Origin of the sequence: Rhodococcus sp. NPDC057297, from assembly GCF_042667435.1 — a bacterium.
Classification (GTDB): domain Bacteria; phylum Actinomycetota; class Actinomycetes; order Mycobacteriales; family Mycobacteriaceae; genus Rhodococcoides.
Window position 1 is genome coordinate 1 of the sequence record NZ_JBHUZE010000004.1, and the last position, 57,671, is coordinate 57,671.

Annotated in this window: 50 protein-coding genes, 2 tRNA genes and 1 pseudogene (1 of these 53 running past the window's edge); 36 read left to right on the forward strand and 17 right to left on the reverse strand. The window is 65.5% G+C overall.

The window, feature by feature from the left end; all coding sequences use genetic code 11:
• The 3 genes and pseudogenes from ACFULT_RS13425 to ACFULT_RS13435 form a co-directional block, all read left to right on the forward strand.
• Positions 1 to 270 (forward strand): annotated as a pseudogene (locus ACFULT_RS13425) (cytochrome ubiquinol oxidase subunit I); the annotation flags it as partial.
• A 130-nt stretch (positions 271 to 400) separates the two neighbouring features.
• The gene (gene serB, locus ACFULT_RS13430) at positions 401 to 1,642 is read left to right on the forward strand and encodes a phosphoserine phosphatase SerB (protein WP_052059329.1); all 1,242 of its coding nucleotides are present in this window, start codon (positions 401 to 403) and stop codon (positions 1,640 to 1,642) included.
• 20 nt (positions 1,643 to 1,662) lie between these two features.
• Positions 1,663 to 2,424, forward strand: coding sequence for an aminoacyl-tRNA hydrolase (locus ACFULT_RS13435; protein ID WP_378481895.1), 762 nt, complete (start codon positions 1,663 to 1,665; stop codon positions 2,422 to 2,424).
• Positions 2,425 to 3,130: 706 nt separating this feature from the next.
• Here the strand turns inward: ACFULT_RS13435 and glgX are convergent.
• A complete protein-coding gene (glgX, locus tag ACFULT_RS13440; RefSeq protein WP_037111310.1) occupies positions 3,131 to 5,284 on the reverse strand; it encodes a glycogen debranching protein GlgX in 2,154 nt (717 codons plus the stop codon).
• Positions 5,285 to 5,315: 31 nt separating this feature from the next.
• Between glgX and ACFULT_RS13445 the strand changes: the two genes are divergently transcribed.
• The 5 genes from ACFULT_RS13445 to ACFULT_RS13465 are packed head-to-tail and all read left to right on the forward strand — an operon-like array spanning position 5,316 to position 10,124.
• Positions 5,316 to 6,158, forward strand: a complete 843-nt coding sequence (locus ACFULT_RS13445; protein ID WP_037111312.1) for an ABC transporter ATP-binding protein — start codon at positions 5,316 to 5,318, stop codon at positions 6,156 to 6,158.
• Between the two features lie 34 nt (positions 6,159 to 6,192).
• Positions 6,193 to 6,993 carry an NUDIX hydrolase gene (locus tag ACFULT_RS13450; RefSeq protein WP_037111315.1) on the forward strand — a complete coding sequence of 267 codons (801 nt, stop codon included), beginning with the start codon at positions 6,193 to 6,195 and terminating at the stop codon, positions 6,991 to 6,993.
• A gap of 27 nt (positions 6,994 to 7,020) precedes the next feature.
• Positions 7,021 to 7,800 (forward strand): enoyl-CoA hydratase/isomerase family protein, encoded by a 780-nt coding sequence (locus ACFULT_RS13455; protein WP_037111317.1) that lies wholly within the window; start codon positions 7,021 to 7,023, stop codon positions 7,798 to 7,800.
• A 58-nt stretch (positions 7,801 to 7,858) separates the two neighbouring features.
• On the forward strand, positions 7,859 to 8,896 hold the full coding sequence (locus tag ACFULT_RS13460; RefSeq protein ID WP_378481690.1) for a class I SAM-dependent methyltransferase: 1,038 nt from the start codon (positions 7,859 to 7,861) through the stop codon (positions 8,894 to 8,896).
• Between the two features lie 46 nt (positions 8,897 to 8,942).
• Positions 8,943 to 10,124 carry a class I SAM-dependent methyltransferase gene (locus ACFULT_RS13465; protein WP_378481691.1) on the forward strand — a complete coding sequence of 394 codons (1,182 nt, stop codon included), beginning with the start codon at positions 8,943 to 8,945 and terminating at the stop codon, positions 10,122 to 10,124.
• On the opposite strand, the gene ACFULT_RS13470 is transcribed toward ACFULT_RS13465, so the two are convergent.
• Positions 10,112 to 11,422 carry a PQQ-binding-like beta-propeller repeat protein gene (locus tag ACFULT_RS13470; RefSeq protein ID WP_378481692.1) on the reverse strand — a complete coding sequence of 437 codons (1,311 nt, stop codon included), beginning with the start codon at positions 11,420 to 11,422 and terminating at the stop codon, positions 10,112 to 10,114. The genes ACFULT_RS13465 and ACFULT_RS13470 overlap by 13 nt on opposite strands.
• Positions 11,423 to 11,557: 135 nt before the next feature.
• Here ACFULT_RS13470 and ACFULT_RS13475 point away from each other — a divergent pair, with 135 nt between their 5' ends.
• Positions 11,558 to 12,334: an acyltransferase gene (locus tag ACFULT_RS13475; RefSeq protein ID WP_037111325.1), complete on the forward strand. Its 777-nt coding sequence runs from the start codon at positions 11,558 to 11,560 to the stop codon at positions 12,332 to 12,334.
• On the opposite strand, the gene ACFULT_RS13480 is transcribed toward ACFULT_RS13475, so the two are convergent.
• From ACFULT_RS13480 to ACFULT_RS13490, 3 genes are read right to left on the reverse strand one after another with little or no spacing between them, the layout of a single operon-like run.
• On the reverse strand, positions 12,317 to 13,564 hold the full coding sequence (locus ACFULT_RS13480) for a glycosyltransferase family 4 protein (protein ID WP_094721859.1): 1,248 nt from the start codon (positions 13,562 to 13,564) through the stop codon (positions 12,317 to 12,319). The two genes, ACFULT_RS13475 and ACFULT_RS13480, sit on opposite strands and share 18 nt — an antisense overlap.
• Positions 13,561 to 15,147 (reverse strand): 1,4-alpha-glucan branching protein domain-containing protein, encoded by a 1,587-nt coding sequence (locus ACFULT_RS13485; RefSeq protein WP_378481896.1) that lies wholly within the window; start codon positions 15,145 to 15,147, stop codon positions 13,561 to 13,563. Before ACFULT_RS13485 ends, ACFULT_RS13480 begins: the two co-directional genes overlap by 4 nt.
• 32 nt (positions 15,148 to 15,179) lie before the next feature.
• Positions 15,180 to 15,971, reverse strand: coding sequence for a methyltransferase domain-containing protein (locus ACFULT_RS13490; RefSeq protein WP_037111333.1), 792 nt, complete (start codon positions 15,969 to 15,971; stop codon positions 15,180 to 15,182).
• 220 nt (positions 15,972 to 16,191) lie between these two features.
• Between ACFULT_RS13490 and ACFULT_RS13495 the strand changes: the two genes are divergently transcribed.
• From ACFULT_RS13495 to ligA, 8 genes are all read left to right on the forward strand, one after another.
• Positions 16,192 to 16,992 (forward strand): electron transfer flavoprotein subunit beta/FixA family protein, encoded by an 801-nt coding sequence (locus ACFULT_RS13495; protein WP_019664336.1) that lies wholly within the window; start codon positions 16,192 to 16,194, stop codon positions 16,990 to 16,992.
• Between the two features lie 45 nt (positions 16,993 to 17,037).
• A complete protein-coding gene (locus ACFULT_RS13500; protein ID WP_019664335.1) occupies positions 17,038 to 17,994 on the forward strand; it encodes an electron transfer flavoprotein subunit alpha/FixB family protein in 957 nt (318 codons plus the stop codon).
• A gap of 134 nt (positions 17,995 to 18,128) precedes the next feature.
• Complete coding sequence (locus ACFULT_RS13505; RefSeq protein WP_378481693.1) at positions 18,129 to 18,971, forward strand: GNAT family N-acetyltransferase; 843 nt, start codon at positions 18,129 to 18,131, stop codon at positions 18,969 to 18,971.
• A complete protein-coding gene (locus ACFULT_RS13510; protein WP_094721856.1) occupies positions 18,968 to 19,921 on the forward strand; it encodes a 1-acyl-sn-glycerol-3-phosphate acyltransferase in 954 nt (317 codons plus the stop codon). Before ACFULT_RS13505 ends, ACFULT_RS13510 begins: the two co-directional genes overlap by 4 nt.
• A gap of 73 nt (positions 19,922 to 19,994) precedes the next feature.
• Entirely contained in the window at positions 19,995 to 21,233 is a 1,239-nt protein-coding gene (locus ACFULT_RS13515; RefSeq protein ID WP_094721855.1) for a cysteine desulfurase family protein, read from the forward strand.
• Positions 21,233 to 22,324 carry a tRNA 2-thiouridine(34) synthase MnmA gene (gene mnmA / locus ACFULT_RS13520; protein ID WP_037111340.1) on the forward strand — a complete coding sequence of 364 codons (1,092 nt, stop codon included), beginning with the start codon at positions 21,233 to 21,235 and terminating at the stop codon, positions 22,322 to 22,324. The genes ACFULT_RS13515 and mnmA overlap by 1 nt, the downstream gene beginning before the upstream one ends.
• Entirely contained in the window at positions 22,321 to 23,340 is a 1,020-nt protein-coding gene (locus tag ACFULT_RS13525; protein WP_378481694.1) for a methionine synthase, read from the forward strand. The genes mnmA and ACFULT_RS13525 overlap by 4 nt, the downstream gene beginning before the upstream one ends.
• A gap of 139 nt (positions 23,341 to 23,479) precedes the next feature.
• Positions 23,480 to 25,555 (forward strand): NAD-dependent DNA ligase LigA, encoded by a 2,076-nt coding sequence (ligA, locus tag ACFULT_RS13530; protein WP_378481897.1) that lies wholly within the window; start codon positions 23,480 to 23,482, stop codon positions 25,553 to 25,555.
• A 1-nt stretch (position 25,556) separates the two neighbouring features.
• Here ligA and ACFULT_RS13535 read toward each other — a convergent pair whose 3' ends face one another.
• Complete coding sequence (locus tag ACFULT_RS13535) at positions 25,557 to 26,207, reverse strand: amino acid-binding protein (protein ID WP_019664328.1); 651 nt, start codon at positions 26,205 to 26,207, stop codon at positions 25,557 to 25,559.
• Positions 26,208 to 26,576: 369 nt separating this feature from the next.
• On the opposite strand from ACFULT_RS13535, the gene gatC reads away from it, so the two are divergent.
• The 3 genes from gatC to ACFULT_RS13550 are packed head-to-tail and all read left to right on the forward strand — an operon-like array spanning position 26,577 to position 29,428.
• Complete coding sequence (gene gatC / locus ACFULT_RS13540; protein WP_026347656.1) at positions 26,577 to 26,876, forward strand: Asp-tRNA(Asn)/Glu-tRNA(Gln) amidotransferase subunit GatC; 300 nt, start codon at positions 26,577 to 26,579, stop codon at positions 26,874 to 26,876.
• On the forward strand, positions 26,873 to 28,345 hold the full coding sequence (gene gatA / locus ACFULT_RS13545) for an Asp-tRNA(Asn)/Glu-tRNA(Gln) amidotransferase subunit GatA (protein ID WP_378481695.1): 1,473 nt from the start codon (positions 26,873 to 26,875) through the stop codon (positions 28,343 to 28,345). The genes gatC and gatA overlap by 4 nt, the downstream gene beginning before the upstream one ends.
• Before the next feature lie 36 nt (positions 28,346 to 28,381).
• Complete coding sequence (locus tag ACFULT_RS13550) at positions 28,382 to 29,428, forward strand: alpha/beta hydrolase (protein WP_378481696.1); 1,047 nt, start codon at positions 28,382 to 28,384, stop codon at positions 29,426 to 29,428.
• Between the two features lie 2 nt (positions 29,429 to 29,430).
• Here the strand turns inward: ACFULT_RS13550 and ACFULT_RS13555 are convergent, their stop codons facing one another.
• Together ACFULT_RS13555 and ACFULT_RS13560 are read right to left on the reverse strand one after the other, a co-directional pair.
• Positions 29,431 to 30,792 (reverse strand): alpha/beta-hydrolase family protein, encoded by a 1,362-nt coding sequence (locus ACFULT_RS13555; protein ID WP_378481697.1) that lies wholly within the window; start codon positions 30,790 to 30,792, stop codon positions 29,431 to 29,433.
• Positions 30,789 to 31,427, reverse strand: a complete 639-nt coding sequence (locus ACFULT_RS13560) for a hypothetical protein (protein ID WP_378481698.1) — start codon at positions 31,425 to 31,427, stop codon at positions 30,789 to 30,791. The genes ACFULT_RS13555 and ACFULT_RS13560 overlap by 4 nt, the downstream gene beginning before the upstream one ends.
• A 158-nt stretch (positions 31,428 to 31,585) precedes the next feature.
• Here ACFULT_RS13560 and ACFULT_RS13565 point away from each other — a divergent pair, with 158 nt between their 5' ends.
• The 3 genes from ACFULT_RS13565 (at position 31,586) to ACFULT_RS13575 (ending at position 34,797) form a co-directional block, all read left to right on the forward strand.
• Positions 31,586 to 32,836 (forward strand): sensor histidine kinase, encoded by a 1,251-nt coding sequence (locus tag ACFULT_RS13565; protein WP_378481898.1) that lies wholly within the window; start codon positions 31,586 to 31,588, stop codon positions 32,834 to 32,836.
• Between the two features lie 92 nt (positions 32,837 to 32,928).
• A complete protein-coding gene (locus tag ACFULT_RS13570; RefSeq protein ID WP_037111350.1) occupies positions 32,929 to 33,591 on the forward strand; it encodes a response regulator transcription factor in 663 nt (220 codons plus the stop codon).
• 174 nt (positions 33,592 to 33,765) lie between these two features.
• Positions 33,766 to 34,797 (forward strand): ATP-dependent 6-phosphofructokinase, encoded by a 1,032-nt coding sequence (locus ACFULT_RS13575; protein ID WP_026347655.1) that lies wholly within the window; start codon positions 33,766 to 33,768, stop codon positions 34,795 to 34,797.
• A gap of 3 nt (positions 34,798 to 34,800) precedes the next feature.
• On the opposite strand, the gene ACFULT_RS13580 is transcribed toward ACFULT_RS13575, so the two are convergent.
• Positions 34,801 to 35,265, reverse strand: coding sequence for an acyl-CoA thioesterase (locus ACFULT_RS13580; RefSeq protein WP_170945378.1), 465 nt, complete (start codon positions 35,263 to 35,265; stop codon positions 34,801 to 34,803).
• A 94-nt stretch (positions 35,266 to 35,359) separates the two neighbouring features.
• Here ACFULT_RS13580 and gatB point away from each other — a divergent pair, with 94 nt between their 5' ends.
• Positions 35,360 to 36,865 (forward strand): Asp-tRNA(Asn)/Glu-tRNA(Gln) amidotransferase subunit GatB, encoded by a 1,506-nt coding sequence (gene gatB / locus ACFULT_RS13585; RefSeq protein WP_094721850.1) that lies wholly within the window; start codon positions 35,360 to 35,362, stop codon positions 36,863 to 36,865.
• Positions 36,866 to 36,920: 55 nt separating this feature from the next.
• On the opposite strand, the gene ACFULT_RS13590 is transcribed toward gatB, so the two are convergent.
• On the reverse strand, positions 36,921 to 38,063 hold the full coding sequence (locus tag ACFULT_RS13590) for a sorbosone dehydrogenase family protein (RefSeq protein ID WP_037111356.1): 1,143 nt from the start codon (positions 38,061 to 38,063) through the stop codon (positions 36,921 to 36,923).
• 78 nt (positions 38,064 to 38,141) lie between these two features.
• On the opposite strand from ACFULT_RS13590, the gene ACFULT_RS13595 reads away from it, so the two are divergent.
• Positions 38,142 to 39,017 carry a DoxX family protein gene (locus ACFULT_RS13595; protein ID WP_378481699.1) on the forward strand — a complete coding sequence of 292 codons (876 nt, stop codon included), beginning with the start codon at positions 38,142 to 38,144 and terminating at the stop codon, positions 39,015 to 39,017.
• A 54-nt stretch (positions 39,018 to 39,071) separates the two neighbouring features.
• Here ACFULT_RS13595 and ilvD read toward each other — a convergent pair whose 3' ends face one another.
• Complete coding sequence (gene ilvD, locus ACFULT_RS13600; protein WP_037111359.1) at positions 39,072 to 40,913, reverse strand: dihydroxy-acid dehydratase; 1,842 nt, start codon at positions 40,911 to 40,913, stop codon at positions 39,072 to 39,074.
• A 55-nt stretch (positions 40,914 to 40,968) separates the two neighbouring features.
• A complete protein-coding gene (locus ACFULT_RS13605; protein ID WP_241483829.1) occupies positions 40,969 to 41,478 on the reverse strand; it encodes a PH domain-containing protein in 510 nt (169 codons plus the stop codon).
• Positions 41,479 to 41,737: 259 nt separating this feature from the next.
• Between ACFULT_RS13605 and ACFULT_RS13610 the strand changes: the two genes are divergently transcribed.
• From ACFULT_RS13610 to ACFULT_RS13630, 5 genes are all read left to right on the forward strand, one after another.
• Positions 41,738 to 43,690 carry an acetolactate synthase large subunit gene (locus ACFULT_RS13610; protein WP_378481700.1) on the forward strand — a complete coding sequence of 651 codons (1,953 nt, stop codon included), beginning with the start codon at positions 41,738 to 41,740 and terminating at the stop codon, positions 43,688 to 43,690.
• Positions 43,687 to 44,190 carry an acetolactate synthase small subunit gene (gene ilvN / locus ACFULT_RS13615; protein ID WP_037111362.1) on the forward strand — a complete coding sequence of 168 codons (504 nt, stop codon included), beginning with the start codon at positions 43,687 to 43,689 and terminating at the stop codon, positions 44,188 to 44,190. The genes ACFULT_RS13610 and ilvN overlap by 4 nt, the downstream gene beginning before the upstream one ends.
• A gap of 60 nt (positions 44,191 to 44,250) precedes the next feature.
• The gene (ilvC, locus tag ACFULT_RS13620) at positions 44,251 to 45,252 is read left to right on the forward strand and encodes a ketol-acid reductoisomerase (RefSeq protein ID WP_170945377.1); all 1,002 of its coding nucleotides are present in this window, start codon (positions 44,251 to 44,253) and stop codon (positions 45,250 to 45,252) included.
• A gap of 176 nt (positions 45,253 to 45,428) precedes the next feature.
• Positions 45,429 to 47,024 carry a phosphoglycerate dehydrogenase gene (gene serA / locus ACFULT_RS13625; protein WP_378481701.1) on the forward strand — a complete coding sequence of 532 codons (1,596 nt, stop codon included), beginning with the start codon at positions 45,429 to 45,431 and terminating at the stop codon, positions 47,022 to 47,024.
• Between the two features lie 41 nt (positions 47,025 to 47,065).
• On the forward strand, positions 47,066 to 48,076 hold the full coding sequence (locus tag ACFULT_RS13630) for a 3-isopropylmalate dehydrogenase (RefSeq protein ID WP_037111365.1): 1,011 nt from the start codon (positions 47,066 to 47,068) through the stop codon (positions 48,074 to 48,076).
• Positions 48,077 to 48,197: 121 nt separating this feature from the next.
• Here ACFULT_RS13630 and ACFULT_RS13635 read toward each other — a convergent pair whose 3' ends face one another.
• Entirely contained in the window at positions 48,198 to 49,397 is a 1,200-nt protein-coding gene (locus ACFULT_RS13635; protein WP_378481702.1) for an MFS transporter, read from the reverse strand.
• A gap of 145 nt (positions 49,398 to 49,542) precedes the next feature.
• On the opposite strand from ACFULT_RS13635, the gene ACFULT_RS13640 reads away from it, so the two are divergent.
• Genes ACFULT_RS13640 through ACFULT_RS13650 form a run of 3 tightly spaced genes read left to right on the forward strand, consistent with a single transcriptional unit; the run spans position 49,543 to position 52,835 of the window.
• Positions 49,543 to 50,316 carry a fumarylacetoacetate hydrolase family protein gene (locus ACFULT_RS13640; RefSeq protein WP_037111367.1) on the forward strand — a complete coding sequence of 258 codons (774 nt, stop codon included), beginning with the start codon at positions 49,543 to 49,545 and terminating at the stop codon, positions 50,314 to 50,316.
• Between the two features lie 34 nt (positions 50,317 to 50,350).
• Positions 50,351 to 51,823, forward strand: a complete 1,473-nt coding sequence (gltX, locus tag ACFULT_RS13645) for a glutamate--tRNA ligase (RefSeq protein WP_378481899.1) — start codon at positions 50,351 to 50,353, stop codon at positions 51,821 to 51,823.
• A 31-nt stretch (positions 51,824 to 51,854) separates the two neighbouring features.
• Positions 51,855 to 52,835 (forward strand): YihY/virulence factor BrkB family protein, encoded by a 981-nt coding sequence (locus ACFULT_RS13650; protein WP_037111565.1) that lies wholly within the window; start codon positions 51,855 to 51,857, stop codon positions 52,833 to 52,835.
• On the opposite strand, the gene ACFULT_RS13655 is transcribed toward ACFULT_RS13650, so the two are convergent.
• Entirely contained in the window at positions 52,817 to 54,349 is a 1,533-nt protein-coding gene (locus ACFULT_RS13655; protein ID WP_378481703.1) for a bifunctional 3'-5' exonuclease/DNA polymerase, read from the reverse strand. The genes ACFULT_RS13650 and ACFULT_RS13655 overlap by 19 nt on opposite strands.
• Before the next feature lie 206 nt (positions 54,350 to 54,555).
• Here ACFULT_RS13655 and ACFULT_RS13660 point away from each other — a divergent pair.
• Positions 54,556 to 54,627 (forward strand) — tRNA-Gln (locus tag ACFULT_RS13660).
• A gap of 103 nt (positions 54,628 to 54,730) precedes the next feature.
• Positions 54,731 to 54,803, forward strand: a tRNA-Glu gene (locus ACFULT_RS13665).
• A gap of 56 nt (positions 54,804 to 54,859) precedes the next feature.
• Here the strand turns inward: ACFULT_RS13665 and ACFULT_RS13670 are convergent.
• Genes ACFULT_RS13670 through ACFULT_RS13680 form a run of 3 tightly spaced genes read right to left on the reverse strand, consistent with a single transcriptional unit; the run spans position 54,860 to position 56,350 of the window.
• Entirely contained in the window at positions 54,860 to 55,027 is a 168-nt protein-coding gene (locus ACFULT_RS13670) for a DUF5302 domain-containing protein (RefSeq protein WP_170945355.1), read from the reverse strand.
• A 53-nt stretch (positions 55,028 to 55,080) separates the two neighbouring features.
• Positions 55,081 to 55,590 carry a pyridoxamine 5'-phosphate oxidase family protein gene (locus ACFULT_RS13675; RefSeq protein ID WP_378481704.1) on the reverse strand — a complete coding sequence of 170 codons (510 nt, stop codon included), beginning with the start codon at positions 55,588 to 55,590 and terminating at the stop codon, positions 55,081 to 55,083.
• Positions 55,591 to 55,648: 58 nt separating this feature from the next.
• Positions 55,649 to 56,350, reverse strand: coding sequence for an IclR family transcriptional regulator (locus ACFULT_RS13680; protein WP_037111371.1), 702 nt, complete (start codon positions 56,348 to 56,350; stop codon positions 55,649 to 55,651).
• A 166-nt stretch (positions 56,351 to 56,516) separates the two neighbouring features.
• On the opposite strand from ACFULT_RS13680, the gene leuC reads away from it, so the two are divergent.
• Positions 56,517 to 57,671, forward strand: the 5' portion of a protein-coding gene (leuC, locus tag ACFULT_RS13685; RefSeq protein ID WP_037111372.1) for a 3-isopropylmalate dehydratase large subunit. Its footprint extends 288 nt past the window's final position; the window shows 1,155 of its 1,443 coding nt (coding positions 1-1,155); the start codon lies at positions 56,517 to 56,519; its stop codon lies off the right edge, out of view.

Genomic DNA, 57,671 nt, shown 5'->3' on the forward strand with positions numbered 1-57,671 from the left:
GTCGACGATCCGTGGGGGTACGGCAACTCGTTGGAATGGGCGACTTCCTGCCCGCCGCCGCGGCACAACTTCACCGAACTGCCCCGGATCCGTTCCGAGCGTCCCGCGTTCGAACTGCACTACCCGCACATGGTCGAACGCCTCCGCGCCGAAGCCCACGTCGGGCCAGGCAGCCATGGTGGACACACCACCGAAGTCCTCGAACAGGCACGTCGCGCACCTATCGCGACGAGCGACCACGAAGGATCCGGCGACCACGACCCCAAGTAAACATCCAGTCAATCGGCAAGAGCCCCTCCCGGAACTCGGGCGGGGCTCTTCGCTTGCGACAATCTGATCAGTGAAGCAGCAAGAATGGCGACGCACCACATAGGTCAGCGTCGTCGCGAAGGGAGAATCGGTGCCTGACAGAGGTTTCGCTACCGAGGACATCGCTGTACTCGTCACCGTCACCGGGCCCGACAAACCTGGCGTCACCTCGGTTCTGTTCGCGGCGCTCTCGCGTCACGACGTGAGCCTCCTCGATGTGGAGCAGGTGGTCATCCGCGGCCGACTGACTCTCGGCGTCCTGTTGTCGTGCCCGCGCGATCCCGAGGCACTGCAGGACGAGCTGGAGGAGGCCATGTCCACCGTCGGCGTACACGTCGACGTCGAGATCGGTGCCGACCCGGTGGGCAGTCGCAGTCTTGCGACTCATGTCGTCGTCGTCCTCGGCCGTCCGGTCACCGCTCGGGCATTTAGTAGCATCTCGCGCGAGCTCGCGAGACAGGGTGCCAACATCGACTCCATTCGCGGAGTCGCGGACTATCCGGTCACGGGTCTCGAACTCGACGTCACGGCCACGAACACGTCGCCGGACGCAGACCGTCAACTCAGGAAGGGTCTGTCCGAGGTCGCGGCGGGCGTCGGCATCGACGTGGCCGTCGAACGCGCAGGCATCGCGCGCCGCTCCAAGCGACTCATCGTCTTCGACGTCGACTCGACGCTGGTTCAGGGCGAAGTGATCGAGATGCTGGCCGCCAAAGCCGGACGTGAGGCCGAGGTTCGAGCGGTCACCGAATCCGCCATGCGCGGCGAGATCGATTTCACCGAGTCGTTGCACCAACGCGTGCAGGCATTGGCCGGACTCGACGCGTCCGTCATCGAAGACGTCGCCGACGAACTCGAGCTGACGGCGGGTGCCCGCACGACCATTCGTACGCTGCGGCGACTCGGGTACGCCTGCGGCGTCGTCTCCGGTGGTTTCCGTCAGGTCATCGAGGGACTCGCTCACGAGCTGGAGCTGGATTTCGTCAAGGCGAACACACTCGAGATCGTCGACGGAAAACTGACCGGGCGTGTGGTCGGTGAGATCGTCGACCGAGCTGCCAAAGCGACCGCGTTGCGCGAGTTCGCGGCTCAGGCCGGTGTTCCGATGGAACAGACGGTGGCCGTCGGCGACGGAGCGAACGACATCGACATGCTGACTGCTGCGGGCCTCGGAGTGGCATTCAACGCGAAGCCTGCGCTTCGCGAGATCGCGGACACCGCGATTTCCCACCCGTACCTCGACGCGGTCCTGTTCATGTTGGGCGTGACGCGTAGTGAGATCGAAGCTGCGGACGCTGTCGACGGCGGCGTCAGGCGAGTCCCGATCCTGTGAGCGACGTTCCGGAAACCTCGGTGCCCGGTGCTGGGCCGATCGACGGGACCGTCGACAGTCCGCTCAGTACGTTCGCCGAGCGACATGCTGTGCTGGCCCGAGGCTACGGTGGTCGTGCCGATCGGGAGGATCCCGCGGACGTGCTGGCGATGGCCGTCGTTCTGCACATACCCAAGACGGATCCGCCGCCGCGCAGCAGTCTGTTGGAAGCCGCCGCAGCCGCTGCGGTCGCATTGTGCCTGGACGAACGCGTCGGACCGGGTGGCGAGTGGGAGGACCGCTTCCTCGCGTGGACCGGGTCGAGAATCCGCAAGGTCGCCAGGCGGGCGCGGGGTGCGCACTGGACCGCTGCGCAGGATGTTTCCGGACTTACCGTCGACGTGAGTGGCGCGCAGGCTCGCGCTTTCGTTCCCGGCCGAGTGGGCGATCTGGATCCTCGGGTGAGGCGTTTGCAGATCGGCGGCACCGATGTCCCGCACGACGCTGTAGGCGCGCCGACACCGGGAGTTCCGGTGTTGTGGATAGATCCAGCCCTCGAGATGACGGTAGGGAAGGCCGCCGCTCAGGTCGGCCACGCGTCGATGCTGCTCGCGGGCGCGATGACGCCGGAGCAGTGCCAGGACTGGGCCGACACCGGGTTCGCCTGTTCCGTGCGCGACGCCGACGAGCAGCAGTGGCGTCGGGCACGCGCCCTGGTCGAGGCAGGTCAGGCCGTGGCCGTGCGGGATGCGGGGTTCACCGAGGTGGCGCCCGGTTCGATGACGGTAGTCGCGACGATCTGACGATTCGGCCGTCGCGCAGGTAGCCTCCATCCACCCGCAGGGGTCCACTGCATGAAAACTGGATGTTTCAGTAGGGGCCAGATCGGGCCGACACTGGGTGTATGCGAACGACGAAGCACGATGCACCGTTGAACCCCGACAGACGCACACGACTGACGCTCCGGCTTCTCGCCCTCTACGTCGGCCTGTGGCTCTACGGTGCGTCGATGGCGTTGATGGTGACGGCGGGTCTCGGCCTCGATCCATGGGATGTGTTCCATCAGGGAGTCAGCCGACACGTGCCGTTGAGCTTCGGCACGATCACCGCACTGACCGGCGTCGTCGTTCTGCTCCTGTGGATTCCGTTGCGCCAGAAGCCCGGCTTGGGGACCGTCAGCAACGTCGTGGTCATTGCGATCGCGGTGGACGCCACGCTGCACTGGCTCCCGGACGTGGGAAACATGGCCGTCCGCATCGCGCTGTTGGTGACCGGAATCGTCGTGAACGCCTTCGCGACTGCGCTGTACATCGGTGCGGGCATGGGGCCGGGTCCGCGCGACGGGTTGATGACGGGACTCGTCGCGCGAACCGGACTGTCCGTGCGACTGATTCGCACGTGCATCGAGTTGGCGGTGGTGGCAACGGGGTGGCTCCTGGGCGGAAATGTCGGGGTCGGGACCCTGCTGTACGCGTTCGGAATCGGACCCCTCGTTCAACTGTTCATGACTTACCTGCCGTCGCTGCGGAACACGAGCACGCCCGGACCGGTCAGCGAGATCGGCGATCCGGCTTCGACGGACATGACGTCGGTCGGTACGCCGCGTGGTTCCGACGAATCGAACACCGGCGCGAATTTTCGGGCAGCCCACGAGGGGCAGGCCAGTGAGATCTCCGTCGGACCACCGGAGTGCACGATCAGCAGCGAGCTGTCGTCGTCGACGCGCACTCCGTTCGGTTCGTAGGACCGCACGTCGCCGCCGTCGACCCATGCCTGGATGGTGCGGACGGAGTCGTCGTTCCACTGATCGGTCGTGAACTCGTTGCCGTGTCCGTCGAACCAGACCAGGTCCGGTCGGCCCGACGGGGTGTCCCGTCCGAAGAAGAATTCCTGCTGCCGGAGCGACGGTGCGCTTCGCCTGATCCGAAGCAGGCGTGAGACGAACGCGACGAGATCGGAATCGATGTTCGACCAGTCGATGGCCCACGCGTCCTCGGCGGGTGCGTCTTCGGCAATGCAGTACGCGTTGTTGTTGCCGAACTGAGTGTGTCCCAGTTCGTCTCCGGCGAGCAGCATCGGCGTTCCGGTGGACAGTGCCAGGGTGGCGAGCAGTGCCCGTACATGGCGGGCTCGGGCACCGGTGATGGCAGGGTCGACCGTCGGTCCTTCGGTCCCGTGGTCGACGGAGATGTTGTTGTCGGTTCCGTCGCGGTTCTCCTCACCGTTCGCCTCGTTGTGCTTGCGCGAGTACGACACGAGGTCGTGGGCAGTGAAACCGTCGTGGGCGGTGATGAAATTGATTGACGCCCAGGGCTTTCGGCTAGCACCGCCGTAGATGTCCTCGGATCCGGCGAGCCGTGACGCGAGATCGCGCACACCGATCTGTTCGGCCCAGAATCGGCGGACCGTGTCGCGGTAGCGATCGTTCCATTCGGACCACATCGGGCCGAATCCACCCACTTGATAGCCGGCTCCCGTTGCATCCCACGGCTCGGCGATGAGCTTGACTCGCGAGAGAACCGGATCGGTCGTGATGGCAGTGAGGAGGGGTGCGCGAGCGTCGAATCGCCATCCTCCAGGCCGTCCCAGCGTGCTGGCCAGATCGAATCGGAAGCCGTCGACTCCCATGACCTCGGTCCAGTACCGCAGGCTGTCGCAGACCATGCGCACCACTGCGGGGGACGCGGAGTCGAGTGTGTTGCCGCACCCGGTGAGGTCGACGTCGTATCCGCGACCGTCCAGCAGGTAGTACCCCGGCGCGTCGAGCCCGCGCCAGCTGATGGACGGCCCGGACACCGACGACTCGCACGTGTGGTTGTAGACGACGTCGAGCACGACTTCGATTCCGGCGCTGTGTAGTACGTCGACCATCGTCTTGAACTCGGTCACCTCGGCGCCGGGTTCGGAGGCGAAACGTGGATCGGGCGCGAAGAACGCACCCGTCGAATATCCCCAGTGATTACGCATTCCTCGTGCCCGCACGTCGGGTTCGGTCGACATCGCCTGCACCGGTAAGAGTTCCACTGTGGTCACGCCGAGTGTGGTGAGGTGCTGGAGTACTGCGGATGCAGTGAGGCCCAGGTACGTCCCTCGGTGCTGCGCGGGTACGTCCGGGTGCCTGGCGGTGTAGGCGCCGACGTGGAGCTCGTACAGCACGGTCCGATCCCACGGAACGGACGGCCGGACGATCTCGCGCAGTACGGTCGGGTCGGTGACGACCGACAACGGCATGTGCCCGAGCGAATCGACTGTGCTCGGTTGCCCGAACGGCTCGTCGTCGTAGGGGAGAAGAGCATGCGCGTCACCCAGTTGCCCGACGATCTGCCGCCCCGCGGGGTCGAGAAGTATCTTCCGATCGTTGAAGCGTCGCCCGGCCGCCGGGTCCCACCGCCCGTGCGCGCGGAACCCGTATCTGGTTCCGGGGGTAACGCCGGCAACGAAACCGTGCCGAATGCCGAAGGTCTTCTCCCGGAGTTCGACGCGCCGTTCGGAGCCGTCGGGATCGACCAGGCATACCTCGACGCCGTCGGCCTCGGGCGAGTGGACCGCGAATTGCGTACCACTTGCCGACGCAGTAGCTCCCAACGGAAACGGACAGCCGGGAGGAGAGGACTCCTCGCCGGAGGCGGGACGATCGTCGGTGTGATCAATGGAAGGCGACACGCTTCGAGATCCTGCCGTGTGTGGGGGATGGATGTGCGACAAGATAGACGTCGTGTCTGAACCGGATCCCGATTTGCTCATCGATTTCAACGACGTACTCATCAGGCGAGGTGGGGTGACGCTGGTCGGCCCGGTCACCTGGCAGGTGGAGCTCGACGAACGGTGGGTGGTGCTCGGGCCCAACGGGGCGGGCAAGACCTCCTTGATGCGGATCGCAGCCGCGGAGGTGCATCCGACGTCGGGCACCGCACACGTGCTCGGCGAGGTGATGGGAAAGGCCAACGTCGCTGATCTCAAGACGCGCATCGGTCTGTCGTCGTCGGCTCTCGCTCATCGCATCCCTGCCGACGAAACCGTGAGCGATCTGGTCGTGTCCGCCGGATACAGCGTGCTGGGACGGTGGCGTGAACGGTACGACGACATGGACACCGAGCGCGCCGTGGACATGCTGGAGAGCCTCGGAGCCGAACACCTGTCGCAGCGAACGTACGGAACCTTGTCCGAGGGTGAACGCAAGCGCGTGCTGATCGCCCGTGCGTTGATGACCGACCCGGAACTTCTCCTGCTCGACGAGCCCGCCGCGGGTCTCGACCTGGGCGGCCGCGAGGAACTCGTCGCGCGACTGGCGGATCTCGCTGCCGATCCCGACGCACCGGCCACCGTCCTGATCACCCACCACGTCGAGGAGATTCCCCCCGGTTTCAGTCACGCACTGCTGCTCAAGGAAGGCGGGGTGGTGGCGCAGGGGCTCGTCGACGACGTGATCACCGCCGAGAACCTGACGGAGGCGTTCAGCCAGTCGATCACACTCGATCGGGTGGACGGCCGTTTCTTCGCTCGGCGAACGAGGGCGGCCGGGCAGCACCGCCGGTGACACGTCCGACAATCGGACGTTGTAGTTTTCGAAGATGACTCCGACCGAAGCTGTGCCTGTCCGGGATGCATCGACCGTGATCCTCGTCCGTGACGCGCCGTCCGGAATAGAGGTCTTCCTCCTCGAGCGCGTGTCCGGCATGGCGTTCGCAGGTGGGATGACGGTGTTTCCAGGGGGCGGCGTCGACAGTTCCGACGGCGACGCCGATCTGACCTGGGCGGGCCCGGATGCATCATGGTGGGCGGGCAGATTGGGCGTCGACGAACGAAGAGCCGCGTCGCTCGTCTGCGCGGCAGCCCGCGAGACGTTCGAGGAATGTGGAGTCCTGCTCGCCGGTCCTACGGCCGATTCGGTGGTGCGCGACACCTCCGTCTACGCCGACGATCGAGCCGCACTCGAACGGCACGAACTCACCTTCGCGGCGTTCCTCGAGCGTCATGGGCTGGTGCTGAGGGCGGATCTGCTGCGGCCGTGGTCCAACTGGATCACGCCGGACGGCGAAGCGCGTCGCTACGACACGCACTTCTTCGTCGCGGTCACGCCCGAGGGGCAGGACGCCGATGGCGCCACACGTGAAGCCGCGTCGGTCGGTTGGAGGTCTGTGGAGTCCGCGCTGGACGACTGGCGCGGTGGACGTACCGTTCTGCTTCCTCCTACGTGGAGTCAATTGGCTGGGCTGACGGCCTTCGATTCGGTGTCCGGCGTCCTCGCCGCGGAACCGGTCATCACTCCCATTCAGCCGAACCTGTACCACGTCGACGGGGAACTGCGGGTCGAGTTTCCCGACGACGAGGCCTACTACGCGGGCAGTGCGCACCCGTGGTCGGGGAGATGACGCCGGGCACCGGTAGCGTGTGCGGACATGGCTGAGTTCGTGAATCTCGAGGTATCCGACGGTATCGGCACCATCCGCTTGGACCGACCACCGATGAACGCGTTGAACCGTCAGATACAGGAGGAGATCCGGGCCGCCGCGCGTGCCGCGACGATCGATCCCTCGGTCAAGGCCGTCATCGTCTACGGCGGTGAGAAGGTCTTCGCCGCCGGTGCGGACATCAAGGAAATGGTGGAGTTGTCGCCCGCGCAGATGAACGACATCATCGGGGACCTGCAGTCCGCGCTGGGGTCGGTGTCCGAGATACCCAAGCCCGTCGTTGCCGCGATCACGGGTTACGCACTCGGAGGTGGCCTCGAAGTGGCGTTGAGCGCCGACCGTCGCATTGCCGGCGACAATGCGAAACTCGGGGTGCCCGAAGTGCTTCTCGGCGTCATCCCCGGCGGTGGCGGAACCCAGCGGTTGGCACGCCTCGTGGGTCCGAGCAAGGCCAAGGACCTGGTCTTCACAGGCCGATTCGTCGGAGCCGAGGAAGCACTCCGCATCGGACTGGTCGACGAGGTCGTCGCCCCGGACGAGGTGTACAACGCCGCGAGAAAATGGGCTTCGCAGTTCACCAAGGGTGCGTCGCGGGCGCTGGCTGCGGCCAAGGCGTCGATCGATCAAGGCCTCGACACAGATCTTCACACCGGCCTGAAGATCGAAGCTCAGCAGTTCGCGGCTCTGTTCGCGACGAAGGATCGGACCATCGGCATGGAGTCGTTCATCGCCAACGGACCGGGCAAGGCCGACTTCACCGGCGAGTGATCGCCTGCCCCGCGAAACTGGAACTTGTTCATTTCCTACCGGATAGTAGGCTGCCCTCATGACTGCAAGCCCTCACGACGGTTCGTCCGACTCCCAGGCGGCCGGCGCTGATACCAGCCTCCACGTCGTACCGGACCCCGCGCCCAACCCGCACGCCACGGCGGAGCAGGTGGAGGCCGCGCGGAGCGACACCAAGCTCGCCCAGGTCCTCTACCACGACTGGGAAGCCGAGACGTACGACGACAAGTGGTCCATCTCGTACGACGAGCGCTGCATCGACTACGCGCGTGGACGGTTCGATCAGGCCGTCGGTTCTTCTCCGGACGCGCAGGATGCGCTGCCCTACGGTCGCGCGCTCGAACTGGGGTGCGGCACCGGCTTCTTCCTGCTGAACCTGATGCAGGCGGGTATCGCGGAGAAGGGTTCGGTCACGGACCTGTCGCCGGGAATGGTCAAGGTGGCATTGCGCAACGCCGGGCACCTGAATCTCGACGTCGACGGCCGAGTCGCCGATGCGGAGACCATCCCGTACGAGGACAACACGTTCGATCTCGTTGTCGGGCATGCCGTGCTGCATCACATTCCGGATGTGGAGCAGTCCCTCCGCGAGGTGCTCCGTGTGCTCAAGCCCGGGGGGCGCTTCGTGTTCGCCGGCGAGCCGACGACTGTGGGAAACTTCTACGCTCGGTGGTTGGGACGCGCTACGTGGGAGACCACAACGCGAATCACGAAGTTGCCGTTCCTGGCGAGCTGGCGCAAGCCACAGGAGGAACTCGACGAGTCCTCGCGGGCAGCGGCACTCGAAGCCGTCGTGGACCTGCACACGTTCGATCCGAGCGATCTCGAGAACATCGCGACGAGTGCCGGTGCCGTCGACGTCCAGGCGCGGACGGAAGAGTTCGCGGCAGCATTGCTCGGCTGGCCTGTCAGAACGTTCGAGGCGGCGGTTCCCGCCGAGAAGCTCGGGTGGAACTGGGCCAGGTTCGCGTTCGGGGGCTGGAAGACACTCAGCTGGGTCGACGAGAAGGTTCTCACGCACGTTGTCCCGCGTGGATTCTTCTACAACGTGATGATCACCGGTGTGAAGTCGTCCTGACCGTTCGCACTCGCTGAACATCACGCGCTGAACATATCGGCACTTCATGGGCTACACCTTCACCGACGCCGACATCGACTACCTCACCGACGATGTCGGCGTCGGCGCGCTCGATTGGATCTCTCGGCTGGCGCTCACCAAGCAATCGATGCTCGCCGACGTGACCGCGGCACGCAGCAGGTTCGGCGACAACACCGCCGCACTCGTCGAGACCATCACTGCGCGGCGCAAGGCTTCTGCCAAGCTCGACGGTGCAGGGTCGTGGCTGCTGACCGACGATGCCGTACAGCAGGCGACGCCGACGATCGTGGCGCGGCGCCGTGCCGAACGGCTCGCCGGCCTCGACGTCCACGACGTCACCTGCTCGATCGGCACCGAACTGGACTCGTTGGTCAGCACCGCAGGGTCTGTGCTCGGAAGCGACCTCGACCCGGTGCGGTTGCGGATGGCCGGCCACAACGTTCCGTCCGCGTCGATCGTCCGAGCCGACGCACTCGTTCCCGTGTCCCGTGGCACCGTCGTGCTCGCCGACCCCGGGCGGCGTTCGGACGGCAGGCGCACCCACGACCCCGCGGCTCTGCAACCGCCGCTGCCGGACCTGATCGAGACGTACGTCGGACGCGATCTTGTCGTCAAGTGCGCCCCCGGACTGAATTTCGATTCGCTCGGGTGGGCAGGAGAAATCGAGTTGGTGTCGCTCGACGGCGGGGTCAAGGAAGCGTGCCTGTGGTCCGACGGCCTCTCCGCGACGACGATCACACGGCGCGCATCGGTATTGAGTTCCGACGGATCCGCCTACGAGATCACCGATTCCGAGCCCGACGACATCGACTCCGCAGAACCCGGGGAGTGGTTGATCGACCCTGACGGAGCTATCGTCCGCGCAGGCCTCGTTCGTCATTACGGGGCCCGGCACGGGTTGTGGCAACTCGATCCCCGCATCGCATATCTGACCGGCAACACGGTGCCCGAGGGTGTGAACGGATTCCGGATCCTCGACCGAATCAAGTACTCGGAGAAATCGTTGCGGCAGGCCCTTGCCGCGCACGGATGCGGATCGGTGGAGATCCTGGTGCGTGGCGTGGACGTCGACCCCGCAGTGCTACGGCCCCGCCTGAAGTTGAAGGGCGACACAGCGCTGTCGGTGATCATCACGCGGATCGGCCGGTCCGGTGTGGCGTTCGTCTGTCAGGCTCGTCGCCCGGGCAGGACCGATCAGGACGTGTAGGTGAAGATCTCGCCGAGATAGGTCGAGGTGACCACCTGGCCGTCAGGCCCGATCGACGTACCGACCGTGGGGCCGGAGGCGCCTTCGAGCACCTGCTCGGACACCGTCTCCCCGCTCGCCGAGTCCAGCGCGACGAGGACTGCGTCGTCACCGCGGCCAACGACCGTGACGATGCGGCCATCGGCGGTGCTCGCCGGAGTACCCAACTGCTGCAGATCATCTCGCGACCAGGCGACACTCGCGCTCGTGCCGTCGTCGCGGATCGAGCGCACCGACCCCTCGCCGCCCGACGGAACGATCGAACCGTCGCTCGCGACCGATGGCGTGTTGCTCGCACCGAATCCGGCTCCGAACGTCCACCGCTGCGAACCGTTCGAGGCGTCGAACGCGGACACCCGGCCGTCGACGTCGGCGAGATAGATCGTCGAGCCGTCCTCCGACAGAACAGGACTCGACGACACTCCGGCCGGGAGCAGTTCCGACGACCAACGCTCCGTGATCGACGGTGTCGCCTCCGCGTCGTAGTGCAGCGAGATCAATTGCGGTGCAACGGCACCCGAACGCCACAGAACGAGATAGATGTTCGACGCATCCAGGTCCACGGCGGGCGTGGCCGCCACTGCGCACTCGGCGGAACCCGTCGCACACGCATCGAGACCGGTTGCAGGCGGGAGGAAATCGGCGCCGGGCTCGGCCAGGAAATCAGGAGGGTCGATCAGATCGTGGATCGGCACGACGGACTTGCCGGTCTGGGTGTCCAGGACGTTGATCTGACCGAACTGAGTCACAGCCAGAACGCTGCCGTCGCCGAGGAACTGCGCGGAACGCGGAACGCCGTTGGTGGGAGTGCGCCAACGCAATTGACCGTGCTCGTTGAACGACGAGAACCCACCGTCGTCGCCGACGTACACATTGGCCACGGAATCGACGAGGGGTGTCTCGGTGCCCACCGACGGCCCGACGCGGTTGCACCAACGCTTACGGCCCGACTCGATCTCGAACGAGAAGAGATTGCACCCGGCCTCACCGAGCGTCGAGACGAACATCTGACCGCTCGCCGCGATCGACACCGGAGACGATGTCGTCGCACCCAGCGGGCGCGACCACGCGAATTGTGCGTCCGACAGTCCGGCATGCTCGGTGGAACTGCTGTTCCGGGAGTCACCGTGCACGACAGGCCACCCGTCGGGCGCGAATGCGTCGATTGCCTCCCCGCCCCCGCCGCATGCTGCCGCGGTCAGGGCTGCAACGGTCGCCAGCGACACCACGCGAGCCACACCAGCTCTACCGCCAAGCACCTTGTTACTTCTCCTCGAACGTGTCCGACGCACATGATTCAAGGACAGAGACTATCCCGGCCACCGTCTCGATGGCCAAAGCGGTCCACACGGGTCGTTCCGAGCCGCACTGCAGTGCCGCTAGGGTGGACGGCTATGACGAGCATGTGGAACGCGCCGCTGCGTTCACGCTGGCGGGGATCACGACGACGCGACGAGGACCAGGCCCGGTTTCTCACCCGCGACTCGCTCCGCTGGGTGCTGAAGAACAAGGCCTACACACCGTGGTACCTCGTTCGGTACTACCGGCTCGCTCGGTTCAAGGCTGCCAATCCTCATGTCGTGCTACGGGGAATGGTGTTCCTGGGCAAGAACGTCGAGATCCATTCGACTCCCGAGTTGTCCCGGCTGGAGATCGGGCGATGGGTACACATCGGCGACGGCAACGCGATCCGGTGCCACGAAGGTTCGCTGCGGATCGGTGACAAAGTGGTGTTCGGCAAGGACAACGTCGTCAACACTTACCTCGACATCGAGATCGGTGCGTCGACGCTCGTCGCAGACTGGTGCTACATCTGCGATTTCGACCATCGGATGGACGACGTCACCACACCGATCAAGGACCAGGGGATCGTCAAGGGACCGGTTCGGATCGGTCCGGACACCTGGATCGCCGCCAAAGTGACGGTTCTCCGCGAGACCAGCGTCGGTCGTGGATGCGTGCTAGGTGCACACGCAGTCGTCAAAGGCGTGATTCCGGACTACAGCATCGCCGTCGGTGCGCCGGCCAAGGTAGTCCGCAACCGCAAGGCCGACTGGGAAGCCGGTGCTGCCGAGCGCGCGAAGTACATCGCAGCGCTCGAGGACATCGAACGCAAGAAGGCACTCAGGGCAGCGGAAGCTGCGCGCGGAGACTCAACTGCGCTCGGGTAGAGCACGTTCGACGATGGTAGGACGCGCGAGCGGATACCGCACCTTCCGTTTCGCGGCCAGATAGACCTGGGCGGTCGCTTCCGCGACATGCCTCCAGTCGAAGTCGACGGTCAATCGCTCACGTGCGGCGTGGGCTCGCTCCTGGGCTGCATCGACGTTGTCCAGAACTCGTCGAACCGCAGTGGCGAGTCCTGCCACGTCGGACGGCTCGAAGGACAGACCGGTCACGCCGTCGACTATCGCTTCCCCCAACCCTCCTGCCGTCGACGCCACCAGCGGGGTCCCCGCGGCCGCAGCTTCGAGAGCGATGATGCCGAACGGTTCGTAGCGGCTGGGGAGAACGATTGCGTCGGCACCGTGGAGCCAACCGAGTAGTTCCGTGTGGTCGAGCGATCCGAGGAAGGAGACGGAACGGGTCACTCGGTGCGTTCGGGCGAGCTGCGCCAACCACGCGAACTGTGTTCCCTCGCCTGCAATGTGCAGTGTGGTGCCCGGGTGGCTCCGACGGATGCGCGGCATGGCGGCGATGGCGTCCTGGATGCCCTTCTCGTATTCGAGACGGCCGACGTACAGCAGTTTGGCGGGTTCCTGGCGAGGCTGGCGAGGACGGAAGGTCCACGTGCGGATGTCGATGCCGTTCCTGATGACCGACACCGCCGAGTCGCGAATCCCGAACAGCCGAGTGACCTCGTCCTTCATCGATGCCGAACAGGTGATGACGGCGTCGGAATCGTTGGCCAGCCACCATTCGATGGAATGAACCTGACGATTGATCGTGCCGGAGATCCAGCCACTGTGCCTGCCCGCCTCGGTGGCGTGGATCGTCGAGACGAGGGGGACGTCGAAGTGTTCGGCGAGCGCGATGGAAGGGTGCGCCACCAGCCAGTCGTGCGCGTGGACGACGTCGGGTTGCCAGCCGTCGCCCAGGCCCGGCTTGCCGAGTGCGATTCCGGCGCGAACCATCGCGTGTCCCATGGCGAGGGTCCACGCCAGCATGTCTTCGCCGAAGACGAAGTGCGCGGGATCTTCGGCCACCGCGACCACCAGGACGCCGTCTTCGATGCGATGGTGCGTGGGATGGGTCGACGCGTCGGTGCCCGTCGGGCGGCGCGCCAGCACCACGACCTCGTGTCCGGCGGAGACGAGTTCGGTTGCCAGATGGTGGACGTGTCTGCCAAGCCCCCCGACGACGACGGGCGGGTACTCCCACGACACCATCAGAACCTTCACTTCGACGCTCCCCTCCGAGCTGCAGATCCGTGCTGCAGGTTCTCCGAGCCGTACTTACCTGCCACTCGACGAGCGTCGAGTGCGGGAAAAAGCCCGTCCGCCTGGTTCCACCCGCGTGCGAGCCGCTCCGCGTCGTCGTGACGACCACCGCGGACCGCGTCCGCGATCTCCCGGAGAGCGTGGGCGTGGACGTGCGCACGCTGGCGCGCATATCCGGCCGCCGTGTCCTTGCTGACCATGAATGCCCAGTCACTGGCAACCGCGTTGAGTGTCTCACGCAGAATCTGGTCGTTCACCCTGTTACGCAATTCGGGTATGCCCGGTCGCTGCCCGTCCACCGCGCGCTGCTTGTCCACCGTGTGCTGCCTGTCCACCGCGCGCTGTCCGTCGAGTGAGCTCAGCGCTGCCTCGACCACCTCGGCGTTCAGATCGACCAGATCACGGACGGCGTCGCCGTTCCACACGCGCCAGTCCTTGCCCGACCCCCATGACGACTCGGTCAACTGTACCGGCGAGCCCACGAATCCTTTGCTGCGAGCGTCGTCGAGAGTTCCGATGTCGATGCCGGCTTCCGGTAGAGCTCGTAGGACGCGTTCGAGCCAGACTGGACCCTCGAACCACCAATGGCCGAACAATTCCGTGTCGAACGCCGCCACGACGAGTGCGGGTCGACCGATGCGGTCAGACTCGCTGCGGAGCCTGCGCCGGACCGTGTCGACGAAGTCCGCGACGTGGATGTCGATCGCGGCAGAGGCGGCCGCGGGATCGTAGGGCTCCTTGTCGGCCGAGTCGACGGTTCGTCCGGTGACGCGTGCGTGCTTGAGCCCGGTCGCATGGTCGTAGGTGTGGAAATCGCGGTACGAGGCATGACCGGGGTAGCCGGATTTCGGCGACCACACGCGATAGCTGACCTCGAGATCGCGCCCGAATGCGAGAACGTCGGATTCTCGCACCGGTCGCCCGAGCGTCGTGTCGCCTCGCAGGGATGGGCCGTCCACCATGAAGTGGGTGACCCCTGCGTCCGCGTATCCGACTTCCATCCCCGGTGCGTACGCACACTCGGGTGCCCAGATGCCGGTGGGCCGTGTGCCCCAGCGCCTCGCCGCGTCGGAAAGCCCCTCGGACAGCGAGAATTCGCGCAGCCTCGGATCGAGTAGCGGTTGGAAGGGGTGGGCGAGGGGACCGCCGAGCAGTTCGACCGTTCCAGCGTCGACGAGTGTACGAACGACCGGTGATCCACCGTGTCGCCACTTCGTTTCGAATGTGTCGAGTGCCCGTGCGGCGCTTCTGTGTTCGCGGATCGACATCGCACGGTCGGTCGCCTCGTGCGCGCGCAGCTGCCAGTTCCCGAGCCAATGATGCATCCCCGCAAGGCAATGCGGGTCGTCGAGTTGAGCGGCGAGCACCGGGGTGATCCCGAGCGAGAGCAGGTTGGTACGTCCCTCGTCGGCGAGCGTAGAGAGCATGTCCGTCAGCGGCAGATAGGAGTCGGCCCACGATTGGTACAACCACTCCTCGCCGACCGGCCATCGGCCGTGATTGGCGAGCCAGGGCAGGTGCGAGTGCAGAACCAGAGAGAACATGCCCGGCTCGGTCACCTTCGGTGAAGGTGTGCTCACCCGCTCACCGCAGCTCCGCCGTGAGGCTTGATCGCAACGGCGACCAGGTCGAGGCTCCCGTCCATGTCCGTCGGGTGGATGTCGAAATCTGCCGTGGTGATCGATGCGACGTCGGCCGAGAGGGCTGCCGGCCAGGGCTCCCCGGCGAGAGCGCGCTCGATCTGAGCGTCGATGAACGACCCTCCGTGCTTGTCGTCGAGCTTTCGAAGCGTGGACCCGTGATGGACGCCGGTCATGACGTCCACGGTGAAACCTGCGTGTTCCAGCAGCTCGGACAGCTCGTCCGCGTTCAATTCGCGCGTGTGGAACGGGTTCAACGGAGTATCTCGCCCCGGGGAGAACGTGATGCGATTCGGTGTACTGACGAGCAACTCTCCACCCGGGCGGAGGACCCGGAAGCACTCGTCGAGGAACTGCCCCTGATCCCACAGATGCTCGATCACCTGGAAGTTGACGACCACGTCCACCGAGTCGTCGCGAAGGGGCAGCTGTGCCAGATTGCCGCGGAGCATGCGGACTCCGCGATACCGATCGTGTACGTGAGCGGCGGCGCCTGCGTCGTAGTCCACGCCGGTGACCGACTCGGCAACGGCGTCGATCATGTTGGCGCCGTAGCCTTCTCCCGATCCTGCCTCGAGGACGGTGCGGTGCCGGCACCGCCCCAGCAGGTGCTCGTACACGACCTCGTGTCGGCGGAACCAGTAGTTCTCCTCCGCGATGCCAGGAACCGTGCGCTCGCCGGTGAGGGGGAGCGGTGCGTCCGCGTCGGCTGTCGATGATTCGCTCACCGACGAGAGGGTAGTGCCTACGTCCAGGGACGATCCATCGGCAGTGGCGTCCGGTCAGGAGGGGCGGATGTATTGTCGGATCGGAAATGCGGTAAGTTACCCACCAGTAACTAAACATGGGGTAATCTACGGCAGGGCCTAGAACAGCAAGAACCCATAAGGCACGACCCGATTCACCCTACGAATCAGCGGAACATGACCAGGAGGTCGACGCAGACCCATGACGAACATCGTTGTTTTGATCAAGCAGGTTCCCGACACGTGGTCCGAGCGCAAACTCACCGACGGTGACTACACGCTCGACCGTGAGGCAGCCGACGCCGTTCTCGACGAGATCAACGAGCGCGCCGTCGAAGAAGCCCTGCTCATCAAGGAATCACAGGGCGGCGAGGTGAAGGTGCTGTCCGCAGGCCCCGACCGCGCCACCGATGCCATCCGCAAAGCGCTGTCCATGGGTGCCGACAGCGCCGTGCACCTCAACGACCCCTCGCTCCACGGGTCCGACGCCATCCAGACTGCGTACGCGCTGGCAGCTGCGCTCGGGAACGTCGCGTTCGAGAACGACGAGCCCGCCGATCTGATCATCGCGGGTAACGAGGCCACCGACGGCCGCACGGGCGCTGTACCGGCAATCATCGCCGAGTACCTCCAGATCCCCGCTCTCACCCAGCTCCGCAAGCTGACCGTCGCCGACGGCACCGTGTCGGGCGAGCGCGAGACGGACGAGGGCATCTTCGGCCTCGAGGCTGCACTGCCGGCCATCGTCAGCGTCACCGAGAAGATCAACGAGCCGCGCTTCCCGTCCTTCAAGGGCATCATGGCCGCGAAGAAGAAGACGGTGCAGACCATCACGCTCGCCGAGATCGGCGTCGAGGACGGCATCGTCGGCGTGGAGAACGCAGGAACGACCGTCACGTCGTCCACCCCCAAGCCTCCCAAGACTGCAGGCGAGCGGGTCACCGACGAGGGCGACGGCGGCGACAAGATCGCCACCTACCTCGTAGGCCAGAAGATCATCTGATCCCGCCGACGTAACGCCGCGCAGACCACTTAAGGAGAGCAAGTCATGGCAGAAGTACTCGTGCTCGTGGAGCACGTCGAGGGAACCCTCAAGAAGGTCAGCACCGAGCTGATCACCGCCGCCCGTGCACTCGGCGAGCCGTCGGCAGTCGTCACCGGTCCCGCCGGTACCACCGACAAGCTGGCCGACGCATTGACCGAGGCAGGCGCGGAGAAGATCTACGCCGCGGAGTCCGACGACATCGACGGCTTCATCATTACCCCCAAGGTCGACGTCCTCTCGGCACTCGCCGAGTCCGTCTCGCCGGCCGCGATCATCACCGCAGCCAGCATCGAAGGCAAGGAAGTCGCCGGACGCCTCGCGGCGCGCCTGGGCTCCGGTCTGCACAACGACGTCATCGCTGTGAACGGCGACGGCAGTGCCACCTACTCGATTTTCGGTGGCGCGTTCACCGTCGAGGCAAAGGCCAACGGAGACGTCCCCGTCATTTCGTTGCGTCCGGGCGCAGTGGAAGCCGAGCCGAAGGCAGGCGCGGGTAGCCGCGAAACCGTCGAGGTTCCGGCGCAGGAAGACGGCGTCGTCAAGGTCACCTCGCGTGACCCGATCGTCGGCGGCGACCGCCCGGAACTCACCGAAGCGACCGTCGTCGTGTCCGGTGGCCGTGGCGTCGGAAGTGCAGACAAGTTCAACGTCGTCGAGGACCTCGCCGACTCGCTCGGCGCAGCCGTCGGTGCGTCGCGCGCTGCGGTGGACTCCGGTTACTACCCGGGTCAGTTCCAGGTGGGTCAGACCGGTAAGACGGTCTCCCCGCAGCTCTACATCGCACTCGGCATCTCCGGCGCCATCCAGCACCGCGCCGGAATGCAGACCTCGAAGACCATCGTCGCAGTCAACAAGGACGAAGAAGCACCCATCTTCGAGATCGCCGACTACGGCATCGTGGGCGACCTGTTCAACGTCGCACCTCAGCTCACCGAAGCGGTGAAGAAGCACAAGGGCTGATATCGCCCGGACAGACGACACGCCCCCGCCTCCCCGTTTCGGGGGGCGGGGGCGTGTTTGTCGTTCACACAACGTGTTCGGACACGTTACCCACCTGATGCGCTGACGTGGCCGCGGCTCGTTAGACAACTTGCATGACCACTTCAGTCATGAACTCGCGTGCATCGTCCATGCCCGAGACGGCCACGAAGGGCCGAGGCGCCGACCGCTATTCGCTCGTCCTGTCCACCGACCGAGACCATCGCGACGCCGCTCAGAAACTCCGCTACGACGTGTTCGCGTCCGAACCCGGATACGACATTCCCCGAGATCCCAGCGGCCGTGATGCCGACCGCTTCGACGAATTCTGCGACCATCTTCTCGTCCGCGACAACACCACCGACGACTTCGTCGGTTGCTACCGCATGCTCACTCCCGACGCTGCCATCGCAGCCGGGGGCTACTACACCGCAACGGAATTCGATCTCACAGCCCTGAATCCGGCCGCGTCCTCGGTAGTCGAGATGGGACGCGCCGTCGTCCGGCCCGAGCATCGATCCGGCTCCGTCCTCGGACTCATGTGGGCTGGAATCCTGCACTACCTCGAAGTGACCGGCCTCGAATGGGTCATGGGATGCGTATCGGTACCCATGCAGGCGTCCGCCGAGGATGTTCCAGGGGCGAACGTCCGAGGCGTCCGCGACTTCCTGCTCGACAAGCATGGATCGGCACCCGACCGCCGCGTGATCCCACGTAACCCAGTCGTGGTCGACGGCCGCGGTCTCGACGACATCGTGGCCCCTGCGCGAGCGTCGATCCCTCCTCTGCTTCGCGGATACCTGCGACTGAACGCGGTGGTGTGCGGAGAACCGTCGCACGACCCCGACTTCGGAGTTGCGGATTTCGTCGCACTGCTCGGGCTGAGCGATGCCAACACTCGGTACCTGGATCGGTTGAGGAGCGCGGCCAACACGTACGAGACGAGGGGACAGGGATGAGCGCGTCGAACATCGTCGACTCGTCCGGCCGCGCAGCCGAATCGGCCGTGACGGAACAGGTGGTGGATCATGCATGGATGCCGTCCAGCCCGTGCGGAGACGGCTGCATCGCGCGCGGAAGCGCAACCGTGGGTTCGGTGGTGGTCGCACTGCGCATCCTGGTTGCGCTGTTCGCGGTCGCTCTGCTCCCGGTACTGATCGCCGTCGGTGTGGTCTCACCCCGACTGCGCAGGCGCGTCACTCGGTTCGGTGCGCGGATGTTGCTGTTCGCCGTCGGTATCGGGCTCTGCGTCCACGACCCGCGGTCGGATCGGGAACGCTCCCGTACCGAACACGGCGCGCTCGTCGTGGCCGGACACATTTCCTGGACGGACGTACTGGTCCTGACGGCACTGCGACCGGCGACGTTCGTGGCCCGCGGCGACCTGATCGAGTGGCCGGTACTGGGCCTGTTGGCCAGGGCAATGAAGGTGCTTCCCATTCACCGGCAGAAACTGCGTGCCCTCCCGGGGACCGTCGACCAGGTTGCGGACAGACTGCGCGACGGTAAAACGGTCGTGGTGTTCCCGGAAGCGACGACCTGGTGCGGACAGGCGTACGGCTCGTTCCGGCCTGCGATGTTCCAGGCCGCGATCGACACGGAGACCTGGGTGCAGCCGGTCCGGCTCGCGTACGTCGACGGAGATTCTGCTCGCACGACCGCGACGTGCTTCGTCGGCGACGAGACCATCGGTCAGTCGATCGGCCGGATCCTGCGGCTGAAAGGAATCGTCGCGCGCTTGGAACTGGCCGCTCCCGAGGCGCCGGGCACCGACCGTCGGGATCTCGCGAGGCGTTGCGAGGCAGCGGCGCGATCCGGTGATCGATTCGATCCGACCATGCACGGCGTCGTCACTCTCGACGTCACCCACGACGTCGTCCGGGCACCGGAACGGCCCGCGCACCGCTGAGCAGGATCCTCGGGTGGCCGGGTTTCTCGGGTGGGTGGGGCATGTGTCATCACCGGCTATCCTTGGAAGCGTTATGCCTTCTGCCCGCAGTTCGGCTGCTGCCCCCCGCACGAGTGCACCCGTGTACCTCGATCATGCTGCGACGACGCCCATGTCCCGCGCCTCCATCGAGGCCATGACGGCAGTGTTCGCCACCGTCGGGAACGCATCCTCGCTGCACGGATCCGGCAGGGCCGCCCGCCGCAAGGTCGAGGAGTCGCGGGAATCGATCGCCGCGAACCTCGGAGCTCGGCCGTCGGAGGTGATCTTCACCTCAGGTGGAACCGAGAGCGACAACCTCGCGGTGAAGGGGATCTTCGCGGCTCGGCGTGACGCTGACCCGTCGAAAACCAGAATCATCGCCAGCGCCGTCGAGCATCATGCGGTTCTCGACGCAGTCGAGTGGCTCGCCGACCACGAAGGCGCAGAAGTCACCTGGCTCGAGGTCGACTCTCGTGGCCGAGTCCACCCGGACACCCTCCGTGCGGAGCTGGCCGTGGGAGCGGACCGAACCGCGTTGGTGACCATCATGTGGGCGAACAACGAGGTCGGCACCATCATGCCGATTGCCGAGCTGGCCGCCATCGCTCGCGAGTACGACGTGCCCATGCACAGCGACGCCATCCAGGCCGTCCCACATCTGCGCGTCGACTTCGGCGCCAGCGGCCTGTCCGCCATGAGTATCGCTGCGCACAAGTTCGGCGGACCGCAAGGCGTCGGTGCCCTGCTGCTCGGACGCACGACGGCCTGTGTCCCGCTGTTGCACGGGGGCGGTCACGAGCGTGACGTCCGATCCGGGACGCACGACACTGCGTCGGTTGTTGCGATGGCTGCAGCTCTCGCGGACACCGTCGCGCACCTCGATGACCGTCATTCGAACGCGGAGCGGTTGCGCGAGAAGATGGTGAGAGGTGTTCGCGCGATCGATCCCGAGGTGATCGTCAACGGCCCGACCGACGATCGGCGGCTACCCGGTATCGCGCACTTCACCTTCCTGGGCTGCGAGGGAGATTCCCTGCTCATGCTGCTGGATGCGGCAGGCATAGAATGCTCGACGGGGTCCGCCTGCACCGCCGGTGTGGCCAGCGCCAGTCACGTGCTGATCGCGATGGGCGCGGACCCGTCGACAGCACGCGGATCCCTGCGTTTCTCGCTAGGACCCGAATCGACCGACAATGACGTGGACGCACTGCTGGCAGCGTTGCCGCAAGTAATCGAACGAGCCCGCGCGGCGGGATTGGCGAGCGTAGGAGCTCGGGGAGGACAGCGCTGATGCGTGTACTGGCTGCAATGAGCGGCGGAGTGGATTCGGCAGTTGCGGCTGCCCGCGCAGTCGACGAAGGACACGACGTCGTCGGCGTCCATCTGGCTTTGTCGACCGAGCCCGGGACGCTGCGCACCGGTTCGCGCGGATGCTGCTCCAAGGAAGACGCCGGGGATGCGCGCCGGGCTGCAGACGTGCTCGGCATCCCGTTCTACGTGTGGGACTTCGCCGACCGATTCAAAGAAGACGTCATCGACGACTTCGTCGAGTCGTACGCTGCAGGCGAGACGCCCAATCCGTGCCTCCGGTGCAACGAGAAGATCAAGTTCTCCGCGCTTGCCGACCGTGCGCTCGCCCTCGGATTCGACGCCGTGGCAACGGGGCATTACGCCCAGCTGCACGACGGCGTGTTGCGCCGTGCCGTCGACGCCGACAAGGATCAGTCCTACGTACTCGCGGTACTGACGCACGGACAGCTGTCGCGGGCGATGTTCCCCATCGGGGACACCCCCAAGTCCGAGATCCGCGAGGAGGCCGCAGCACGCGGACTCGCGGTCGCGGACAAGCCGGACAGTCACGACATCTGCTTCATCCCGTCAGGTGACACTCGTGCGTTCCTCGGAGCGAAGATCGGTATCCGTCCCGGCAAGGTCGTCGATGCAGACACCGGTGTAGAACTTGCCGATCACGAGGGTGTGCACGGCTTCACGATCGGTCAGCGCAAGGGCCTCGGAGTATCCGGGCCTGCCGCAGACGGAAAGCCTCGCTACGTCACCGCCATCGAACCCGAGAGCGGCAATGTCATCGTCGGGTCTGCTACTCGCCTCGACGTGTGGGGAATCAGCGGCGACCGCGCGATCTGGACGGACGGTGTTGCACCTACCGGTCCGATCGAATGCGTCGTACAGGTTCGCGCGCACGGTGGGCTCACGGAAGCTGTTGCGGAAGCAACCGCCGACGGGGGAGTGGACATTCAGCTTCGTAGTGCACTCACCGGAGTGGCGAAGGGACAAGCGGCCGTGTTGTACCGCCGCGACGTCCAGGGCGACATCGTCATCGGCAGTTCCACCATTGCCGGCACTCGTTCCGAGAGCGAGTGAGCGGCAGCGTCTTCGGGGCGCTGGCGACGGGCATCGGGTCGTGGCCCGGCACCGACGTTCGAGAGGCGTCCTCGATCGTTCTCGGTGAGCTGCCTGCACTGCCGCACATCGTCGAACTTCCGGCTCGTGGACTCGGTGCGGACACCATCGGCAGGACAGGCGCGCTGATGGTGGACATCGAACTCGACGTGCGTACGTCGGGTTATCGGGTGTCGCAGCGCAAGTCACTGACGGGTCGCCGCGCAGAAGATCTGTTGCACGAGGACCTCGACGTCCTCGAAGAGCTCTGGGAGACGGGTGGGTTCGGCGCGACCCATCGCGTGTTGAAGGTGCAGGCGGCGGGTCCGTTCACGATGGCCGCGCAGGTCGAGCTGCGCAGCGCGCACCGAGTGTTGACCGACCGCGGCGCGGTTCGCGACTTCGCGGATTCGTTGGCCGAGGGGCTCCGCCAGCATTGCGCCGAGCTCCGAACCCGGCTGGGTGTGGACGTAGTGGTCCAGATCGACGAGCCGAGTTTGCCTGCAGTACTTGCCGGTTCACTGTCCGGCGTGACCAGACTCGATCCCGTGCGGGCCGTACCGGAGCCCGAAGCGTTGGACCTGCTCGACTCCGTGTTGAGTGGCGTCGGCGTTCCCACTGCGGTGCATTGTTGCGGTGCAGACGTGCCGTTGGACCTGCTGCGCCGAAGCGCCGCGGAGGCCGCTGCACTCGACGTGGCGCAGCTCGGAGCACGTGACCTCGACGGCATCGGAGAGTTTCTTCAGGTAGGCAAGACGATCATGTTCGGCCTCGTGCCTGCGGTTCGGCCGGAGAAGGTGCCGACGTGGCGTGAGGTCGCGGCACCCGCGGTGACACTCGTCGACCGGCTCGGATTTCCGCGGTCCGTTCTGTCGACTCAGGTGTCGGTCACCCCCGCGTGTGGGTTGGCCGGGGCGACGCCGGAGTGGGCCAGGCAGGCGCTCGAGCTGGCGGGCAATGTCGCGGACGCTTTTCAGGACGCACCCGACTCGCTCTAGCAGCGTGTCGAGTGTCGGTGGGGTCCGTTAATGTTCGAGTGTGGACGAATCGACTGCACCGACTGCCGCGACCGAGAATGCCGACGATCGGGCGACGGGCACTCCGGCCTCCAGGGAGGACAAGGAGCGATGGCAGCAGCTGGCCGAGGACGTACGGGGTCATCAGTTCCGCTACTACGTCCGGGATTCGCCGGTCGTTTCGGACGGTGAGTTCGACGCGTTGCTGCGTGAGCTGACCGAGCTCGAGGAGCTCCATCCCGAACTGCGCGTGGCGGATTCGCCGACCCAGTTGGTCGGTGGCGGGTTCGCGACGGAGTTCACCGCGGTCGACCACCTCGAGCGAATGCTGAGTCTGGACAACGTCTTCGATCACGACGAGCTTCGGGCATGGGCCAAGCGTGTCGAGACCGAAGTGGGGGATCGCTCTGCAGGGCTGCACTACCTGTGCGAGGTCAAGATCGACGGTGTGGCACTCAACGTGGTGTACGAGAACGGAAAGCTCGTCCGCGGTGCCACTCGCGGCGACGGTAGAACCGGCGAGGACGTGACGCTGAATGCCCGCACCATCTCCGACATTCCGGAGACGCTGACTGCCAGCGAAGATCACCCGATTCCGACGCTTCTCGAGGTGCGCGGCGAGGTGTTCTTCCGGCTGGAGGATTTCCAGGCGCTCAACGCCTCGCTCGTGGAGGAAGGTAAACCGCCCTTCGCGAACCCACGTAACTCGGCGGCAGGGTCACTTCGTCAGAAGAATCCGGCGGTCACGTCCAAACGCAGACTCGGCATGATCTGCCACGGGTTCGGCCGCATGGAAGGGTTCGCGCCGGACACGCAGATGCATGCCTACGAGGCTCTGAAGGCGTGGGGGCTTCCCGTGTCGTCCCACACGTCGCGTGTGGAGGGGATCGACGCCGTCGTGCAGAAGGTGGCCTACTGGGACACCCATCGGCACGACGTCGAGCACGAGATCGACGGCCTCGTCGTCAAGGTCGACGAGATGAGTCTGCATCGTCGGCTCGGAACCACCTCGCGTGCGCCGAGGTGGGCAATCGCGTACAAGTACCCGCCGGAGGAAGTGACCACCAAGCTTCTCGACATCCGTGTGAGTGTCGGCCGCACCGGACGCGTCACCCCGTTCGCGTACATGGAGCCCGTGCTGGTGGCCGGTTCCACTGTGTCCCTGGCGACGCTGCACAACGGTTCCGAGGTCAAACGCAAGGGTGTCCTGATCGGGGACACCGTGACCATTCGGAAGGCAGGCGAGGTCATTCCGGAGGTCCTCGGACCTGTCGTCGACGCCCGCACCGGCGACGAGACCGAGTTCGTCATGCCGACCGAATGTCCCGAGTGCGGGACCACGCTCGCACCGGCCAAGGAGGGAGACGCCGACCTTCGGTGCCCCAACTCCGAGTTCTGCCCGGGACAACTCCGCGAACGTATGTTCTTCGTTGCAGAACGAGGCAGGTTCGACATCGAGGGGCTCGGCTACGAGGCCGCAACCGACCTGCTGAAGGCCGGGGTGATCGAGAACGAGGGCGACATCTTCTCACTCACCGAGGACGACCTGCTGAAGACCGACATCTTCCGCACCAAGGCCGGAGCGTTGTCCGCCAACGGGAAACGACTGTTGGCCAACCTGGACAAGGCGAAGGACCGCCCTCTGTGGCGCGTGTTGGTGAGCTTGTCCATCCGCCACGTCGGACCCTCCGCGGGCCGAGCGCTCGCGAGTGAGTTCGGCAGCCTCGAGCGTATCGAGAACGCGTCGCAGGAGGAGCTTGCCGCTGTCGACGGCGTCGGCGGGACCATTGCCACGGCCGTATCCGAGTGGTTCAGGGTGCCGTGGCATCGCACGATCGTCGAGAAGTGGCGTGCAGCGGGTGTGCGGATGGAGGACGAGCGCGACGAGTCCATCGTCCGAAACCTGGAGGGCATGTCGATCGTCGTCACCGGATCGCTGGAGAACTATTCCCGTGACCAGGCGAAAGAAGCAATTCTGGTGCGCGGAGGAAAAGCAGCGAGCTCGGTGTCGAAGAAGACTGCATTCGTCGTCGTCGGCGAGTCGCCGGGCAGCAAGCACGACAAGGCCGTCGAGCTCGGCGTACCGGTCCTCGACGAGGCCGGCTTCACCGTGCTGCTCACCGAAGGCCCGGACGCAGTGAGGGACCCGGACCCGCAGGCCGAGGCGGGGGATACCGACATGGGCAAGGCGGAGTAGGTCAGCCGAGAACGGTGGCGACGATGCCTGCGAGGTAGCCGAGGCGCGCGACCTCCGAGGGGCGGAAGTCCGGTCCTCCGGGGCGTCCGAGCATCAACACCGTCCCGGAGGCGCCGAGCGGTGCCGCGGCGATCTTCGTGTCCATGTCGCGCCACACCTGCGGCACCCACTCGGCGTCACCGTCGAGGGAAGCCGGGTGTGCCAACGGCATCCACGGCATGTCTGTTGCGTGTGTCTCCGGTGCACCCGAGCTCCCCACGACGCGATAGGCGCCGTGAGGTCCTGTTGCTACCACGACGCTCCAGCCGACCCGCAGTACCCGCGGTGCTCCGTCGACCAGTACCTGAAGCCTGTCGTCGGTCGCCGCCGCAACCCGGTCGATCAGTTCCAGTTCGCGATGCGTGTCGAGCACACCGGTGTACGGCCGAATGGAGTCGACCCGAACGTCGGTCAGATTCTCGGCCGCGGTGATCAGCGTGTCGGGAAGTGCGCCGGGCGGAACGTCCACGACGAGGTCGTCGACGGCATACCCGTCGCCGCGTTCGATGACGTCGAGCGACAGAATGTCCGCGCCGACCGAACCCAGAGCGACGGCGAGCGAGCCGAGGCTACCCGGACGGTCGGGGAGCTGAACGCGGAGCAGGTAGGACATGTCGCGCCCTTTCGCTTACGAGATGACAGAACTTCCACGGGTGAAACACCGCGAGCCATCCTCGCACTGTTGGCGTCTCGCGGCGCAACTGCCGCACCGGCCGTGACCTTCGCGACATCTGGGTGCGACCCAGCGAACCGGGAGTGGAGCCTGCAGGAATGACCCAGCGAACCGGGAGTGGAGCCTGCAGGAATGACCCAGCGAACCGGGAGTGGAGCCTGCAGGAATGACCCAGCGAACCGGGAGTGGAGCCTGCAGGAATGACCCAGCGAACCGGGAGTGGAGGCAGCGACGAGGGCCCCGATAAGGTTGACGATGGCCGCGTGTTTTTCGCGGTGCGTCGTCATATGTGTGAAAGGGGTCTACGCGGTGCCTGATATCTCCCGCGACGAGGTGGCTCACCTCGCCCGGCTGTCTCGGCTTGCGCTCAGCGAAGCCGAGTTGGACGAGTTCGCCGGCCAGCTGGATTCGATTCTTCACCACGTGAAGGCGGTGGCCGAGGTGGCTGCGGACGATGTGACGCCGACGGCCAATCCGAGCGCGATCACCAATGTCACGCGCCCGGACGTGATCGTGCCGGGTCTGACTCCCGAGCAGGCCCTGGCCGAGGCACCCAACGCCGAAGAAGACCGATTCGCAGTGCCGCAGATTTTGGGAGAGAGCGAATGACCGACCTGACCACGCTCGACGCGTCCGACCTGGCGTCGAAGATTCACGCGCGTGAGGTATCGGCCGTCGAGGTCACGCAGGCTCACCTGGATCGCATCGACAAGGTCGACGGGGACATCCACGCGTTCCTGCACGTGTCGGGCGCCGCTGCGTTGGTTGCCGCCAAGGAGGTCGACGAGGCCCTCGGTGCGGGAGAGGCCCCGCCGTCGGCGCTTGCCGGTGTGCCGTTGGCGCTGAAAGACGTGTTCACCACCACGGACATGCCGACGACGTGTGCGTCGAAGATGCTCGAGGGCTGGATCTCCCCGTACGACGCGGCGGTCACCTCGAAGCTTCGCTCGGCGGGAATTCCGTTGCTCGGTAAGACGAACATGGACGAGTTCGCGATGGGCTCGTCCACGGAGAACTCCGCGTACGGTCCGACCAAGAACCCGTGGGACACCACACGCATTCCCGGTGGATCCGGCGGCGGCAGTGCTGCAGCGTTGGCGTCGCATCAGGCGCCGCTGGCGATCGGAACCGACACCGGTGGATCCATTCGTCAGCCTGCAGCGTTGACGGGCACCGTCGGCACCAAGCCCACGTACGGCACGGTGTCCCGGTACGGCCTGATCGCGTGTGCGTCGTCCCTCGACCAGGGCGGGCCATGTGGCCGTACGGTGTTGGACACCGCCCTGCTGCACGAGGTCATCGCCGGTCACGACCCTCGGGATTCGACGTCCGTCGACACGTCGGTGGCGTCCGTGGTGGCGGCCGCGCGCGAAGGAGCGGGCGGCGACCTGAAGGGCGTGCGCGTGGGTGTGGTGAAGGAACTGCACTCCGACAGCTACCAGAGCGGGGTCATCTCCTCGTTCGATGCGGCCGTGGCGACGTTGACCTCGCTCGGTGCCGAGGTCGTCGAGGTCTCGTGCCCCAACTTCGTTCACGCGCTCGCCGCGTACTACCTGATTCTCCCCTCGGAGGTGTCCTCCAACCTCGCCCGGTTCGACGGCATGCGCTACGGAGCACGTGCAGGCGACGACGGTAAGCACAGCGCCGAGCAGGTCATGGCGATCACGCGCGCCGAAGGGTTCGGCGCAGAAGTGAAGCGCCGCATCATGATCGGCACCTACGCGCTATCCGCCGGGTACTACGACGAGTACTACGGTCAGGCGCTGAAGGTGCGGACTCTGATCGCTCGCGATTTCGACAGGGCGTACGAGAAGGTCGACGTGCTGGTGTCGCCGACCACTCCGACGACGGCGTTCCCTCTGGGGGACAAGGTCGACGACCCGATCGCCATGTACCTCAACGACCTGTGCACGTTGCCGACGAACCTCGCCGGGCACTGCGCGATGTCGGTGCCGTCGGGTCTGGCCTCCGAGGACGGGCTGCCCGTCGGTTTGCAGATCATGGCGCCGGCGTTCGCCGACGACAGGCTGTACCGCATCGGCGCGGCCTACGAGGCTGCGCGCGGCGCGCTGCGCTGACCCACGTCCCGATCGACCCACGTGACGATTCGTTCGGTGCACGACGCCGCCCTGGGTGTCGTGCACCTTCGAATCGACACCGTGATCCTGCCTGCTCTGGTCCTGGCACTGGTGTGCGCCCTGGGGTGGATTCTGTTGCGGCGACGCATGATGCTGATCCCGCTGTCCGCAGCACTCGTCTGTGGCGTACTCGCTGCGCTGAACACTCAGATCTGGCATACGCCCACGCTCGCGGCAGCGCTCGGGCATCCGCCCAGGGGCATCGTGACGAGCGCAGTGATACCGGGTGAGACCTCCGGGTTTCACGCGCGTCCGGCTGCGATCTACACCCCTCCGTTCTACGGCACCCCCGGCGACTCGGCTCCGCCGGTGCTCGTCCTGCTGACCGGCCAACCGGGTCATGTCGTCGACTGGATCGACGGCGGACACCTGGCCGACACGATGGATACCTACGCAGCGTCCCACGACGGCCATGCGCCCGTCGTGGTGGTGGCCGACGCGCTGGGCGAGTCCGACCCCATGGGCTCCGTCGACGAATGGGGCGAGCCCACTCCCAACCCGATGTGCATGGACTCGCGTCTGGGCAACGTCGCCACGTATCTGTCGGTGGATGTGCCCGCATGGATACGGCACACGATGCGGGTGGACACGGATCCGAGCGCGTGGGCAATCGGTGGTTACTCCTATGGCGGCACCTGCGCCGTGCAAACGGCTCTGACCGCCCCGGGGATCTACCCGACGTTTCTGGACATCTCCGGTGAGGACGAACCCCGCCGAGGCACGCGCGAGGACTCGATCACCGCTGCGTTCGGAGACGGTAGCGCCGAGTCGACTCGACGTTTCGACCAGTGGACTCCGCTGACTCTGCTGCGCGAGAAGACGTTTCCAAACTCCTCCGGCGCGTTCGTCGTCGGCTCCTCGGACACGGAGTTCGAGCCTCAGACTCGCGAACTGTTCGCCGCTGCGGCCGCGGACGCGCTGTCCGTCCAGTACTCCGAACTTCCCGGCGGCCATTCCATGGATGTGTGGGCACCGGCCCTGGAACGTGAAATGGACTGGCTCGGGATCCGAATGGGACTGTAGATCTACCCACAATCGAGAAGGCCTGTTCCCTGATCCTCCGCGTACCGATGGCCGTGGCCCGCAGGCGCATCGAGAGCGAAGAGCAGGTCTACCGACGTCTGTGCAAAGGAGACCAACGGAATCCACTGTGGCACCGGTGCGTCGACTCGCGCCTTCGTCAGATCCGGTGGTGAGAAGATCAGCTCGCGCGACCACCACACCACCGGATCGGAGGTGTTCGCCAGAACGACGCCGCGCCCGGTATCCACCTTGTTCGCCGGCGGACCCGCCCACAGTGTGCTGCAGACCGCCGACGAATCCGGCTGCAGCGCAGCGCTTCCTGCAACCGAGCCGAGGCTCTGGCCGTAGATGTGCAGCGTCGGCCTGCCGTCCTCGTCGAGCGCAGCCAGCTTCGCTTCCACTGCCACGCGCAGGGCTCGGGTGGATTCGATCGCAGCGTCCTCCGCGAACAGGAACGTCGCCCAGCTCGGTTGGTCCGAGTACTGCAGAGCGACTGTCGCGACATCACCACCGAATCGTTCGTCGAACCCGCGGACCGCGTTCTCGTCGACCCATCCCGATCCGGTGGGCACGGCGATCACGACGTGCGCCTTGGCCAGACCGCCGGAGCGCTCCAGTTCGTCCGCAGCCAATTCTGCGCGTTCGCCGTACGTCGGAGCGGCACGCAGCCCCACGTACGTGCGCACGGCCGTGCTGCCCTCGCCTCCAGCGAGGAACCGCTGACCCTGCACCCCGACCGAGACACCACCGACGGGTGCGACCGCGTGCGCCTGAACTGTGCTCGACACGAGGTCCGCCTGCGCATATCGCTGCGCGAAAGCATCACGTGCCCAATCGAATCCGAAGACCGATATCGTAACGGCCACGACGGCTGTCGTTGCCAGCAGTCGCATCGCCCCGAGTTTGCCCGCTCCGCGGGCCGAGCCGATTCCGATGACGACCAGAAGAGCACAGACCGAGACCGAACCGCAGACGACTTCGATCCAGTACATCGGACCCACGCGAGGGACTCCCCAGGACTCGCGCAGTCCGTTCTGCCACTGCGCGTCGGCGATCCCGACCGCACCGACGGTGAGCAGTGCCAGGCCGAGGGCTACGCGGCGAGCTCGCGGTCGCGGACAGGTCCGGTGCACCCGGGACGTGATCCGGTGCGCGACCGCGGAAACGACCAATGCTGCCGCAGCGAACAAGCCGGTCACCACCGCTTGGACCAGTGACGCTCGGGGCAGCAACGACGGCGACAGGGATGCCGCGACGGACAGTGCAAGAAGCAGCGACGTGCTCACCCGAGGAACCGCGGGAACAGCATGCAGGTTCGTCGGTGCCGGCGGGGTCGTTGTCGTGGGCGTGAGTACGAACGTCATGCGAGTACCTCCGGGCTACGACGGCGCAGAACGGCGCCGACGATGATCGTCGCGGCGGCGGCCGTCGTCAGGACGCCACCGGTGATCAGGAAAGGAAGGGCGGGCTCCGGCGTCGGCGATCGGTAGTTCTGGCGCCAGGAGTTGAAGTCGACTGCAGTGCTTGCGATATCGCTCATCACGAAACAGCTCGCGCGGGACCAGGCTCCGATTCTGCCGTCGCAGGCGTCGTCCATCGACGTGCTCAACGCGGCGTCGAGGCGTGTACGGGCGTCGGGGGATGCGGGGGCGCCGTGCGCCGCGCCGAACCGCAGCAGGTCGTACCCCAGATCGTGTGCTTTGCAGCCGGATTCGAAGTCCGTGGGTAGTGGCACGGGCGACGAGCAGTCCCCGTCCGGTGCCACCGCCCTGCCGTCCTCGAGCGTGGGGCGGTAGTACTCGTACTCGAAGCCGATCGGTATCGCACCGATGGCGGCCGTTGCGTCGTCGTCGACCAGGGCCTCGATGGCGACGGTCGCCGCGGTCCTGCGAGGTGCCGAGATGTCTGCGTCGGCGACCGGCATCGCCGTGCCGACTCCGATACCCAGCATGGTTCCGACCACCACGGTGCCGACGACGTACTTCGCTCTCGCTGTCATGGCTACGAACGCTAGGAATCGAGGACCGAATCGGTAATCGCCCCGAAGTGCCGTTTCGACGTGCCGTCGTGGTGCGTGACGCTTACGCGAAGTGCTACCGCGGGGGTAGGTCGATCTCACCCCTCGGTACGATGACTTTTCGCTCGCGAGTTCCTACTGTGCTTCTCGTGGGCATATCGAGTAGGACCGAGAAGGCGACACGAGTTCGACGGCTGGTTCCGCCGGGGCGCGGCGTCGACGTCACCATCCTCGCGGTGACCGCGATTCTGTATTCCATCGCGTGGCCGACGTTGCAGGTCACGCACGACGTGCCGGTTCCGATCATGCCGATCGTGTCTGCTCTCGCGGTGTTTCCCTTCGTGCTCGTCCGTGCGAATCCCGCTCTCGGATGGGCTGTTTCGGCCGGCTCGGCCGTGGTGATCCCGGTTGCGTTCGATCGCCTGCCGGGGTACGACTTTCCGTGGCAGGTGACACACGTCCTCGTGCTCCTCGCGCTCGTACTTTCCGTCAGTCTTCGCTGCGCACTACCGGTCGTGGCGGTCACCTGGGTTGCGACGGTCCTGCTGTTTCTCGGATATGCACCGGGCAACGACGGAATAGGGTGGGGCGTCGGGCTGACCGCGATCGTGGTGTTCGGCCTGCTGATTCGCTGGCTGGTGCTGTCGCGGCGGCAACTGGCCAAGCAGGAGGAGGTCAGCGAGCTCGAACGCGCGCGCAGAACGATTCTCGAGGAGAAGGCCAAGATCGCGCGCGATCTACACGACGTAGTTGCCCACCACATGTCGTTGGTAGTGGTGCAGGCGCAGAGCGCCCCATACCGAGTCGACGACGTATCGCCCTCGGCGGCTGCGGAATTCGAATCGATCGGGGCAACTGCACGGGAGGCGCTGAACGAGATCCGCGGAATGCTCGGGGTTCTGCGCAGTGACGGAGTGGTGGCCGACGACGCGCCTGCGCCCGGGGCAGGAGACATCACGACGCTGCTCGAGAACACCCAGCGCGCAGGGGTTCGGCTCAGCTGGCAGATCCTCGGCGGTGCCGACGCGGTGTCGGCGACCACAGGGCTCGCGCTGTATCGGATAGTGCAGGAATCGTTGTCCAATGCCTCCCGGCACGCTCCCGGTAGCGAGGTACGCGTACGACTCCACTACGCGCCCGACATCACCTACTTGGAAGTCGTCAACGACGAGGCTGTCGATACGACCGCCACCCGGGCGAGCACCGGAGGCGTCGGTACGGGCGGTCACGGGATCACCGGTATGCGCGATCGTGCGGTCGGTGTCTCGGGCTGGCTCGACGCCCGCCCTCGATCCGGCGGCGGATTCGAGGTCGTTGCGCGGCTTCCGGGAAAGGCGCCTGCGGATCCGCCCGGGGGATCCGCGTTCCCCGTCACCGGGCCTGCAGCTTGATCGGGCTCCAGCTTGATCGGGCCCCAGCTTGATCAGGCCCCTCCCCAGTGTGATCGAGCCCACCGACTACGTCAGGACATAGGGTGTCATCCGTGGCCATCACCGTGTTCATCGCAGACGATCAGGCAATGGTGCGGCAGGGTTTCGGTGCCTTGCTCGCCGCTCAACCGGACATCAGCGTCGTGGGAGACGCGGACAACGGAGCCACCGCGGTCACCGAGGTGAAGCGACTGCGCCCCGACGTCGTTCTCATGGACGTCCGTATGCCGCAGATGAACGGACTCGACGCCGCACGCGCGATACTCCGCGCGTCGCTCGATCCTCCGGTCCGCATTCTGATGCTCACCACATTCGACATCGACGACTACGTCTACGAGGCGCTGACCATCGGAGCCAGTGGGTTCATGCTCAAGGACGCACCCGCCGACGAACTGATTCGGGGAGTGCGCGTCGTCGCCTCGGGTGAAGCGTTGCTGGCGCCGTCGGTGACACGCCGGTTGATCGCCGACGTCACCACGCGTCGCGGCACGGCCAAGCAGCCACCGGCGAAGCTGTCCGTACTCACGCCGCGCGAACGCGAAGTGCTCGAACTGATCGCGAAAGGCCTGTCGAACACCGAAATCGCGGCGACTCTGTTCGTGGCCGAACAGACCGTCAAGACCCATGTAGGCAAAGTGCTCGGCAAACTGGACCTCCGAGACCGCGCGCAGGCAGTGGTGCTGGCATACGAGAGCGGAGTCGTCACACCTGGGTGAGCGGCGGCGCTGCGAAATGACCGGATGAGGCAGGAGTGAAGCCTGCGAAATGACCGGATGAGGCAGGAGTGAAGCCTGCGAAATGACCGGATGAGGCAGGAGTGAAGCCTGCGAAATGACCAGATAGCCCAGTCGGATTACGGTGTGAGTATGGAACCGACGAGAGGCGAAAAATTGCGCATCGGAGTTCTCACGGGCGGCGGTGATTGCCCCGGGCTCAATGCGGTGATCCGTGCGGTGGTCCGAACGGCGGATGCGCGGTACGGCTCCACCGTCGTCGGATTTCAGGACGGTTGGCGGGGTTTGCTCGAGAACCGCCGGATTCAGTTGCGCAACGACGATCGCAACGATCGACTGCTGACCAAGGGCGGGACGATCCTCGGTACTGCGCGCACCAATCCGGAGGTGCTCCGGGCCGGTCTCGACAGGATCAAGGAAACGCTGGAGGACAACGGGATCGACGTCCTCATCCCCATCGGCGGCGAGGGGACGTTGACGGCGGCCAACTGGCTGTCCGAGGAAGGTGTACCCGTCGTCGGAGTACCCAAGACGATCGACAACGACATCGACTGCACCGACGTGACGTTCGGATTCGACACCGCGCTCACCATCGCGACCGACGCGATCGACCGACTGCACAGCACCGCCGAGTCGCATCAGCGCGTGATGTTGGTGGAAGTGATGGGCAGGCACGCGGGATGGATTGCGCTGCATGCCGGTCTGGCGTCGGGCTCGCACATGACCTTGATTCCCGAGCATCCGTTCGACGTCGAGGAAGTGTGCGATCTGGTGCGCAAGCGCTTCCAGCGCGGTGACTCGCATTTCATCTGCGTCGTCGCCGAGGGTGCGAAACCGCGGGAAGGATCGATGGCGTTGCGCGACGGCGGCATCGACGAGTTCGGTCACGTGAAGTTCACCGGGGTGGCGCATCAGCTCGGCCAGGAGATCGAGCGTCGCATCAACAAGGAAGTACGAACCACGGTGCTGGGGCATGTTCAGCGCGGCGGAACACCGACTCCGTACGACCGTGTGCTCGCCACCCGGTTCGGGGTGAACGCGGCCGACGCGGCGCATGCAGGTGATTTCGGCCAGATGGTGTCTTTACGCGGCGCCGAGATCGGTTTGGTGTCGCTCGCCGAGGCGGTCAAGCAACTCAAGCGCGTACCGGAGAGCCGTTATGTCGACGCGGCGGCGTTCTTCGGCTGACTTCTACAGGCGGCCGGCTTCCTGACGGATCTGGGACTCGCGATGCTCGTTGTCGCGACGTAGATCGCGGCGGCGTCGGCCCGCCTCGAAGCGCTGCCGACCGAGAGCGGTCGACGGTTCCAGCGGCGGAAGCTCGAGAGGCTTGCCTGCGTCGTCGACGGCGACCATGGTGAAGTAGCAGCTGTTCGTGTGACGGGTTTCGCCGCGCTGGATGTTCTCGGTCTCGACGCGGATGCCGACTTCCATGGACGTTCGTCCGGTGTAGTTGACCGACGCGGAGAAGGTCACGAGTTCACCGACATGGATCGGTTCGCGGAACACCACGCGGTCCACCGAGAGGGTGACCACGTACGCCTGCGCATACCGACTCGCACAGGCGTACGCCACCTGGTCCAGGAATTTCAGAATCGTCCCACCGTGAACGTTGCCGGAGAAGTTCGCCATGTCCGGTGTCATCAACACGGTCATGTACAGGGTCTGCTTCGAGGTGTCCGTCACCGGCCAACCGTAGCGAGCACCTCTGGTTACTCGCGCGTTCTTCCCAGCGCATAAACTCGTGTGCATGACTGCTGCCTTGGTCGATCTGATCGATTACGACGACGTGCTTGCCCGTTTCGACCCCGTTCTGGGCATGGAGGTCCACGTCGAGCTGGGCACAGCCACCAAGATGTTCTGCGGCTGCCCGACGGCGTTCGGAGCCGAGCCGAACACGCAGGTGTGCCCGGTGTGCCTGTCCCTTCCCGGTGCGCTGCCGGTGGTGAACTCCGCGGCCGTCGAGTCCGCTATCCGCATCGGTCTCGCACTGAACTGCTCGATCACCCCGTGGGGCAGGTTCGCGCGGAAGAACTACTTCTACCCGGACCAGCCGAAGAACTACCAGATCTCGCAGTACGACGAACCGATCGCCACCGAGGGATACCTCGACGTGCTGCTCGACGACGGTAGTACGTTCCGCGTCGAGATCGAGCGGGCGCACATGGAGGAGGACACGGGCAAGTCGACTCACGTCGGCGGCGCGACCGGTCGAATCGAAGGCGCGAGCCACTCGCTGCTGGACTACAACCGTGCAGGTGTGCCGCTGGTGGAGATCGTCACCAAACCCATCACCGGCACCGGTGCACGCGCCCCCGAGGTCGCCAGGGCGTATGTCACGGCACTGCGGGATCTGCTGAAGGCGCTCGATGTGTCCGATGTGCGTATGGACCAGGGTTCGCTGCGCTGCGACGCCAACGTCTCGTTGATGGAGAAGTCGGCCTCGGAGTTCGGTACCCGCACCGAGACCAAGAACGTCAACTCGCTCAAGAGCGTCGAGGTCGCCGTTCGCTACGAGATGCGCAGGCAAGCGGCCGTTCTGCAATCCGGCGGTGAGGTGGTGCAGGAAACACGGCACTTCCAGGAGTCCGATGGCACCACCTCGAAGGGGCGCAAGAAGGAAACTGCCGAGGACTACCGGTACTTCCCGGAACCCGACCTCGCTCCCGTCGCTCCCGACGCGGCGTGGGTGGAAGAGCTACGCGCGACACTTCCCGAGCTCCCGTGGTTGCGCCGAGCACGTATCCAGGAGGACTGGGGTGTCTCCGACGAAGAGATGCGCGACCTCGTCAACTCCGGCGCGCTGGATCTGGTCGCGTCGACGGTCGACGCCGGTGCGACGCCGCAAGCCGCGCGCTCGTGGTGGGTCTCCTACCTGGCTCAGAAGGCGAACGTCGCGGGCGTCGAACTGGATGCTCTGGCGATCACGCCTGCACAGGTGGCCGAGGTGGCCGGCCTCGTCGCCGACGGCAAGGTCAACAACAACGGCGCGCGTCAGATCGTCGACGGCGTCCTCGCCGGTGAAGGTGAGCCTGCTGCGGTCATGGCGGCACGCGGCCTCGTCGTCGAGAAGGACGACACCAAGTTGCAGGCCGCGGTCGACGAGGCACTCGCAGCCAATCCCGGTGTGGCCGACAAGATTCGCGCCGGCAAAGTTCAGGCCGCGGGCGCGATCGTCGGCGCCGTCATGAAGGCCACTCGCGGTCAGGCCGACGCGGCCAGGGTCAAGGAACTGGTCCTCGCTGCGTGCAGCTGATTCGTGGACGTGATCGAACGGCCCCCGCGGTGCTCACCGCCGGGGCCGTTCGGCTCTAGTCGAATCCGCCGCCGCCCGCCGGGACCGGAATCTTGACGACGCGGTCGTCGTTGGGGCCCGGTGCATCACCGTTCTTATTCACGGTGCCCGCCCAGATCTGGCCGTCGGGTGCGATCGCAGCGCCGTTGAGTCGGCCGTAGCGGTCCTGGACGAGCAGCGACGGTGCCGCGGTGACTGCTCCCGTGTCGGGGTCGGTGACGAGGACGGCCATGGCCTTGGCGTCGGTCAGGGAAATGGCGACGGCGCCGTCTCCTGCGCCGCAGCCGGCTACACCCGGCCGGTCCGGCCACGTCCACACCGGTGAAATTACCGCGCCGAGAGGATCGATGCGCTGGAGCCGATCCTCCACCGCCGTCCGGTCGGTGACCCAGATTCCGCCCGACGGATCGATGCACACGTCTCCCGCGGTTCCGATGCCACTGAGGGCGACCTGCGGGGCTGGACCGGTCTGGCCGGGGACCAGCGAGTCGACCCGCAGAAGCTTGCCTGCGAGCGACGCCGGATCGGCAGCAGACGACGGGTTTCCGGCGTCACCGGTCAGCACCAACAGCTGACCGGGGTTCAGGAAATCCAACGCGCCGCGGTTCCCCTGTGCGCCGCGCGGAATGCCGGTCAGCACGTTCTTGGGGGTATCGCCCGCCGCGATGCGCACGACTCTGTTGTCCGTTGCCGTCGTGACGTAGGCGTACATCAGCCCGTCCTCGGCGAAGCTCGGTGACAACGCGAGGTCCAGCAGTCCACCGTCGCTGCTGGAATCGACGTCGAGACGCGCGATCTCGATGGGGGACTGGCCCTGGGTCACCTGCATGATCCGTCCGGTGAGGCGCTCGGCAACCAACGCGGACCCGCCACCGGGAAGCATCACGAGCCCACCCGTCGGGTCGAGGCACGTCGCGATGACGTTCGGGTCCAGATCGATGCAGGGACCCGGCTGCGGTTGCGGACCGTTCGGTGTGGTCGAGGTGGGTGGCGCGTCCGGATCTGCCGGGTTGATCTCGGCGGCACCGAACGACGGTTCAGGGGTGAACGGGCTGGCCGTGGAATCGTCGAACCGAGCACATCCGGCTGCCAGGGCCACGGTCATCGTCAGGACTGCGACGGTAGTTGCGGTTCGGGACGACGCTCGCACCAACTTCATGTACGAAACGTTACTCGAGGCGCCGCGCCCGGGCTCAATACGGCTGAATCGGCACCGACTCGCTCTACTGTTGACGCTGTGACCGACAAGCCTCGCGACGAAGAGCGGCCCGACACCGGCTACGAGCCCGCGTCGAGCCCATACGACCAGCCGACCGAAAAACTCCAGCCTCGGACCGAGGACGAACTGGACTTCGGGAAGAGCGGATCCGGGTCGTACCCGACCGAACAGATCCCGTCGTCGTTCCGCCCCTCGCGTTTCGACGAGCCGATCGCACCCGACAGCAGCAGTACCGCATACTCCGACAAGCCCACCGAATTCCTGCCGACCACACCTGCGTCGGCGTCGTACGGCACCGGCTCGTCCGATCGATTCGCGACGGATCAGAACGCACCGGAACCGGTTGTGCGCACCGAGACGGTCGAAATTCCGGCGCGGCGCGGGACGACGGATCTCGGCTTGCTCCTCCTGCGTCTCGTCGTCGGCGCAATCTTCCTGGTGCACGGCCTGCAGAAACTGACCGGTATGTGGAACGGTCCAGGTCTCGACGGGTTCCGTTCGCTGCTGGAAGAGACCGGCTACGACCGGGCGGACATCCTGGCCATCGCGGGGGCGGTCGGAGAAACCGCGGGCGGCGCACTGCTGATCCTCGGCCTTGCGACACCGTTCGCCGGCGCAGCAGTACTGAGCGTCATCATCAATGCGTGGCTGTTCAAACAGGCCGCCGAGCCGGGCCTGCAGTTTTTCGCGCCCACAGGGGTCGAGTACGAGACGGTCCTGGGTGTCGCCGCGACGGCGATCATCCTCACCGGGCCCGGAAAGATCGCGTTCGATGGACGACGAGGGTGGGCGACGCGACCACGTTTCGGATCTTTCATCGCGCTGATCCTGGGAATCGCTGCCGGCGTATGCCTCTGGATCTTCCTCAACGGAGCCAATCCGCTCGCGACCTGATCCCGCTGTGAGTAGAAATGTAGGTCCTGACCTACATTTCTACTCACCTGGGGGTCACGGGACGTACCGGACCGCGCCCTTGTCGGCCGAGGTCGCCAGTGCCGCGTAGGCGCGCAGCGCAGTGGTGACCGTGCGCTGACGATCGACCGGCTGCCACGGGCGCTCCGACGCCTCCATCTTGGCTCGACGGGTCTCCAGAGTGGAATCGTCGACGAGGATCTCGAGGGTGCGGGAGGCGACGTCGATACGGACCTGGTCGCCGTTCTCGACGAGTCCGATGACTCCGCCCGCGGCAGCCTCGGGGGAGATGTGGCCGATCGACAGGCCGGAGGTGCCACCGGAGAACCGTCCGTCGGTGACGAGTGCGCAGACCTTTCCGAGCCCGGCTCCCTTGAGGAATGCCGTCGGGTGCAACATTTCCTGCATACCGGGACCTCCCTTGGGGCCCTCGTATCGGACGACGAGGACGTCACCGGGCTGGATCTTCTTCTGCAGAATCGCCGAGACCGCTTCTTCCTGAGACTCGACGACGAGTGCCGGGCCCTGGAACGAGAACAGTTCCTCGTCGATGCCCGCGGTCTTGAGGATCGCCCCGTCGAGTGCGATGTTTCCGCGCAGAACGACGAGACCGCCTTCGACGGTGTACGCGTGTTCCTTGTCGCGGATGCAGCCGCCGACGGCGTCGGTGTCGAGCGAGGACCACCTGTTCTCGGTGGAGAACGGCTCGGTGGTACGAACGCCTCCCGGCGCCGCGTGGAACAGCTCCAGTGCCTCGTCCGACGCCGCGCCGGACCGGATGTCCCACGTGTCCAGCCACTCGTCGAAGCTCTTCGTGTGCACGGTGGAGACGTCGGTCTCGAGCAGGTTCGCGCGGCGGAGTTCGCCGAGCAGCGCGGGGATTCCGCCTGCCCGGTGCACGTCTTCCATGTGGTAGTCGGAGTTGGGGGACACCTTGGACAGGCACGGAACCTTGCGGCTGATGGCGTCGATGGTGTCGAGATCGAAGTCGACCTCGCCTTCCTGTGCCGCGGCGAGGGTGTGCAGCACCGTGTTGGTGGACCCGCCCATCGCGACATCGAGTGCCATCGCGTTGCGGAACGCCGCGGGGGTTGCGATGTTGCGCGGCAGAACGGACTCGTCACCGTCGCGGTAGTACTTGGTCGCGGCCTCGACGATGGTGGTGCCTGCTCGCTCGAACAGTGCGTATCGGGCTTTGTGAGTGGCGAGCGTGGATCCGTTGCCGGGCAGGGCCAGTCCGAGAGCTTCGGTGAGGCAGTTCATCGAGTTGGCGGTGAACATGCCCGAGCACGAACCGCACGTCGGGCATGCACTGCGCTCGACCTCGTCCAGGCCTTCCTCGGACACGGCGTCGTTCGCGCTGGCCGAGATCGCGGTGATGAGGTCCGTCGGGGCCTGTGCGACGCCGCCGACGACGACGGCTTTGCCTGCCTCCATCGGCCCACCCGAGACGAACACTGCCGGAATGTTCAGTCGCATTGCGGCATTGAGCATTCCCGGCGTGATCTTGTCGCAGTTGGAGATACACACGAGGGCGTCGGCGGTGTGCGCGTTGGCCATGTATTCGACCGAGTCGGCGATGATCTCGCGGCTCGGAAGCGAATAGAGCATGCCGCCGTGTCCCATCGCGATACCGTCGTCGACCGCGATGGTGTGGAACTCGCGCGGGACGCCGCCTGCGGCACGTACGGCGTCGGCGACGATCTCGCCGACGTTCTTCAGGTGGACGTGCCCGGGTACGAACTGGGTGTACGAGTTGGCAATTGCCACGATCGGTTTGCCGAAATCCGAATCCGTCATTCCGGTGGCGCGCCAGAGCGAGCGTGCGCCCGCGGCGTTTCGTCCAACAGTGGTAACTCGTGACCGTAGCGGCGGCATGGCTTCTCTTCCTCGATCAATAGCGGTTTCTCGCCCGATCGAGGTTACTCCCGGCTCACGAACTCGAGGCGCCTGGCTCGGCTTCTCGGTCGGCGTCCGCTGTCCGTTCCTCCTCTGCCGTCCTGTCGGCTTCGGCTGCGGCCGCATAGGGATCGGTGATGCGCCCGCCGCTCGCCGCAGCGAGTACCGGAAGTCTGTCGAAGCGAACCAACGGCAGCGACTTCTCGGACTTGTCGGTCAGGACGACCCGCGCCCATCTCCGGTTCGGGAAGTGAATGCCGCGTACGTCTTCCCATGCGACGAACTCGGAGCCGAGCAACCTCCGTATCGCGAGACCGTCGAAGCTGACCACGGTACGAACTCGGAACACCCACACTGCAGCGATGATCGGAAGCACTACGAGCCATCCGAATGCTGCGGGCCAACTGGCGGCGGGGAAGGCGACGCCGATGAACAGCATGCCGACTCCTACCAGCGACAGGCGCGAGATACGGATGACCTGCGGCGCGGGAACGGGCGTATGGGATGATGTATCCGGTGGTTCGGACTGCTGCGAAGACGACACCCCTTCATCTTCGCATTGCACCTACGCGATCTCACATAATGGGATTGCGTCGTGACGAGTTTGACTCTTCCCTATGCGCGCGCCTACCGTCGAGCGCGTGAAGCGGAATTGGATACTCGTAATCGGCCGGCGCGTCAACGCCTGAGCCGGTTCTCGACCAACTCGCATCGACGCGCCACCCTCGTACAGCCTCGGCTGACGGGGGTTTTTTCTTGCCCAGAGATCGCCCAGCTACATCTTTCATCCTGAGGAAGCACTAGTGAGCGCACCAACCGCACGCCCAGGGCCCTCGACTCGTAAGTCGGGAGCAAACGCCAGCTCGTCGGCACCGGACATCAACGGAGCCGTCGACGGATCGCGTCGCCATGTCGCACCCGAGAAGGTGACCGGCGCACAGTCCGTCGTCCGAGCACTCGAGGAACTCGACGTCGACACGGTATTCGGCATTCCGGGTGGAGCCGTTCTTCCGGTGTACGACCCACTCTTCGACTCCAAGAAGGTTCGCCACGTTCTCGTTCGTCACGAACAGGGCGCAGGGCACGCAGCCACCGGATACGCGCAGGCCACCGGCCGCGTCGGCGTCTGCATGGCGACGTCGGGCCCCGGAGCGACGAACCTCGTCACACCGCTCGCCGACGCTCAGATGGACTCCGTTCCCGTCGTCGCCATCACCGGCCAGGTCGCGCGAAGTCTCATCGGCACCGACGGGTTCCAGGAAGCCGACATCTCCGGCATCACGATGCCCGTCACCAAGCACAACTTCCTGATCACCGACGGCGTCGACATCCCACGCATCATGGCCGAGGCGTTCTACATCGCGTCCTCCGGTCGTCCGGGCGCTGTCCTCGTCGACATCCCCAAGGACATCCTGCAGGCACAGACCACGTTCTCGTGGCCACCGGAGATGCGGTTGCCCGGATATCGTCCGGTCACCAAGCCGCACGGCAAGCAGGTTCGTGAGGCAGCTCGGTACATCGCCGACTCCAAGCAGCCGGTGCTGTACGTCGGTGGCGGTGTCATCAAGGCCAACGCGTCGGCAGAACTGCTCGAACTCGCGGAACTGACCGGTATCCCGGTCGTCACCACGTTGATGGCGCGCGGAGCGTTCCCCGATACTCACCAGCTGAACCTGGGCATGCCCGGTATGCACGGCACCGTGGCCGCTGTGGCCGGCCTGCAGCGCAGTGATCTGCTCATCACGCTCGGCGCCCGGTTCGACGACCGCGTCACCGGACAGCTCTCGTCGTTCGCGCCGAACGCAAAGGTGATCCACGCGGACATCGATCCGGCCGAGATCGGCAAGAATCGCTATGCCGACGTGCCGATCGTCGGTGACTGCAAGGAGGTCATCGTCGAGCTGATCGAGGCGCTGCGTGCCGATCGCGCCACGGGCACCACCGTCGAACTGGGTGATTGGTGGAAATACCTCGACGGGATCCGCAAGACGTACCCGCTGAGCTACGACCGCCCCAGTGACGGGAGCATGTCGCCGGAGTTCGTCATCTCCTCGGTCGGCAAGTTCGCCGGACCCGACGCGATCTACTGCGCGGGCGTCGGCCAGCATCAGATGTGGGCCGCGCAGTTCATCAACTACGAGAAGCCGCGCACGTGGCTGAACTCGGGCGGACTCGGCACCATGGGCTACGCCGTTCCGGCGGCGATGGGCGCCAAGATGGGCCTTCCCGACGCCGAGGTGTGGGCGATCGACGGTGACGGCTGTTTCCAGATGACCAATCAGGAACTCGCCACCTGTGCGGTCGAGGGGATCCCGATCAAGGTCGCACTCATCAACAACGGCAACCTCGGCATGGTCCGTCAGTGGCAGACGTTGTTCTACGAGGAGCGGTACTCCAACACCAATCTGGGGACCCACGGCGCCCAGCGCATCCCGGATTTCGTGAAACTTGCCGAAGCCCTGGGCTGCGTCGGAATTCGCTGCGAGCGTGAGGAAGACGTCGACGCGGTCATCGCACAGGCTCGCGCGATCAACGACCGCCCCGTCGTCATCGACTTCATCGTCGGCGCCGACGCGCAGGTCTGGCCCATGGTCGCTGCAGGCACCGGTAACGACGAGATCATGGCCGCCCGCGGAATCCGACCACTGTTCGACGAGGACGAGGCTTCCGTGGCCGAACCCGCCGTCATCCACGAGGCAATGGCACGCGAGCAGGCCCACGGCAACGCCCTGCACGAGAAAGGCACCGACAAGTGAGTACCAGCCACACCCTCAGCGTCCTCGTCGAGGACAAGCCAGGTGTTCTGGCGCGCGTCGCCGCACTCTTCTCGCGTCGCGGATTCAACATCTCCTCACTTGCGGTCGGCGGCACGGAGATCGCGGGGATCTCCCGAATGACGATCGTCGTCACCGTCGACGAGTTCCCACTCGAGCAGGTGACGAAGCAGCTGAACAAGTTGATCAACGTCATCAAGATCGTCGAGCAGGACGACGACTCGTCGGTGGCCCGCGAGCTGGTTCTCATCAAGGTGCGCGCCGACGCAACAGTGCGCAGCGAGGTCATCGAGACCGTGAACCTGTTCCGCGCCAAGGTGATCGACGTATCGCCCGAGGCTGTCACCGTCGAGGCCACGGGCACGCGCTCGAAGCTCGATGCGTTGCTGAAAATGTTGGACCCCTATGGAATTCGAGAAATAGTTCAGTCGGGAGTCGTTGCCGTCGGACGTGGACCGAAATCGATCACTGCGTCGCGGTAGCGACCACATGTGATGAACATGCTCAAACAAGAGGAAAGGTATTAACCAGTGGCAGTCGAGATGTTCTACGACGACGATGCTGATCTGTCGATCATCCAGGGCCGCAAGGTCGCCGTCATCGGATACGGAAGCCAGGGCCACGCGCACTCGCTGAGCCTGCGCGACTCGGGCGTCGACGTCCGCATCGGTCTGAAAGAGGGATCGAAGTCCCGCGCCAAGGCAGAGGAGCAGGGCCTGAAGGTCGGTACTCCGGCCGAGGTCTCCGCATGGGCCGACGTGATCATGGTGCTCGCACCCGACACCGCCCAGGCTGCGATCTTCAAGGAAGAGATCGAGCCCAACCTGAAGGACGGCGACGCACTGTTCTTCGGCCACGGCCTGAACATCCACTTCGACCTGATCGAGGCTCCGGAGTTCGTCACGGTCGGCATGGTCGCTCCCAAGGGCCCCGGACATCTCGTCCGTCGTCAGTTCGTCGACGGCAAGGGCGTTCCCGCGCTCATCGCCATCGACCAGGACCCGAAGGGTGAGGGCCAGGCGCTCGCACTCTCGTGGGCCAAGGGCATCGGCGGCACCCGCGCAGGCGTCATCAAGACCACGTTCAAGGAAGAGACCGAGACCGACCTGTTCGGCGAGCAGGCCGTGCTGTGCGGCGGCACCGAGGAACTCGTCAAGACGGGCTTCGAGGTCATGGTCGAGGCCGGCTACGCGCCCGAGATGGCGTACTTCGAGGTTCTGCACGAGCTCAAGCTCATCGTCGACCTCATGTACGAAGGCGGCATCGCCCGCATGAACTACTCGGTGTCCGACACCGCCGAGTTCGGCGGCTACCTCTCCGGCCCTCGCGTCATCGACGCAGGCACCAAGGAGCGCATGAAGGCCATCCTCGCCGACATCCAGTCCGGTGAATTCACCCGTCGCCTCGTCGCCAACGTCGAGAACGGCAACACCGAGCTCGAGGGACTGCGCAAGGCCAACGCCGAACATCCCATCGAGGTCACCGGCAAGAAGCTGCGCGACCTGATGAGCTGGGTCGACCGTCCGATCACCGAGACGGCCTGATCTTTCGTCGTATCGATGTAACCCGAGTGAAGGGCATCCGTGAGGGTGCCCTTCACTCGTTCGACGAGGGTGAACCCCACTCGGTTCCCCTCGGCCTCTAAACTTGTCCCGCACCGCACAACGCACCATCCGATCGACCGCTACCGTCACCTCGACCTATCTAGGGAGTTCTTCACGTGAGCCAGCCAGGCCGTCCTGTCGTTCTGATCGCCGACAAACTTGCGCAGTCCACTGTCGAGGCACTCGGCGACGGCGTCGAGGTTCGCTGGGTCGACGGCCCGGACCGGCCGGCACTGCTCGCCGCGGTTCCCGAGGCCGACGCCATCCTCGTCCGCTCCGCGACCACGGTCGACGCCGAGGTGCTCGCAGCCGGAACCAACCTGAAGATCGTCGCACGTGCAGGCGTCGGCCTGGACAACGTGGACGTACCCGCAGCCACCGAGCGCGGAGTCCTCGTCGTCAACGCACCGACGTCCAACATCCACACCGCCGCCGAGCACGCCGTCACATTGCTGCTGTCCGCCGCCCGCCAGATCCCCGCGGCCGACGCCACCCTCCGTCAGCACGAGTGGAAGCGCGGCAAGTTCAACGGCGTCGAGATCTTCGGCAAGACCGTGGGTGTCGTCGGACTCGGCCGTATCGGTCAGCTCTTCGCGCAGCGTCTCGCTGCGTTCGAGACCCACGTCATCGCCTACGATCCCTACGTTTCCGCTGCCCGCGCCGCGCAGCTCGGGATCGAACTCGTCAGCCTCGACGAACTGCTGACTCGCGCCGACATGTTCTCCGTGCACCTCCCGAAGACCCCGGAGACCAAAGGCATCATCGGCAAGGAAGCCCTCGCCAAGACCAAGCCCGGTGTCATCGTCGTCAACGCAGCACGCGGCGGACTCGTCGACGAGCAGGCTTTGGCCGACGCCATCACCAGCGGCCACGTCTTCGCCGCAGGCATCGACGTCTACGCCTCCGAACCGTGCACGGACAGCCCGCTGTTCGAACTCCCGCAGGTCGTGGTGACCCCGCACCTCGGCGCCTCGACCACCGAAGCTCAGGACCGTGCAGGCACCGATGTCGCCAAATCCGTGCTGCTCGCTCTCGCAGGCGAATTCGTCCCCGACGCCGTCAACGTCAAGGGCGGCGCCGTCGGCGAAGAGGTCTCGCCGTGGCTCGAGATCGTCCGCAAGCAGGGCGTGTTGCTCGGTGCCCTGTCCGACGAACTTCCCGCATCGCTGTCCGTCGACGTACGTGGAGAGCTCGCAGCCGAGGATGTCGAGATCCTGAAGCTCTCGGCCCTGCGCGGTCTGTTCTCCGCCGTGATCGAGGACTCGGTCACGTTCGTCAACGCACCCTCGCTCGCCGAGGAGCGTGGGGTCACGGCCGAGGTCACCAAGGCTCCCGAGAGCGAAAACCACCGCAGCGTCGTCGACATCCGCGCCGTCTACGGTGACGGTTCCGTCCTCAATGTCGCGGGAACGCTCACCGGCACCACTCAGGTCGAGAAGATCGTCAACATCAACGGACGCAACTTCGATCTCCGCGCCGAGGGCAAGAACCTCATCGTCAACTACGCGGACCAGCCCGGAAGCCTGGGCCGCATCGGCACGTTGCTCGGCGACGCGGGAATCGACATTCAGGCAGCTGCACTGAGCCAGGACTCCGAGGGTGACGGCGCAACGATCCTGCTCCGCGTGGACAAGGACGTGCCGTCCGAGCTCCGCTCGAACATCGCATCGGCAGTAGGCGCGTCGACCATCGAACTCGTGGATCTTTCCTGATCGTTTCTCATCCCTGATAGCTCGACAAGAACGAGGAGTACATGAAGCTCGCCGTCATCGCCGGAGATGGAATCGGCCCCGAGGTCGTCGACCAAGCACTGCAGGTGCTCGACGTCGTTGTCCCCGGAGTCGAGAAGACCGAGTACGACCTCGGTGCACGCCGCTACAACGCGACCGGCGAGCTTCTTCCGGACTCCGTGCTGGAGGAGATCCGCGGTCACGACGCAATTCTGTTGGGGGCCATCGGAGATCCATCGGTCCCCAGCGGCGTGCTCGAGCGCGGACTGTTGCTGCGTGCGCGGTTCGAACTCGACCACCACATCAACCTGCGTCCGGCGAAGCTGTACCCCGGCGTGACGGGTCCGCTCGCGGGCAACAAGGACATCGATGTAGTCGTCGTGCGTGAAGGCACGGAGGGTCCCTACACCGGCAACGGTGGGGCACTCCGAGTGAACACTCCGCACGAGGTCGCCACCGAGGTCAGCGTCAACACCCGTTACGGCGTCGAGCGCGTGGTCCGAGACGGATTCGCGCGGGCGGTGGCACGGAAGAAGCACCTCACGTTGCTGCACAAAACCAACGTGTTGACGTTCGCCGGCAGCCTCTGGGCACGCACGGTCGAGGAAGTATCCAAGGACTTCCCGGACGTCGAGGTCGCCTACCAACACATCGACGCTGCGATGATCCACCTGGTCACCGATCCGGGTCGATTCGACGTCATCGTCACCGACAATTTGTTCGGTGACATCGTCACGGATCTCTCCGCTGCCGTCAGCGGCGGCATCGGCCTGGCCGCCAGCGGCAACATCGACGCGACGCGTACCAACCCGTCGATGTTCGAGCCGGTCCATGGCAGCGCTCCCGACATCGCGGGGCAGGGCAAAGCCGATCCGACAGCTGCGATTCTGTCGGTGTCTCTGTTGCTTGCACACCTCGGTGACACGGCGAACTCCGAGCGCGTCGAAGCCGCCGTCGCCGCCGACCTCGCCTCCCGAGGTCCGGCCGCTGCAAGCACCGCCGACATCGGAGCCAGAATCGCCGCGGCGCTGTAGCAGCTATCACCCCCTGTCTTCGGAGCGAAAGTGCCGTTCGGTCAGTCAGACTGACCGAACGGCGCTTTCGCTCCGAAAATGGGGGGCACGGCACGTTCGGTTCGGCGGGGTTCAGCTGAGACTACGGCTGCGGCGATTGCTGGTCGTCGGGGATGACCGGCACGGCGAGGGCGGGGAACACCGAGGACACGGCGAACGCCAGAGGAAAGCTGATGGCCGCGAGTGCACCGAATGCAGGCGGAACCATGGACGCGGCGATGAACTGTCCGGTGTTCTGAGCGCCGAGAGCGCGTCCGCTCCAGTACGGGCCGGAGACTTCGGCTACCGCGGTGAACGCCAGGCCGTTCGGCGCGACGGTGACGACCGATGCGATCACCATCACGGCGATGGACACCGGTGAATCGAGCCAGTCGGTGACCGCCAGGACCACCATGGTCACCGTCGTGGACACGGCGACCCACCGTAGCGGTCGCATCCGGCTACCCAGCGTGTCCGACAGTGCGCCGACGCCTATGCGCCCGAAGGCTCCGAGAATCTGTGTCAGCGTGACGAGGACACCTGCGGAGGCAGCCGACCATCCGCGGTCCGACATCAACCACACCAGCGCGTACGTCCAGACGACGTATTGAGGGACGACGAGCAGGACCGACGTCGAGTGGATGCGCCACAGTTGGCTGCTGGCGCGATAGGGGTTCGCCAGCAGCCCAGCTCGCTCTGCGGCCTCGCGGTCGGGGCGCGGTGGGTCGATGATCGCCAGGCAGGCGACCGCGGTGGTGACGCACACGATCGCGGGCACGAGAAGGGCAGCGCCGACGCCGTGATCGCGTGCGATGGGTGGGATGAGCAGTGCGCCGATGGCGACGCCGAGCGGTACGGACATCTGTCGGATCCCCATGGCGAGTCCGCGTCGTTCCGGCGGGAACCATCCGACGACGACACGTCCGGATGCGCTGTTGGCGCTTGCGGCTGCCATTCCGCCCAGAAGCAGGCACAGGCCGAGTACGACGAACGACGTCGTGAACACGGCAGCGAAGCTCGCCGCGGATGTGAGTGCCAGCCCGATGGCGAGCACCAGCTTCTCACCGATCCTGTCCACGAGGACACCCCAGGCGATGAGAGTCAGCATGATTCCGACCGTCGGCATGGCCACCACGAGTCCGGCTGCGGCGAGGCTCAACCCGCGATCTTCGTGGAGCGACGGGATGAGAAATGCTGCGCCGTTGATGAATACGGCACCCGAAGTCTGGGCGAGCATTCCGAGGGCGAGCATGACCCACTTGCGGGCACCGGCGGTGTGGGTGGTGTCTTCGGTGGTCGTCATGGGGTAGCCGTCTCACTGTCAGTGATCCCATAATGTGGAATCCGAGTCTTGCATGGTGAACTCGACTGTCGATGTTACACCCGCCGTACGGTCAGGATCGGACGGGCGTGCCGACAGCTCTGATGGCGGTCGATAGACTTCCGACATGCGTCTCGGTCGAATTGCAAGTCCTGATGGTGTGGCATTCGTGAGTATCGAAGGGGAAGGTGACCAGCAGACAGCGAAGGAAATCGCCGAACATCCCTTCGGCACACCGACCTTCACCGGTCGTTCGTGGCCCCTCGCCGACGTTCGCCTCCTGGCCCCGATTCTCGCGAGCAAGGTCATCGCGATCGGCAAGAACTACGCTGCGCACGCGGCGGAGATGGGAGGCCGAGCGCCGGAGTCCCCGGTCATCTTCATCAAGCCCAACACCTCCATAGTCGGCCCCGGTGCGCCGATCGTGCTGCCTCCGACATCCGACGAGGTGCACTACGAGGGTGAGCTCGCCGTGGTCATCGGTCGTCCGTGCAAGGACGTGCCCGCGGCGAAGGCACTCGATGTGGTGCTCGGCTACACCGTCGCGAACGACGTCTCGGCCCGCGATCATCAGCGCCAGGACGGTCAGTGGACGAGGGCCAAGGGCCACGACACGTTCTGCCCGCTCGGTCCGTGGATCGAGACGTCGCTCGACGCGTCGGACGTGGAGATCAAGACGGAGGTCGACGGCGAGGTGAAGCAACGCAGCCGGACGTCGCTGCTGCTGCACGACATTCCGAAGATCATCGAGTGGGTCTCGGCAGTCATGACGCTGCTGCCGGGTGATGTGATCCTCACCGGTACGCCGGAGGGCGTCGGGCCGATCACCGCCGGTCAGTCCGTGTCGATCACGGTCGAGGGCATCGGAACTCTGACCAACCCCGTTGCAGCGAAGAACTAGAGAACCACACCACCGATCGAACGTGAGTGAGAACATGACCTCCCCCGAAGTACGCGTCCGATTCTGCCCGTCGCCGACGGGCACGCCCCATGTCGGCCTGATCCGCACCGCGTTGTTCAACTGGGCGTACGCACGTCATCACGGTGGGAAGTTCGTCTTCCGGATCGAGGACACCGACGCGGCCCGCGATTCCGAGGAGTCGTACGCGGCGATCCTCGACGCACTGCGCTGGCTCGGTCTGAGCTGGGACGAGGGCCCCGAGGTGGGCGGTCCGTACGAGCCGTACCGTCAGTCGCAGCGCAGGGATCTGCATCTCGGCGTCGTGCGACAGCTGCTCGACGCCGGCGAGGCGTACGAGAGCTTCTCCACGCCCGAGGAAGTCGAGGCGCGGCACAAGGCGGCGGGCCGGGATCCGAAGCTGGGGTACGACAACTTCGACCGGGACCTCACCGCGGAGCAGAAGCAGGCTTTTCTCGACGAGGGGCGTAAACCTGTTGTGCGGCTTCGGATGCCGAGTCACGACCTGTCCTGGGTGGACCTCGTGCGCGGGGAAACCACCTTCAAGGCCGGTACCGTGCCGGACTTCGCGCTCACGCGCGGAAACGGAATCCCGTTGTACACGTTGGTCAATCCTGTCGACGACGCGTTGATGAAGATCACTCACGTCTTGCGCGGCGAGGATCTCCTGTCGTCGACGCCGCGGCAATTGGCGTTGTACGAAGCATTGGTCCGTATCGGGGTAGCGGAGAAGGCCCCCGAATTCGGTCACCTACCGTTCGTGATGGGTCAGGGCAACAAGAAGCTGTCCAAGCGCGATCCCGAATCGAACCTGTTCATTCATCGCGACCGAGGGTTCGTGCCCGAGGGCCTGCTCAACTATCTCGCACTGCTCGGCTGGGGCATTTCCGACGACCACGACGTGTTCTCGCTCGACGAGATGGTGGCCGCGTTCGACATCTCCAAGGTCAACTCCAACCCCGCCCGATTCGATCAGAAGAAGGCAGACGCGATCAACGCCGAGCACATTCGGCTGTTGGAGCCGACCGATTTCGCGGCGCGGCTCCGCGCGTTCCTGACCGCGCAGGGGCACCTGCCCGCCGAGATCGACGAGGCGCAGTTCGCCGTCGCGGCGGACCTGGTGCAAACACGCATCGTCGTGCTGTCGGATGCGTGGGGATTGCTGAAGTTTCTGTACGTGGACGACGCCGACTTCGAGATCGACCCCGCGGCGGCCGCGAAGAACCTCGGTGCCGATGCCGGCCCGGTGCTCGACGCAACGATCGCAGCGTTGACCGCCCTGCCGGACTGGCGGACGGCCGACCTCGAGGAGTCGCTGAAGTCGGCCCTCATCGACGGTCTGGAGCTCAAGCCGCGCAAGGCGTTCGCTCCGGTGCGCGTCGCGCTGACCGGTTCGCACATCAGCCCTCCGCTGTACGAGTCGATGGAACTGCTCGGACGCGAGAAGACACTGGCCCGGCTCGCCGCCGCGCGCGCCACGGTCGGCTGACCGTCATGACCCGGTGAGCATCACCACGCGGATGGACCGGATGCAGCGCAGACATCCGGTCCTGGGGTTTCCGCTTGCCGTGATCTACAAGTTCGTCGACGATCAGGGCGGCTACCTCGCTGCGTTGATCGCGTATTACGCCTTCGTGTCGTTGTTTCCGCTGCTGCTGCTCGCGTCGACGATTCTGGGAATCGTGCTGGCGGGCAATCCGGAGCTGCAGCAGCAGATCCTCGACTCCGCCCTCAGTCAGATCCCGATCATCGGACAGGACGTCGGTGAGCCCGAGCGGATCGGTGGGGGAACGCTCGGCTTGGTGGTGGGTGTGCTCGGTTCGCTCTACGGCGGACTGGGGGTGGCCGTCGCGGTTCAGAACGCGATGAACACAGCCTGGGCCGTGCCGAAGAATCTCCGTCCCGATCCGATTTTCGCCCGAGTGCGTGGCCTGGCGCTGCTGAGCACGGTCGGTGTTGCCGTACTGGCGATCACGGCCGTCAACGTCGCGAGTTCGGCGGGATACTTCGGCCGAATCAGCGGTGTCGTCGTGCTCGTGGCCGTGCTGATGCTCAATGTTGTGGTCTTCGTCGTCGCATTCCGTCTGGCCACGGCGCGATCGCTGTCACTGACCGACGTGCTGCCCGGTGCGATAGTCGCCGGGGTGATATGGCAGCTGCTGCAGACGTTCGGAGGCGTCTACATCAAGTACGTCGTGTCGCGGGCGTCGGTCACCAACGGTGTGTTCGCTGTTGTCCTCGGCGTGCTTGCGTTCATGTACATCGCTGCGGTCCTCGTCGTCATCGCCGTGGAGATCAACGTGGTCAGAGTCGACAGGCTCTACCCGCGTGCGCTTCTCACCCCGTTCACCGACGACGTGCAGTTGACCGAAGGCGACAGGTTGACCTACACCGGACAGGCCGAGGCGCAACGGAGCAAGGGCTTCGAGGAGATCGAAGTGACGTTCGACGGCCCACGCGGTGACGACGAAAGCCGTACCGGTCAGCCTGGCTCCGCGTAGCATTCTCGGACGGCGAGATCCAGGGGAAATCGAACTGGCGTGTCCCCGAACAGAAGTCTCGTTGCCGTGTTCGAGGCCGCCACGACGTGGTCTGTCGCGCGCTCGGGATCCCGGGTGTGCACGACCACCTCGTCGTGTTGGAAGAACACCAGTTCGCCCGACCCTGGGTCTTCCGCCAGCCGGCGGCGCAGATCGGCCAGCAGACACAGGGCCCATTCCGACGCGGTGGCCTGTACGACGAAATTGCGGGTGAATCGTCCTCGCGCATGCGCGTCACCGTGGGTGTACCACTCCTGAGTCGGGGGAGGGCACGCGCGTCCGAGGTGCGAATGCACTACCTCTCCGCGCTCGCCCGCCCGGGCGGCGCGTTCCACGTATTCCACAGCGACGGGGAACCGCCTGCGCAGCATGGCAAGCAGCGAGCGGGCTTCGCCTGCTGTCGCCCCGTACAGGACTCCGAGAACGGCTACCTTGGCCTTGGCGCGGTCCCCGGCGAAAGCCGCGGCGGCGACCGGCGCGTAGAGATCGTCCGCTCCCGCTGCGTCCATCATGTTCGGGTCTCCGGACAGCGCCGCGAGAATCCGGGGCTCCAATTGTCCGGCGTCGGCGATGACGAGTACGTGTTCAGGGTCGGCGACGACGCTACCGCGAAGTGACTTGGGAATTTGGAGCGCGCCGCCACCCCGGCTGGCCCAGCGTCCGGACACGACACCGCCCGGTACGTAGACCGGACGAAACCGGTTGTCGCGCACCCAGGTGTCCGCCCACGACCATCCGTTGGTGCTGAACAGCTTGGCCAGGTCTCGATGCCGGAGCAGGAGAGCCACCGCGGGATGGTCGACGGCCCGGAGCACATGGGCGCGCGTCGAGGTCACCTCGACACCTGCTCGCGCGAACGCCGAGAGGACCTCGGGCGGTGAGTTCGGGTTCACGCGTCGGCCGAAGGCGTCGCTGATCTTGTCCTCCAGCGCGAGCATCTCGGCCGGCCTGTCGCCGTCGGCCGGGCGCGGACCGAGCGTTTCTCGGAGGTAGGCCTCGTGCATCGAGCTCGAGAACGGCAGTCCGGTGTAGGACATTTCGGCCGCGGCGAGTGCGCCCGCGGATTCGGCTGCTGTCAGCAGGCGTAGCCGACGCGAGTCTCCGATCCGAGATTCGTGGTCTCGATACCACTCGACGACGGAATCGACGGTGGGATAACGGTATGCGTCGAACAGGGTCGACTCGTCGTCCGTCACTGCGGCCTGAGGAACGTACAGCTCGCCCTGCCGCATTCGAAGCAATGCCTCGGTGAGCGACAGATCGTGACACCGGTCGACGCGTACCCCTGCCCGCAGCAGCGTCGGATAGGTGCGGGCCGTGCTTTCCCAGACCCAGCGCGGATGTCCGTCGGATTCGAGCCGAGCGATGGTGTCGGCTGCGTCGACGAGTTCGGTGGGTGGTCCCGCGGGTGTCCCGTCGTCGGCGAGCTCGACGAGCACCGTCGAGTTACTCGTCGGGGCCACGAGGACCCTCACCGGCTGCGGTTCGTTGTTCTCATCGAGGGAAAGTCTGCGCCAGCCGCTCGTCGATGGCTCGATCGGGGTTGTCCGACGGCGTCGTACCGTGCTTGCGGGCTGTTTGACCAGGCGATTTGGAGAAACACTGGTGTCCTTTGATAGTCTCTATCCCGGCTCGAAACGCGGTGCACACAGCAGCTGGTGTGGATCACGGTGAAGGTCATTGGGGTATGGTGTAATTGGCAACACAGCGGTTTCTGGTACCGCCATTCTAGGTTCGAGTCCTGGTACCCCAGCAAGCGTTCGGAAGCGATTTGGTCGCCGAGCGCGTTCCGGTTAAGCTTGTCGAGCTTCTTCGGAAGAGCAAGAATTTTTACCGGAAGTACACTGCAAGTTCCTGGCCCCGTCGTCTAGCGGCCTAGGACGCCGCCCTCTCAAGGCGGTAGCGCGGGTTCGAATCCCGTCGGGGCTACGTAGAAAATGGGCTCCCATCGTTCGCGATGGGAGCCCATTTTTTCTTTCGGTCGGTTACACGCTCTTACGACGGAACATCTTCTGGTGGTCGGCGGGTCCGTGGGCGTTGTTCACCTTGGACGTGCCGTCCTTGTGATCGACGGACTGCGTCGCACGGTGGTTCTTCTTGTCGAGCGCCTCGCGAAATTTCTTCTTCAGATCTTCGTTGGTCGGTTCGGTCATGATCGCTCCTCACGCAGGGATGCAGGCAACGTACCGCACCCGACGTTCGTGTTTCACTCGATTTTCGGCAGGAACTCCGCCGTCGTTCCCCCCGGAGGCATCGCCGGGAGGCCGAGTTTGCGGTGATCCCACGACCTGACCCTGTCGGACACGATCCGGACTGCGATGCGCTTGTTCATCATCTGGTCGACAAAGGGGCGTACTTCTTCGCTGTACGGTCCGGTGTATCGCTCCCAGACGCTGATTCCGACCTTGGTGATCGCGTCGGCGTCGTCGACGATCTCGGCCCGCCCCTCGATGGAGACTCCGCGCAACGCGTCGTACGTCAACCCGTCCTCGACGAGCACGGTGACCCGCGCATCTCGCCGAAGATTGACGGCTTTCTGCGATTTCGCTTTGGTCTCGAACCATACTTCGCCGTCGACGAGGGCGTACCACATCGCGACGAGGTGGGGCGTTCCGTCGCGGCCGATGGTCGCGAGGTTCGCGATTCGGCTTCTGTCCAGAAATGTCGCGATCTCGTCGTCGGTCATCGTTATCTGTGCGCGCTGGTTGATTCCCACGTTGTCTTCTCTATCAGAGGTAGTGCCGCGCCCGCGGTGCTTCCGGGCACGCGCGCGCTCAGAGCCTTTTGTGCAAGGCTTCGGCCGCGGCCAGGAGGTCGGCGGCCCATCGCACACCGGGACGGCGTCCGATCCTGTCGATCGGTCCCGAGACCGAGACTGCTGCAACGACATTGCCAGTAGCATCCCGCACGGGTGCCGCCACGCTGGCTACGCCGGGCTCGCGTTCCCCGGCGCTCTGCGCCCACCCGCGTCGCCGAACTTCGGCGAGGACTCGTTCGCCGAACTCGGCGTCGGGAAGGATTGCTCGTTGGGTGTTCGTATCGGCCCACGCCAGTAGAACTTTGGCGCCCGAGCCGGCTGTCATCGGAAGACGTGCACCGACGAGGACGGTGTCGCGAAGCCCGGTCGGAGGTTCCATCGACGCCACGCACACGCGAACCGTGCCATCGCGGCGAAAGACCTGGACGCTTTCTCCGGTGATCTCGCGGAGCCGGGGGAGGACCGACGCCGCGGCCTCGACCAGAGTGTCCGATGCGGTCGATGCGAGTTCGGCGAGGCCGGGGCCGGGGCGCCACAGGCCGTTGGAATCGCGCGCCAACAAGCGGTGAATCTCGAGCCCGACAGCCAGACGGTGCGCTGTCGCTCGCGGAAGGCCGGTGCGGCTGCACAGATCGTTCAACGTGCACGGCTCCTCCGCGACTGCGTACAGGACACCCATTGCTTTGTCGAGAACGCCGATGCCGCTATGCTGTCCCATAGGTCGATACTAGCGTCTCGCATTATGAGATTGCGATTCTGGGTCGCCTCACGGATCGGTCCGTCGGGGATTCGGGTCGCCGCGCTACGTCTCGGCACCGTACACGCGACGTGGACCAGCCCGTAGTCCACCGGCGCGACGCACACGAGGAATGGTTGGTGTTCTTATGGCCGGCACAGCACGCACCCTGGCGGAAAAGGTGTGGGATCAGCACGTAGTGGTTCGGGGCGGAGGCGAGGGCGCCTCGCGCGAGCCCGACCTGATCTTCATCGATCTCCACCTGGTCCACGAAGTCACCAGCCCTCAGGCATTCGACGGTCTACGGTTGGCGAATCGTCCACTGCGTCGGCCCGATCTGACGATCGCGACCGAGGATCACAATGTTCCCACCGCCGACATCTTTGCTCCGATCGCGGACGTCGTGTCGCGCACTCAGGTGGACACACTGCGGCGGAACTGCGAGGAATTCGGAGTTCGCCTGTACCCCATGGGTGACCTGGATCAGGGCATCGTCCACATCATCGGCCCGCAGTTGGGACTGACACAGCCGGGAATGACAGTGGTGTGCGGTGACAGTCACACCTCCACGCACGGTGCATTCGGATCCATCGCGATGGGAATCGGCACGAGTGAGGTCGAACACGTGATGGCGACGCAGACGCTGTCCCTTCGTCCGTTCAAGACGATGGCGATCACCGTCGACGGCGATCTGGCGCCTGGAGTGACGAGCAAGGATCTGATTCTCGCGGTCATCGCCAAGATCGGAACCGGTGGCGGCCAGGGGTACGTGCTCGAGTACCGCGGCGAGGCCATCAGGAAGTTGTCGATGGAAGCTCGAATGACCATCTGCAACATGTCGATCGAGGCCGGTGCGCGCGCCGGAATGATCGCCCCCGACGAGATCACCTACGAGTACATCAAGGGACGTCCCCATGCGCCGCAGGGCGAGGACTGGGATGCTGCGGTTGCAGCGTGGGAAGAATTGAAGACCGACCCCGACGCCGTGTTCGACAACGAAGTGCACATCGATGCGTCGACGCTCACGCCGTTCGTCACGTGGGGTACCAATCCCGGTCAGGGTGCGCCTCTGGGCGAGCGGGTGCCCGATCCCGCCGACATCGTCGACGAGAGCGAGAAGGTCGCTGCCGAGAAAGCCTTGCAGTACATGGGACTCGAGGCAGGCACACCGTTGCGTGAGGTGGCGGTGGACACGGTGTTCGTCGGTTCGTGCACCAACGGGCGGATCGAGGACCTGCGAGCCGTGGCCGAGGTCCTGGAAGGTCGGAAGGTCGCCGACAGCGTTCGGATGCTGATCGTTCCC

Coding starts and splice junctions, on each gene's coding strand:
- ilvD (WP_037111359.1), bottom strand. CDS start 40,913: ATGCCGCCGCTACGGTCACGAGTTACCACTGTTGGACGAAACGCCGCG.
- ACFULT_RS13580 (WP_170945378.1), bottom strand. CDS start 35,265: ATGACCGTGTTGATGACACCGGACATGGCGAACTTCTCCGGCAACGTT.
- ACFULT_RS13505 (WP_378481693.1), top strand. CDS start 18,129: ATGACCACTTCAGTCATGAACTCGCGTGCATCGTCCATGCCCGAGACG.
- gatA (WP_378481695.1), top strand. CDS start 26,873: ATGACCGACCTGACCACGCTCGACGCGTCCGACCTGGCGTCGAAGATT.
- ilvC (WP_170945377.1), top strand. CDS start 44,251: ATGTTCTACGACGACGATGCTGATCTGTCGATCATCCAGGGCCGCAAG.
- ACFULT_RS13670 (WP_170945355.1), bottom strand. CDS start 55,027: ATGACCGAACCGACCAACGAAGATCTGAAGAAGAAATTTCGCGAGGCG.
- ACFULT_RS13680 (WP_037111371.1), bottom strand. CDS start 56,350: ATGGGACAGCATAGCGGCATCGGCGTTCTCGACAAAGCAATGGGTGTC.
- ACFULT_RS13460 (WP_378481690.1), top strand. CDS start 7,859: ATGACTGCAAGCCCTCACGACGGTTCGTCCGACTCCCAGGCGGCCGGC.
- mnmA (WP_037111340.1), top strand. CDS start 21,233: ATGCGTGTACTGGCTGCAATGAGCGGCGGAGTGGATTCGGCAGTTGCG.
- ACFULT_RS13485 (WP_378481896.1), bottom strand. CDS start 15,147: ATGTTCTCTCTGGTTCTGCACTCGCACCTGCCCTGGCTCGCCAATCAC.
- gltX (WP_378481899.1), top strand. CDS start 50,351: ATGACCTCCCCCGAAGTACGCGTCCGATTCTGCCCGTCGCCGACGGGC.
- ACFULT_RS13450 (WP_037111315.1), top strand. CDS start 6,193: ATGACTCCGACCGAAGCTGTGCCTGTCCGGGATGCATCGACCGTGATC.
- ACFULT_RS13555 (WP_378481697.1), bottom strand. CDS start 30,792: ATGACGTTCGTACTCACGCCCACGACAACGACCCCGCCGGCACCGACG.
- ACFULT_RS13455 (WP_037111317.1), top strand. CDS start 7,021: ATGGCTGAGTTCGTGAATCTCGAGGTATCCGACGGTATCGGCACCATC.
- ACFULT_RS13495 (WP_019664336.1), top strand. CDS start 16,192: ATGACGAACATCGTTGTTTTGATCAAGCAGGTTCCCGACACGTGGTCC.
- ACFULT_RS13640 (WP_037111367.1), top strand. CDS start 49,543: ATGCGTCTCGGTCGAATTGCAAGTCCTGATGGTGTGGCATTCGTGAGT.
- ACFULT_RS13475 (WP_037111325.1), top strand. CDS start 11,558: ATGACGAGCATGTGGAACGCGCCGCTGCGTTCACGCTGGCGGGGATCA.
- ACFULT_RS13590 (WP_037111356.1), bottom strand. CDS start 38,063: ATGAAGTTGGTGCGAGCGTCGTCCCGAACCGCAACTACCGTCGCAGTC.
- ACFULT_RS13510 (WP_094721856.1), top strand. CDS start 18,968: ATGAGCGCGTCGAACATCGTCGACTCGTCCGGCCGCGCAGCCGAATCG.
- ACFULT_RS13560 (WP_378481698.1), bottom strand. CDS start 31,427: ATGACAGCGAGAGCGAAGTACGTCGTCGGCACCGTGGTGGTCGGAACC.
- ACFULT_RS13650 (WP_037111565.1), top strand. CDS start 51,855: ATGGACCGGATGCAGCGCAGACATCCGGTCCTGGGGTTTCCGCTTGCC.
- ACFULT_RS13535 (WP_019664328.1), bottom strand. CDS start 26,207: ATGTCCTACCTGCTCCGCGTTCAGCTCCCCGACCGTCCGGGTAGCCTC.
- gatB (WP_094721850.1), top strand. CDS start 35,360: ATGACTGCTGCCTTGGTCGATCTGATCGATTACGACGACGTGCTTGCC.
- ACFULT_RS13515 (WP_094721855.1), top strand. CDS start 19,995: ATGCCTTCTGCCCGCAGTTCGGCTGCTGCCCCCCGCACGAGTGCACCC.
- ACFULT_RS13500 (WP_019664335.1), top strand. CDS start 17,038: ATGGCAGAAGTACTCGTGCTCGTGGAGCACGTCGAGGGAACCCTCAAG.
- ACFULT_RS13465 (WP_378481691.1), top strand. CDS start 8,943: ATGGGCTACACCTTCACCGACGCCGACATCGACTACCTCACCGACGAT.
- ACFULT_RS13630 (WP_037111365.1), top strand. CDS start 47,066: ATGAAGCTCGCCGTCATCGCCGGAGATGGAATCGGCCCCGAGGTCGTC.
- ACFULT_RS13635 (WP_378481702.1), bottom strand. CDS start 49,397: ATGACGACCACCGAAGACACCACCCACACCGCCGGTGCCCGCAAGTGG.
- ACFULT_RS13445 (WP_037111312.1), top strand. CDS start 5,316: ATGTGCGACAAGATAGACGTCGTGTCTGAACCGGATCCCGATTTGCTC.